We start from the raw sequence: 55,856 nt of genomic DNA, 5'->3' as shown, positions 1-55,856 counted from the left end.
ACTACTCGGGCAAGGATGAGCTGGTGGCCGAGGCCTATCGGTCAATCACCCGGCAGGTCATGGACCTGCTGCGGGATGCGATGGCCAAGGCGCCGCCCAGTCCGCGGGAGCGGCTGTCGGCGTTCTTCCGCGGCTCGTTCTCCCCGGAATTGCTCGACCCGCAACTGCTGGATGCCTGGCTGGTGTTCTGGGGGGCGGTCAAGACGGCCCCGGCGATCAACCAGGCCCACGAACACTCCTATGGCGAGTACCGCACCATCATGCGTTCGGCCTTGGTGGACATGGCCGGGGAGGAGGGCTGGAAGCAGTTCGATGCCGATTTGGCGGCCATCGCCTTGAGCGCCTTGCTCGACGGCTTGTGGCTGGAATCGGGGCTCAATCCCGGCACCTTCACCCCGGAGCAGGGCATCCAGATCTGCGAAGCCTGGGTTGATGGCTTGCAGTCGGGCGGGCGCAAGCGCTTCCAGATCAAACCCTGAACTGACGATTCCGCGCCGCCTGGACGCAATGTCCGGGCCGGCATTTTCCCCTCGAAAAATATTTGCAGTTACCCGATTGCCTCCTTACTGAACACTCGTTTAGTATCGCCCCATGTCGCACCCCTCAAGCCAATTAAAATAATTCGAGGATTCCATGACTACAGATCCGTCCGTGCTCACTCAGGTGCAGGCAGGTGTTGCCTGGATCACCCTCAATCGCGGCCCCCAGCGCAATGCCCTGGACATCCCGACCCTCAAGCACCTGCATGCCTTGCTGGACGGTTTCAACCGCGACCCGGCTGTGCGCGTGGTGGTACTGACCGGCAGCGGTCGCAGCTTCTGCGCCGGTGCCGACCTTGCCGAATGGGCCGATGCCGAAGCCCGTGGCGCCCTCGAAACCTACGGCTGGACCGAAACCGCCCACGCCCTGATGACCCGCCTGCACACCCTCGACAAACCTACCCTCGCCGCCATCAACGGCACGGCGGTCGGTGCCGGCATGGACCTCACCCTGTGCTGCGACCTGCGCGTCGCCGCGCAATCGGCACGCTTCAAGGCCGGCTACACCAGCATGGCCTACTCGCCGGACGCCGGCGCCAGCTGGCATCTGCCGCGCCTGATCGGCAGCGAGCAAGCCAAGCGCCTGCTGTTCCTCGATGAATTGTGGAGCGCCGACCGCGCCCTGGCCGCCGGGCTGGTGGGCGAAGTCGTTGCCGACGAGCAACTGCATACCCACGTCGCCGAGCTGGCCACGCGCCTGGCCAACGGCCCGACCTTTGCGTTTGCCCAGACCAAAACCCTCATCCGCGAAGGCGCCGGGCGCAGCCTGCCCGAGCAGCTTCAGGCGGAGCTCGCCGCCGGTTTGCTGTGTGGACGCAGCGCCGACGGTGCTGAAGCCCTGCGCGCCTCGATGGAAAAGCGCCCACCGAACTTCTCCGGCAACTGATTCCCCTTCAAAACACCCTCGAACGATCGACAGGTAGCGCCATGAATTTCCAGCCCAGCCAAGAACAAGACATGTTGGTGGACGCGGTACGCAGTTTTGTTGCCAAGGAGTTGTTGCCCCACGAGGAGGCAGTGGACCGCGCCGATGAAGTTTCGCCGGAGCTTGCCGCGCAGATTCGTGACAAGGCCATCGCTGCCGGTTTCTATGCCTTCAACATGCCGGAAGACGTCGGCGGTGGCGGCCTGGATTACCTGTCACAGGCGTTGATCGAGCGTGAGTTGTCGAAAGTCTCCTGGGCGCTGCATGTGTTTGTCGCCCGGCCGTCGAAAATCCTCATGGCCTGCACCGGCGCGCAGATTGGCGAGTACCTGTTGCCGTGCGTGCAGGGCAAGAAGATCGACTGCTTTGCCCTGACCGAACCGGGTGCCGGTTCCGACGCCAATGCGATCAAGACCCGCGCCGTGCGCAGCGGTGATGACTTTGTGCTCAATGGCAGCAAGCACTTCATCAGCCACGCCGGCCACGCGGATTTCGCCATCGTGTTTGCCGTTACCGACACCTACGAACACAACGGTCGCCAACGCAATGCCGTGACCTCGTTCCTGGTGGACCGTGGCACGCCGGGCATGACCATTCGCCGGGGCCCCAAGTGCGTCAGCAACCGCGGCTACCACACTTATGAAATGTTCTTCGACGACTGCCGCGTACCAGCCTCCAAAGTCCTCGGCGAAGTCGGCAAAGGTTGGGAAGTCGCCAATGCCTGGCTGACCGCAGGCCGGGTGATGGTGGCTGCCAACTGCGTCGGCCAGGCCCAGCGTGCGCTGGACGTTTCCCTGCAATGGGCGGCCGACCGCAAGCAGTTCGGCCAGCCCATCGGCACCTACCAAGGCATCTCGTTCAAGCTCGCCGACATGGCCACGCAAATCCGTGCGGCCGAACTGCTGACCCTGAACACCGCCTGGAAAATGGACCAGGGCACCATGACCGACGGCGAGGCCGGCATGGCCAAGTTGTTTGCCAGCGAAGTACTGGGCAAGGTTGCCGATGAAGCAGTGCAGATCTATGGCGGCATGGGTTTGATGGACGAAGGCCCGGTGGAGCGCATCTGGCGCAACGCGCGGATCGAGCGGATCTGGGAAGGCACTTCGGAAATCCAGCGCCACATTATTGCCCGCGAACTGTTGCGGCCACTGTTGCGTTGATCGGGTCGGAGAACGCTTATGTCCCAGGCTATTCGCGACAATCTCAAGCGCCTGCTGGCGCCCCGTCACCTGGCATTCGTCGGTGGGCGCAGCATGGCCCGTGCCCTCAAGCGCTGCGCAGAAGGTGGTTTTGCCGGCCAGATGTGGCTGGTCAACCCGCAATATGACAGCCTCGATGGCGTTCCCTGCGTGCGTCGCGTGGCCGATTTGCCGTGCGGTCCGGATGCGGTGTTTATCGCTACCAATCGCGAGCTGACCCTGACCTGTGTCGCCGAACTGGCGGCCATTGGCACCGGTGGCGCCATCTGCTACGCCTCCGGGTTTGCCGAAACCGGCGCCGAGGGCCAAGCCTTGCAGCAACAACTGCTCAAGGCCGCTGGCGAGATGGCACTGCTGGGCCCCAATTGCTATGGCCTGCTGGATTACCTGCACAGCTCGGCGTTGTGGCCGGTGGCCCATGGCGGCAAGCCGGTCGAGAAGGGCGTTGCGGTGCTGACCCAGAGCGGCAACTTTGCCTACAACCTGTCCATGAGCGACCGTTCGCTGCCGGTGGCCTATATGGCATCGGTGGGCAACCAGGCGCAGCTGGGGGTTGCCGAGTTGATGGACGTGCTGCTCGACGAGCCGCGCGTTACAGCGATTGGCTTGCACCTGGAAGGCTTGAAGAATGTGCCGGGGTTCGCCAGTGCGGCCCACAAGGCCCTGGAAAAAGGCATTCCGATCATCGCCCTGAAAACCGGGGTGTCACAGATCGGCGCCGAGTTGGCTTTGAGTCATACCAGTTCGTTGTCGGGTTCCGATGCGCTGTACGACAGTCTGTTCGCGCGCCTGGGTGTGATCCGGGTCAGCGGGCCGGTGAGTTTTGTCGAGACCCTGAAGGCGGCGGCCTGCGGTAATCTGCCGGCGGGCAACAGCCTGATCGCCCTGGCCTGTTCCGGTGGTGATGCCGGGTTGATTGCCGACTACGCCGAGCGCAACGATTTGAGCCTGCCGAAGCTCGACGAAGGCCAGCGTGAAGAGTTGGCGCAGGTGCTGCCCAGCTACGCCAACCTGGTCAACCCGCTGGATTTCACCACGGCCATCTGGGGCAACAGCGACGCGCTTAATACGATGCTCGACACGGCACTGCGCACCGAAGCGGATGCGGCAATGCTGGTGCTCGACTACCCGGCGGAATTTACCGGTGAGCGCAAGGAGTGCGACCTGCTGCTGGAGCTGTTTTGCAGTGCGCTGACTCGCCACGGCAAGACTGGCTTTGTCACCTCTGCATTTCCTGAATTGCTCCCGGCCCACGCTCGCGAGCGTCTGCATGCCCAGGGCGTTGCCGCGTTGCAAGGCGTGGAAGATGCGCTGGCGGCCTGGGGCCGGATTGCCGACTATCAAAACAATCGCCGGGCGTTGTTGGCGCGGGGTGAGTCGATACTGGTGCCGCTGTGCCCGCAAGCGCTTGAACAACACGGACAGTCGCTGGATGAATGGGATTCCAAGCAGGCTTTACGGGCTTTCGGCCTGACCACGCCAGCCGGTGTCTTGAGCACTCCCGAGCGGGCCATCGCCGATGCCAAAGTGCTGGGTTACCCGCTGGTACTCAAGGCCGTCAGTGCCGACTTGCCGCATAAAACCGAAGCCGGCGCCGTGGCGCTCAACCTGCAGGACGGCTTCGCCTTGACCGCCGCCCTGGCCCATATGCGTGAGCGGATTGCGGCCTATGCACCGAATGTACCTTTCGATCATCTGCTGCTGGAGTCCATGGCTACGTCGCCGCTGGCCGAGCTGATTGTCGGCATCAAGCGCGAAAACGACTTCGGCCTGGCGCTGGTGATCGGCGCCGGTGGAATCCTTGTGGAGTTGCTCAAGGACAGCCGCAGCCTGCTGTTGCCGACCACCGACGACGCAATCCGCAACGCCTTGCTCAGCCTGCGCAGCGCCGCATTGCTGCAAGGCTTTCGCGGACGCGAAGTGGCCGACATGGAAGCCCTGGTGGCGGCGATTCGTGCGGTGGCCGACTACGCCTGCGCCAACGCCGGGCAGTTGCTGGAACTCGATGTAAACCCATTGCTGGTCAATGCCCGGGGCGCCACGGCGGTCGATGCATTGATCCGTCTCGCCCAGGCGTGAAGGAGATGACGATGCAAAGCAAAACCTTGACGGGCGGCCAGGCCCTGGTGCGATTGCTGGCCAACTATGGTGTCGACACGGTGTTCGGGATTCCCGGCGTGCACACGCTGGAGCTGTATCGAGGCTTGCCGGGCAGCGGTATTCGGCATGTGCTGACCCGCCACGAGCAGGGCGCCGGCTTTATGGCCGACGGTTATGCGCGGGTCAGCGGTAAGCCGGGGGTGTGTTTCATCATCACCGGGCCGGGGGTGACCAACGCCGCGACGGCGATCGGCCAGGCGTATGCCGACTCGATTCCGCTGCTGGTGATTTCCAGCGTCAACCACACCGCCAGCCTCGGCAAAGGCTGGGGCTGCCTGCATGAAACCCAGGACCAGCGGGCGATGACCGCGCCCATCACTGCGTTTTCAGCGGTGGCGTTGAGTGCCGAGGATTTGCCGGAGTTGATCGCGCGGGCCTACGCGGTGTTCGACAGTGAGCGACCGCGCCCGGTGCATATTTCGGTGCCGCTGGATGTACTGTCGGCGCCGATCAAACGGGACTGGAGCAATGAGGTGGTGCGCCGTCCCGGACGCGGTTTGCCATCGGCTGAAAGCCTTGATCAGGCAGTGGCAAAACTGGCCGCGGCCAAGCGCCCGATGATCATTGCCGGTGGCGGTGCGCTGTTGGCGGCCGATGCCTTGCAGCGCTTGAGTACGCAGTTGGCGGCGCCGTTTTTCAGCAGTGTCGCCGGCAAGGGATTGTTGCCGGTGGAGCATCCGCTGAATGCCGGTTCGACCCTGTGTGTCGAGCCCGGCTGGCAGCTCATCGCCGAGGCGGATGTGGTGTTGGCCATCGGCACCGAAATGGCCGATACCGACTTCTGGCGTGAACGCCTGCCGATTAATGGCGAGCTGCTGCGGGTGGATATCGACCCGCGCAAGTTCAACGATTTCTATCCTTGCGCCGTCGCGTTGCACGGTGATGCCCAGCAAACGACGCTGGCTTTGCTGGAACGCTTGCCAGCCACGCCGCGCAACGCGGATGCCGCCACCGCTGCGGTCGCGACGTTACGCCAGGCAGTCAGCAGCGGCCATGGTCCGTTGCAACGCATTCACCAGGCGATTCTCGACCGCGTGGCCGCCGAGCTGCCGGCCAATGCCTTCATCAGCAGCGACATGACCCAACTGGCTTACACCGGCAACTACGCCTTTCCCAGCAACGCCACCCGTAGTTGGCTGCATCCCACCGGCTACGGCACCCTGGGCTATGGCCTGCCGGCCGGTATCGGCGCCAAGTTCGGCGCACCGCAACGGCCCGGCCTGGTGCTGGTGGGCGACGGCGGCTTTCTCTACACCGCCCAGGAACTGGCCACGGCCGTGGAAGAACTGGACAGCCCGCTGGTGGTGTTGCTCTGGAACAACGACGCCCTGGGGCAGATTCGCGACGACATGCTGAACCTGGACATCGAACCCATCGGCGTACTGCCGCGCAACCCGGACTTCGCCGCCCTGGCGCGGGCGTTCGGCTGCACGGTCAGCGAGCCACAGAACCTGGATGAGCTGCAGACGGATTTGCGTAACGGTTTCAAGCGCAACGGCGTGACCTTGATCGAGTTGAAGCATGCCTGTGTGAACCTTTAGAGGAGCAACACCATGAGCGAAAACAACAACAAAATGACTCAAGCGATGCACCGGCGGGACTTCCTCAAGCACAGCGCCGTAGCCGGTGCCGTGGCCGCCGCGTTTTCCATGGGCCTGCCGCTGCAGGCCTTTGCCGAGGAGGCCACGCCCAAGCCGGGCGGCGTGCTGCGCATGGGCCTGGCCGGCGGCAGCACCACCGACTCCCGCGACCCGGGATCCTGGGTCGACACCTTCACCTTCGTCGGCTTTTCGGCGGTGTACAACACCCTCACGGAAATCGCGGTGGACGGCAGCGCTATCCCCGAATTGGCCGAAAGCTTCGAGTCGACGCCCGACGCGCGCACCTGGACCTTCAAGCTGCGCCAGGGCGTGACCTTCCATAACGGCAAAAGCCTGACCGCTGACGACGTGGTGGCCTCGATCAACCATCACCTGGCAGCCAACTCCACCTCGGCGGCCAAGACGGTGATCGGCGATGTGGCCAGTGTCAGCGCCAAGGGCAGCGATGCAGTGGTGTTCGAATTGCACTCGGGCAATGCCGATTTCGCCTATGTGGTCGCCGATTACCACCTGGTGATCATGCCCGCCAAGGACGGCGCCGCCGACTGGCAGGCCGGGATCGGCACCAGCGGTTATCGCCTGAAAAGCTTCGAGCCGGGCGTACGCATGGACCTGGAGCGCAACCCTGATTACTGGAAGCCGGGCAGGGCACACTTCGCCAGCGCCGAGCTGTTGGCGATTGCCGACGGCGCAGCGCGGGTCAATGCGCTGGTCACCGGGCAAGTCGACGTGATCAACAAGGTCGACCTGAAAACCGTGGCCTTGCTCAAGCGCAATCCCACGCTGGTCATCGAAGAAACCAAGGGCGCCCAGCACTACACCTTCCCGATGTTGTGCGACAGCAACGAGTTCAAGAACAACGACATCCGCATGGCGATGAAGCATGCGATCAACCGCGAAACCCTGCTGGCCTCGGTGCTGCATGGCTATGGCCTGGTGGGCAACGACCATCCGATCCAGCCCGGCAGCCGCTTCATCAACGCCGCCCTGGAGCAGCGCACCTACGACCCGGACAAGTCGCGATTCTACCTGCGCAAGGCCGGTGTGGAGTCGCTGAAGGTGCGCCTGCAAGCTTCCGATGCCGCCTACACCGGCGCGGTGGATGCTTCGGTGCTGTTCAAGGAGCAGGCACGCCAGGCCGGGATTGATATCGACGTGGTGCGCGAGCCGGCGGATGGCTATTTCTCCAATATCTGGATGAAGCAGCCGTTCACCACCTCGTTCTGGTACAGCAGCCTGACTGCCGACCGCATGTTCAGCATCGGCTACGCCAAGGGCGCCGCGTGGAACGAAACTCATTGGGATAACGACCGCTTCAACCAGTTGCTCAACACAGCGCGGGGCGAGATGAACGCGCCGCTGCGCCAGGAGATGTACAACGAAATGCAGAGCCTGTGCCGGGACGACGGCGGTGCGATTGTGCCGTTGTTCGCCAGCTCCGTGGCGGCCCGCTCGAACCGCGTCAGCCATGGACCGCTGACGGCGCCGTATGGGGAACTGGATGGGTTGCGGTTGATCGAGCGGTGGTGGCAGGCGTGAAGATTTCAGATACGCCACAAATCAAATGTGGGAGCGGGCTTGCTCGCGAATGCGGTGGGTCAGTCTCTATCTGTATTGGCTGACACACCGCTTTCGCGAGCAAGCCCGCTCCCACATTGAACATTTGTCGCCTTCGAGAACATGCCCCACTCATGAGAACCGAACATGAATAGCCTATTCAAACTGGTACTCCAACGCCTCGCCCTTGGCCTGCTGTCGTTGTTCGCCGTCTCGGTGATCATCTTCCTGGCGGTCGGCATGCTCCCCGGTGATATCGCCCAGGCCATGCTCGGCCAGTCCGCCACGCCGGAAACCGTCGCCGCCTTTCGCGCCCAACTGGGCCTGGACCTGCCGCCCCTGAGCCGGTTCGTGCAATGGTTGCTGCGCCTCCTGCACGGCGACCTCGGTGCGTCCCTGGCCAACCAGCGTCCCATCGCCGAACTGATCGGCGCACGCCTGGGCAACACCTTGCGCCTGGCGGCACTGGCGGCGTTGGTCTCGGTGCCCCTGGCGCTGGTGCTGGGGATGCTCGCCGCGCTGTACCGCAACAGCTGGTTCGACCGCCTGCTCAACACCTCGGCCCTGAGTGCGGTGTCGTTCCCGGAGTTCTTCGTCGCCTACCTGCTGATCCTGGTGTTTTCGGTCAAGCTGGGCTGGTTTCCCAGCCTGTCCAACCTGGCGCCGGATGCCTCATTCGCCACCATTCTCGAACGTTCGGTGTTGCCGGTGGCCACCCTGAGCCTGGTGGTGATCGCGCAGATGATGCGCATGACCCGCGCCTCGCTGATCAACCTGCTGGCCAGCCCGTATATCGAAATGGCCCGGCTCAAGGGCATCAGCCAGTCGCGGATTATCTGGCGCCACGCGTTGCCCAATGCCCTGGCGCCGATCGTCAACGTGATCGCGCTCAACCTCGCGTACCTGGTGGTGGGCGTAGTGGTGGTGGAAGTAGTGTTTGTCTACCCGGGCCTCGGCCAGTTGCTGGTGGACTCGGTGTCCAAGCGCGATATCCCGGTGGTGCAGGCGTGCAGCCTGATCTTTGCCGCCACCTACATCCTGCTCAATACCGGCGCCGATGTGCTGTCCATCGCCACCAACCCACGCCTGATGCATCCCAAGGGGTAGACCATGAGCCTTCTCAAACAACTGGCCCGGGCGCCATTGAGCGCGAAGTTCGGCCTGCTGGTCATCGTGCTGTACGTGCTGGTGGCGTTGTTTGCACCGCTGCTCGCGCCCTATGGCGAAACCCAGGTGGTAGGCGACGGGTTTGCGCCCTGGAGCGGCCAATTCCTGCTGGGCACCGATAACCTCGGGCGGGACATGTTCAGCCGCCTGGTGTATGGCGCGCGCAACACCCTGGGCATCGCTTTTTTGACCACAATGCTGGCGTTTTTGCTGGGCGGTTTGAGCGGCTTGATAGCCGCGATCAAGGGCGGGTGGGTCGACCAAGGATTGTCGCGGGTGGTGGATATCCTGATGGCGATCCCGCAACTGATCTTCGCCTTGCTGATCCTCAGCGTGGTGGGCACCAATGCCACCTCGCTGGTGCTGGTGATTGCACTGCTGGATTCGACCCGGGTGTTTCGGCTGTCCCGGGCCGTGGCGATGACCGTGGTGGTGCAGGACTTCGTCGAAGCCGCGCGCTTGCGTGGGGAAGGGCTCTGGTGGCTGGTCACCCGGGAAGTGCTGCCCAACGCCGCCGCGCCGCTGATTGCCGAGTTCGGCCTGCGCTTTTGCTTCGTGTTTTTGTTTATCAGCGCGCTGTCGTTCCTTGGCCTGGGCATTCAACCGCCCACCGCCGATTGGGGCAGCATGGTCCGCGACAATGCGGTGCTGATTACCTTCGGCGACATCAGCCCGTTGCTGCCGGCCCTGGCGGTGGCGTTGATCACCGTCAGCGTGAATTTTGTCGTCGACTGGATGCTGCATAAATCCAGCGGCCTGAAGGAGTGTTGAGGATGGACAAGCCACTGCTGGAAATCCGCAACCTGCAGATCGAAGGGCATTACGAGGATGCCTGGCATCCGCTGATCAAGGGCATCGACCTGACGTTGCAACGGGGCGAGGTGCTGGGGCTGATTGGCGAGTCCGGCGCGGGTAAATCAACGTTGGGCCTGGCGGCCATGGGTTTTGCCCGCGATGGTTGTTGCATCACCGGTGGCTCGGTGTGCTTTGACGGCATTCAACTGTTGCAGGCCAAACCCGAAGCCTTGCGCAAGCTTCGAGGACTGCGGATTGCCTACGTGGCGCAAAGCGCTGCCGCGTCGTTCAACCCGGCCCACCGGCTGATTGACCAGCATGTGGAAACCGCCGTGATCAACGGTGGCATCAGCCGCGCCCAGGCTGAACGCGAGGCGGTGGAGTTGTACCGCGTGCTGCGCCTGCCCAATCCGGAAACCATCGGCCAGCGTTATCCGCACCAGGTCTCCGGCGGGCAACTGCAACGGGTAATGACCGCCATGGCGATGGCCTGTCACCCGGACCTGATCATCTTCGACGAACCCACCACCGCCCTCGACGTCACCACCCAGATCGAAGTGCTGGCGGCGATTCGCGATGCGGTGAAAACCTTCGGCAGTGCCGCGCTGTATATCAGCCATGACCTGGCGGTGGTCGCGCAGATGGCCGACCGCATCATGGTGCTGCGCCACGGCAAGCTGGTGGAGGAGGCCGAGACCCGCGCCATGCTCAGCGCCCCGCAGCAGGACTACACCAAATCCCTGTGGGCGGTGCGCAGCTTTCGCACCGAACCCAAGGCCTGTCCCCAGCAGCAGATGCCGTTGCTGGAAGTGCGTCAGGTGTGCGCCAGCTACGGGCATCAGCCGGTGCTGCATGACGTGTCGATGAGCTTGCATCGCGGCCAGACGTTGGCGGTGATCGGTGAGTCCGGCAGCGGCAAAAGCTCCACCGCACGCCTGATTACCGGGTTGCTGCCGGCTACGGCGGGGCAGGTGCTGTATGACGGTGAAGCGTTGCCGGCGGACTTTCGTCGGCGCAGCAAGGAGCAGTTGCGACGGATCCAGATGATCTACCAGATCCCGGATACCGCGCTGAACCCGCGCCAGCGCATCGTCGACATCATCGGCCGGCCGCTGAGCTTCTACCTCGGCCTCAAGGGCAAGGCCATGCGTGCCCGGGTCGCCGAGTTGCTGGAGATGATCGAGCTGGATCCGGCCACCTTCATGGAGCGTCAGCCCCGTGAGCTGTCCGGCGGCCAGAAGCAACGTATCTGCATCGCTCGCGCCCTGGCGGCCGACCCACAATTGATCATCTGCGACGAAGTGACCTCGGCCCTGGATCAGTTAGTGGCCGAGGGCGTGCTGAAACTGCTTAACCGAATCCAGCAGCAGTTGGGCGTGGCCTACCTGTTTATCACCCACGACGTCGCCACGGTGCGCGCCATTGCCGACGAAGTGGTGGTGATGCAGCGGGGCAGGGTGGTGGACCAGGGCAGCCGCAGCGCGATCTTCACCCCGCCGTATCAGGACTACACCGGCCTGCTGTTTTCATCGGAGCCGGAAATGGACCCCGACTGGCTCGACCATTTGCTGGCCGAACGGGCCGCGCTTACTTCTTGAGGAGTTTTTATGAAGGTGTTGATTGTCCACGCCCATCCCGAGCCGCAGTCGTTTACCGCGGCCTTGCGTGACCAGGCCACGGCTACCCTGCAAGCGCAGGGGCATGAGGTACAGGTCAGTGATTTGTACGCGATGCACTGGAATCCCGTAGCCAGCGCCTCGGACTTCACCTCTCGGGAGAACCCCGACTACCTGGTGTATGCCCTGGAGCAGCGCCTGGGGGTGAAAAGCCAATCCATCGCGGCGGATATCCGGCAGGAGTTGGACAAGCTGCTGTGGGCCGATCTGCTGATCCTCAACTTCCCGATCTTCTGGTTCTCGGCGCCCGCGATGCTCAAGGGCTGGATTGACCGGGTGCTGGTGTCGGGCGTGTGCTACGGCGGCAAGCGGTTTTATGATCAGGGCGGGCTCGCCGGCAAGAAAGCGCTGGTCACGGTGACCCTCGGCGGGCGCGAGCATATGTTTGGCGAGGGGGCGATTCACGGGCCGTTGGAGGACATGCTGCGGCCGATCCTGCGTGGCACGCTGGCGTATGTCGGGTTTGAGGTGCTGGAGCCGTTTGTGGCGTGGCATGTGCCGTATATCAGCGCCGAGGCCCGGCAGACTTTCCTGCACAGTTACCAGCAGCGATTGGAAGGGCTGGCGGATGACCAGCCGTTGGTGTTTCCGAAGTTGGCGCAGTTTGATGAGGCTCTTTATCCACTTTAGTCAAGTGAATGAAGATCCAGTGTGGGAGCGGGCTTGCTCGCGAAAGCGGTGCGCCAGTTGATGCATGTGCTGGCTGAACCACCGCATTCGCGAGCAAGCCCGCTCCCACATTTGATCTTCATTGTCAGGCGCGATTGTGTACCCGCAACCGCTCGGCAGCGCTGCGCAGCAGCTGTTCCGTGCCGTCCCAGCCCAGGCAGCCATCGGTGATCGACACGCCGTATTTCATCGACGGGCTCAATGGCTGGCAGCCTTCGAACAGGTGGCTCTCGATCATCATGCCGATCAGCGAGGTGTCGCCCTGCAGGCGCTGCTCCAGCACGTCGTTGAACACCGCCGGTTGGCGCAGCGGGTCTTTGCCGCTGTTGGCGTGGCTGCAGTCGACCATGATCCGCGGCGCTACTTTGCTCTTGGCAAGGTCGGCGTGAACCTGGGCCACGCTCTGGCGATCGTAGTTCGGCCCACGATGGCCGCCGCGCAACACGAGGTGAGTGTCGGGGTTGCCCGGGGTCTGGATGATCGCCGGATGGCCCTGGCTGTCGACACCGAAGTGACGGTGCGGGTGAGCGGCGGAGCGCATGGCGTCACAGGCGATGGCCACGCCGCCGTCGGTGCCGTTCTTGAAGCCGACGGGCATGCCGAGGCCGCTGGCCATTTCGCGGTGGATCTGCGATTCGGTGGTGCGCGCGCCAATGGCGACCCAGCTCAGCAGGTCATCGAAGTAGCCGGCAGCCATCGGTTGCAGCAGCTCGGTGGCCACCGGCAGGCCCAGGCGCAGCATTTCACGCATCAGTTCCCGGGACAGGGTCAGGCCGGCGGCCATGTCATCACTGCCATCCAGGCGCGGGTCGTACGCCAGGCCTTTCCAGCCGATGGTGGTGCGGGGTTTTTCGACGTAGGCGCGGATCACCAGCAGCATCTGGTCACTGACTTCATGGGCCAGTTTTTTCAGGTTGCGTGCGTATTCCATGGCCGATTCCGGGTCGTGGATCGAGCACGGGCCGACAATCACCAGCAGGCGTGAGTCTTCACCCTTGAGAATGGCGCGCACGGCTTGGCGATGGGCGTGGATCTGTTCATTGAGGAATGGGCTCAGGGGCAGTTGGTGCTTGAGCTCAAGGGCACTGGGCAAACGCTGGGTCAGCGCTTCATTGGCGCAGGACAGGGTGGAAACAGGCAGAGCGGCGATCGAGGCGTTCATATTCGGGCTTCCTGGGCAAGCGGCGGGCTGTTCCCGCACGCTCTGCCCTACTGGGGTGTTCGACAATTGGCCGTATTGGCTACGTGTGTTGGCTTGCCACCAATAGGTGACCGATCGGAGGCGGCAGGCTGTCCCGAACGGAGCTTGCTAAATCGCCAGGCGGTGGAGGTGTCGTAGCGGTAATAGGTGGCGTAGTTCATGGCGTGAGTCCTTTAAGTGTTCGGTGTGTGGCAAAAATAATAAGGGCTGAAAAAACAAAACCCCCGGTCGGGGAGCCGACCGGGGGTTAGATTTCTCTGGTAGGCGACCCCTTGAGTAGTGGGCGCCGATTTCAGGTATCAGGCGCGCCAGTGGCTAAACCAATACCCAAAATAAAAGCTGACCAGTGCGCTCAAACCGCTCACACGGGCAGCCACAACCGAGCGCTGGACGCTGGCAGCAGGGCAAACCTGAATGTGGGTGAGTTGCAACATGGTGTGTCTCCAAATGATGGGGGGAGCTTAACTGAGGCGAGCGGGTGGATTCAATCAGTAATTTCTATTGAGTGTGGGTACTTACGGCTATGACCCAAGTGTCGATATGCTGCACGGACTTCACGATGATTGCCTGGATGCGACCATGACGGCCTTGACGATTGCTGCTGCCCAATCCATTTCCGTTGCAGGCGATGTGCCCGGCAATATCGCTCGTCACTTGGCTTTCATGCGCGTGGCGGCGGAGCACGGCGTGCAGTTGCTGGTGTTTCCGGAACTGTCCCTGACCGGCTATGAACCGTCACTGGCTGCCGGGCTGGCGATCGCGCCCGGGGATGATGTAGTGGCGCCGCTGCGGGAGATGGCCCGTGAATTGCGCATTACCGCGGTGGTGGGCATGCCGATTCGCTTGGGAGCCGCCGGTGAGGTGTTGATCGGCGCGCTGGTGCTGGGGCCGGATGGTTCGGTGTCGGTCTATACCAAGCAGCATCTGCATCCCGGTGAAGACGTGGCGTTTGCTGCGGGGCAGGGCGGGGCGGCCCTTGAATGGGGGGACGACCGGATCGCCCTGGCGGTATGCGCGGATTTTTCCCACGCCAGCCACCCTCGACAGGCTGCCGAGGACGGGGCGAACATCTACGCTGCGGGTGTGCTGATCAGCGAAGGCGGCTACGCGCCGGACACCGCCTTGCTACAGGGCTATGCCGCCGAGCACCGGATGCTGGTGCTGATGGCCAACCACGGCGGTCCATCCGGTGGCTGGGCCTGCGCCGGGCGCAGCGCAATCTGGGGCGCCGACGGTGGTTTGATCGCGGCTAGCCCGGGTGTAGGCGATACGCTGGTGATTGCACGACGCGACACCGGCGGCCAGTGGCAGGGAGAACAGGTGGCAATCTAGGGAGTTCAGGCACATGGCGTTTCAACTGCAGGCCGCGACCAACCAACACCTGGCCTTCGCCCGGACCCTGACCCACCAGGCCATGGGTAATTATTATCGCCAATACGACTTGTCGTGGTCCGATGCCGGTTTCGATACCGCCTGGGCCGGACGAGAAAACTGGCTGATCTGTCGCGATAACGAGGTGCTGGGTTTCATCAGCATCAGTCGTGACCCCAAGGCACTGTATATCCGCGAGCTGCACATCCTTGAGGCGTTTCGTCATCAAGGAGCTGGCGGCTGGGTTATCGAGCAGATGGTGTACAAGGCGCGCGCGCAAGGGCTGGGTCTTTTACGGTTGACCGTTTTCAAGACCAACCCGGCGCGAAGGCTCTATCAGCGCAAGGGCCTGGAAATCGTTGGAGCGGAGGATTGCTTCTGGCGCATGGAGCGCAATTGCCGGCCGTGATCGGGTGCGAGTACTGCCAGTTCGAGGAAAACAGGCACTTGGTTTTAATAAGCGCATACTCACTTCAAGAAATGACTTCCTGCTCTTGTCTCACGGTTTCGCCCTCAACCGGGATGATTCCGTCCTTCATGCCCAACAGGACCGCCACCTTGTGGGCTTCTCCACGCCGTCCCTTTTTGCGCCCAGCGAGCACTTGATAAGTGGTTGCCGGGTCCACGCCATGTTCCCGGGCGAACGCTTGAACAGACTTACCTTGATGTTCCAGCCAGGCCTTGGCTTGTGCAGCAGTGCGAATACCGGGCATAGTTCAAAACCGTTCAAGTTTGTGTAAAACGAGATGAGTGTGTCACCTCTAGGGGTGTGCCAAATAGGATCATACATCCAAATGAGTGGAATCGGTTTCCGGTTAAGGCAAGAAAGAGAGCGGCTTGGTCTGTCGCAGAAAACTTTTGGTGAAATAGGAGGTGTAGAGGCGAACGCACAGGGTAAATATGAAAATGGCGGACGCGCGCCAAAGGCTGATTACTTGTCCCGCGTGGCAGAAAGAGGTGTCGATATCCTGTACGTGTTGACCGGCAATCCAACGCCGACCCAACTTGAAAACCTGAGCCAGGTCGAGGAGAAAGTGCTGGGGAACTACCGTGCGATGTTCAAGGAAGACCAGGATGCAATCCATCGCCTGACTTCTACCCTGGCCGAGCATTCACTCACCACCAATGGAAAAAACCGGTCATCGGCCCCGGATTCCTGACCTTTTACCCAGGAAATTGAGCCGTCCGCCATTCGGCGGCGGCCCGTTGTGCATTGAAACTCTATATATATGACGCTTGCAGCTAGGTCTGCGCCGTGGTTTTTTGCTAAGGTGTTCAGCAACCTATAAGACCATATCGCGAGGTGTCTGCTTGATTAGGGTGCTAGTAGTCGATGACCATGATCTCGTTCGTACAGGCATTACACGAATGCTGGCTGACATCGATGGCCTGCAAGTAGTCGGCCAGGCCGAGTCAGGGGAGGAATCCCTGATCAAGGCCCGGGAGTTGAAGCCCGATGTGGTTTTGATGGACGTCAAGATGCCCGGGATCGGCGGTCTTGGCGCCACTACGAAGTTGTTGCGCAGCCATCCGGATATCAAAGTCGTGGTAGTGACCGTGTGCGAGGAAGATCCTTTTCCTACACGGCTTCTACAGGCGGGCGCTGCCGGCTATCTGACAAAGGGCGCGGGATTGGCCGAGATGGTCCAGGCTATCCGCCTGGTATTCGCCGGCCAACGCTACATCAGCCCGCAGATTGCCCAGCAGCTGGCGATCAAGTCGTTCCAGCCCACCAGCGACTCGCCGTTCGATGCGCTGTCGGAGCGGGAAATCCAGATCGCCCTGATGATTGTCGGCTGTCAAAAAGTCCAGTCGATCTCCGACAAGCTGTGCCTGTCGCCGAAAACCGTAAACACCTACCGTTATCGGATTTTCGAAAAGCTTTCCATCAGCAGTGATGTTGAATTGACCCTGCTGGCGGTACGCCACGGCATGGTAGACGCCAGCGCCTGAAATGACAGCCTCTGAAATTAAAGTGCTGTTCGATCCGAGTGCGTTCCTTGCAACCTGCAGTGGCCGTCCTGGCGTGTATCGCATGTTCGACAGCGAAGCGCGCCTGCTCTACGTCGGTAAAGCCAAGAACCTGAAAAGCCGCCTGGCGAGTTACTTCCGCAAGACGGGCCTGGCGCCGAAGACCGCGGCGCTGGTGGCGCGTATCGCCCAGGTGGAAACCACCATCACTGCCAATGAAACCGAGGCACTGCTGCTTGAGCAGACGCTGATCAAGGAATGGCGGCCGCCCTACAACATCCTGCTGCGTGACGATAAGTCCTACCCGTACGTGTTTCTCTCGGACGGCGACTTTCCGCGTCTGAGCATCCATCGCGGCGCCAAGAAGCAGAAGGGCAAGTACTTCGGGCCTTACCCCAGCGCCGGCGCCATCCGCGAAAGCCTGAGCCTGCTGCAAAAGGCGTTTTTCGTGCGCCAGTGCGAAGACAGTTTCTACAAGAACCGCAACCGCCCGTGCCTGCAGTACCAGATCAAGCGCTGCAAGGCGCCGTGCGTGGGCCTGGTTGAGCCTGCGGAATATGCCGAGGACGTGCGTCACTCGGTGATGTTCCTCGAAGGCCGCAGCAATGCCCTGGCCGATGAGCTGTCCGGCGCCATGGAGCAAGCGGCCAGCACCCTGGATTTCGAGCGCGCCGCAGAGCTACGCGACCAGATCTCCCTGCTGCGTCGCGTGCAGGACCAGCAGAGCATGGAGGGCGGCACCGGTGACGTCGACGTCATCGCCGCCTTCGTCAACCCGGGCGGCGCCTGTGTGCACCTGATCAGCGTGCGCGGCGGCCGGGTGCTGGGCAGCAAGAACTTCTTCCCCCAGACCGGTATAGAAGAGGAGGTCGCCGAAGTCATGGCGGCGTTCCTCGGCCAATACTACGTCAGCAGCCCCGAGCGCGACCTGCCGAGCGAACTGATCGTCAACGTGGTGCACGAGGACTTCCCGGCGCTGATCGAAGCGATTCACGAACTGCGTGGCCGCGAGCTGGACATCAGCCACCGCGTGCGCGGCACCCGTGCGCGCTGGCAGCAGTTGGCCGTAACCAACGCCGAACAGGCCCTGGGCGCACGTCTGGCCAATCGCCAGCACGTCGCCGCGCGGTTTGACGCCCTGGCCGAAGTGCTCAAGCTCGACGAGCCGCCTCAGCGTCTGGAGTGCTACGACATCAGCCACTCCAGCGGCGAGGCCACCGTGGCTTCCTGCGTGGTGTTCGGGCCGGAAGGGCCGATCAAGTCCGATTACCGGCGCTACAACATCGAAGGCGTCACCCCGGGCGATGACTATGCCGCCATGCACCAGGCCCTGACCCGTCGCTTCAGCAAACTGAAGGACGGCGAGGGCAAGCTGCCGGACATCCTGCTGGTGGATGGTGGCAAGGGCCAGCTGTCCATGGCCCGCGACGTACTCAACGAACTGGCGGTACCCGACCTGATCCTGCTCGGCGTGGCCAAGGGTGCCACCCGCAAGGCCGGTTTTGAAACCTTGTACTTGAATGATGCAGCCCATGAGTTCACCTTGAAGGGCGACTCCCCGGCGCTGCACCTTATCCAGCAGATCCGCGACGAAGCCCACCGTTTCGCCATCACCGGCCACCGTGCCCGACGTGGCAAAACCCGGCGTACCTCAACCCTGGAAGGGGTGGCAGGGGTCGGGCCGACACGGCGGCGGGACTTGTTAAAACATTTTGGTGGCTTGCAGGAGCTGTCCCGTGCCAGCATCGAAGAAATAGCCAAAGCTCCCGGTATCAGTAAAAAGCTCGCAGAGTTGATTTATGCAAATCTGCACAGCGAGTAGAATGCCTTCTCACCTCGTAGCCAGTTGTGCCGATGAATATCCCTAATCTGATCACCGTACTACGCGTCCTGCTCATACCGATTTTCATATTGCTGTTTTACCTGCCGTACGAATGGAGCTACATGGCATCCAGTTCGGTGTTTGCCTTCGCAGCCGCCACCGACTGGCTGGACGGTTACCTGGCCCGTCGCCTGGAACAGAGCACGCCGTTTGGCGCGTTCCTGGACCCGGTGGCCGACAAACTGATGGTAGCGGTCGCCCTGGTGCTGCTGGTGCAGGAACACGGCAACCTCTGGCTGACGTTGCCGGCGGCCGTGATCATCGGTCGCGAGATCGTGGTCTCCGCCCTGCGGGAGTGGATGGCCGAAATCGGCGCCCGAGCCCACGTGGCCGTGTCCAACATGGGCAAATGGAAAACCGCGGCGCAGATGCTTGCCCTGGTGATCCTGCTGGCCAACCCATCGGATTTCTCCTTCTGGGTATTGCTGGGCTACGCCTTGCTGCTGATCGCCGCGGGCCTGACCTTATGGTCCATGCTGCAATATTTGCGCGCCGCCTGGCCGCATCTGCGCACCGAGGTTGAAAAGAAATAAAACTTTTTTGAATCAAGGGGTTGACGGGTGATGAGGATTCTATAGAATGCGCATCACCAAGACGCGGGAATAGCTCAGTTGGTAGAGCACGACCTTGCCAAGGTCGGGGTCGCGAGTTCGAGTCTCGTTTCCCGCTCCAAACACAAAGAAAAAGCCACTCAATAGAGTGGCTTTTTTTTGCCTGGGATTTAAGGAATAGACGCTTCGGCGTCTTTTTTCGTTTCTACGCAAAACTACTGAAATCCGTCTCCAGCCACTTTTTTTAGTACATTTTTGAGTACATGGAATACGGGCAGTGGGCACAGCGGTTTTTGGGCGGAGCACCCCGGTCCGGCATCGTATACATCTCCTCGACCCGAAGCACTTGCCGCATTCCCGCCACCCGAAACAACAACGCCGGCAAGTGCCGGCGCTGTGTGCGGTTCAGGCATTACCCTCAGCGAAATGCCGGCACCACGTGCTTGATAAACAGCTCAAGGGATTTTTTCTTCTCCGCGTGGGGCAAGCTGTTATCACACCAGAAGCTGAACTCGTCCACACCCAGCTCCTGGTAGTACTGGATGCGCGGGATGATTTCTTCAGGCGTGCCAATCATTGCGGTCTTGTGCAGGCTTTCCAGTTCAAACTCCGGACGCCCGGCGAATTTTTCTTCCGGGCTCGGGTCAAGGAAGCCGTTGACCGGCACGGTCTTGTTGCCGAACCAGGCATCAAAGGTGCGATAGAATCGGGCGATTGCCTTGGCCCCGACTTTCCAGCCGTCAGGGTCGTCTACCGCGTGCACGTGGGTGTGACGCAACACCATCAGTTGTGGGCGTGGCACATCCGGGTTGTTGTCCAGGGCAGCCTGGAATTTATTTTTCAGGTCGAGGACTTCTTCGTCGCCCTTCATCAACGGCGTGACCATCACGTTGCAGCCATTAGCTACCGCAAAGTTATGCGAGTCCGGGTCGCGTGCGGCAATCCACATCGGCGGGTTGGGCTGCTGGATCGGCTTGGGCACGCTGGTGGAGGTGGGGAACTTCCAGATGTCGCCGTCATGGGCATAGTCGCCTTTCCACAACGCACGTACCACCGGCACCATCTCGCGCAGCGCCTGGCCGCCGGATGAGGCGGGCATGCCGCCGGCCATGCGGTCGAACTCCACCTGGTAGGCACCACGGGCCAGGCCGACTTCCATGCGTCCGTTACTGATCACGTCGAGCAGCGCGCATTCGCCTGCCACCCGCAGTGGGTGCCAGAACGGCGCGATGATGGTACCGGCGCCCAGGTGAATGGTGGTGGTTTTGGCCGCGAGGTAAGCCAGCAGCGGCATCGGGCTGGGCGAGATGGTGTATTCCATGGCGTGGTGTTCGCCAATCCAGACGGTGCTGAAACCACCGGCTTCCGCCATCAGGGTCAGTTCGGTCAAGTCTTCGAACAACTGGCGATGGCTGACACTTTCATCCCAGCGTTCCATGTGCACGAACAGGGAAAATTTCATGACGCTTACCTCGGATCTATTGTGATCGGCCTGTCGACTGCGGGCCCTTAGGTGCTCTCGCCAATGTGAAGCTTGCCAGTGATGAAGGCTATTCGGCGGATTGATTTTTGGTATACCATAATACGGAATATCTGCAAAACTTTTCTCTCCAGCGGTCGCACATTCACTTCACAAGGAAGGCGAGCTAGATGAACATAAAACAAAAATTGATCCTGGCCTTTGCGGTGATCGCCAGCCTGCCAGTCATTCTGGTGGCAGTGATGATCATCCTCAACGTGCGCCATGAGGCACGGGACGGCTTTATCGACGGTAGCGAACGCGAGATTCGCCAGGTCGACAATGCCATGCAATTGTTTTTTGAAGGTATCAGTCAGAACGTCGCCTACCTGGCGGCGCATCCGCAGTTGCAAAGTATCAACGGCGATGTGAAACGCTATCTGGCCAGCGACGCCGCCCAAGTCGCACTCGGCGAGCGCGATCAGCAGTTGTTCAAGCTGTTCGAGGGCCTGGCCAAGAGTCATTCGGCCTACACCTACCTGTCACTGGGTACTGAAGATGGCGGCTATGTATTCTGGCCGGGTGACCCGAAGCTGGCGAGCTACGACCCGCGCACCCGGCCCTGGTACAAGACGGCCATGGCGCAACCGGGCAAGACCCTGCGCACCGAGGCGTATTACTGGGCCGCCGATGACGTGGTGCTGGTCAGTACTGTGCGAAGCTTCAATGACCGCCAGGGCAACGCGAGCGGGGTGGTGAACATCGATGTTTCCCTCAAGCAACTGACCGACCTGGTCAAACAGATCAAGCTGGGTGACAGCGGCTACCTGATGTTGATGGAAGCCAATAACACCGTGTTGGTGGACCCGAATGACCCGTCTCACAACTTCAAGAAACTTAGTGAGTTGGGCGAGGGTTACCGGCAGTTGAGCGAGGCTGGGCAGGGCCTGGTGCAGGTCGAGTTGGCAGGCGAGCGCTACATGGCGTTTGTCTGGCCGTCCAGGGCATTGGGCTGGCGGTTTGTCGGGGTGGTGCGGGAAAGTGAAGTGATGGCCGGCGCGGCGCGCCTGACCTGGCTGATCGCGGCGATCGCCCTGGTGTGTGCCGTGTTGTTTGCAGTGGTGGGCGCCTGGTTTGCCGGGCTGATCGTCAAGCCGATTCGTGGTGTGGCCAGCGGCCTGGAAGGCATCGCCCAGGGCGAAGGAGACCTGACGGCGCGCCTGCCGGTAAAAGGGCGAGACGAGACGGCACAACTGGCCGGCTGGTTCAACCAGTTCCTCGAAGCGATCCGCACGCTGATCCAGCGCATCGGCCAGGCGGCCGGGCAGATCCACAGCAGTTCGGGGAGTGCCATGGAGGTCTCGGTGGAAATGGCTGAGGTCGCCTCACGCCAACGGGAGGCCGTGGACATGGTGTCCACCGCGTTTCATGAGATGGTCGCCACCTCCAATGAAGTCGCGCGCTCCTGCAGCCAGGCCGCCGACTCTGCCGACAACGGACAGCGCCAGGCGCACACCGGCCAGCAGCAGATCGACGCAGCAGTGAGCAGCGTAGGGCGCCTGAGTGAGGAAATCGGCCACTCCGCCCAGTCCATGGAGCAACTGGAAAAAGACAGCAACGACATCCAGTCGATACTCGGCACCATCCGCTCCATCGCCGAACAGACCAACCTGCTGGCGCTGAACGCTGCCATCGAAGCCGCCCGAGCCGGTGAACAGGGGCGTGGTTTTGCCGTGGTGGCAGACGAAGTGCGGGCCCTGGCCAAGCGTACGTCGGACTCCACCGGCGAGATCGACGGGCTGCTGGGCAACCTCGCCCGGCGTACCCATCAGATGGGTAAACAAATGCATGCCAGCCTGGAGGTGTCCCAGGAAACGGTGGTGTCGATCAACGACGCACGGGCCAGTTTTGGGTTGATTCGCGAGTCGGTGGACGTGATCCGCGACATGAATACGCAAATCGCAACGGCTGCCGAAGAGCAGCACCAGGTGGCTGAAGACATCAATCGGCACATCAGCCAGATTCACGGGGATGCACAGTTGGTGGCGAGCCTGGCTGATTCCACGCGCCAGGATGCGCAGCAATTGACGACGTTGTCTCAGACGTTGAATCAGTTGGTCAGCCGCTTCCGCACCTGACCGGTGGGCGCCCGGGCTGCCGGGCGCCTGCAACGGTAACGATCAGGCAATGGCGGGCAGGGCGCCCATCTTGCCGTGGCAATACACCAGTGGCCCGGCGTTCTGCCGGGGCACGATCAGGTTCTTCACCGCACCGACCATGATTGCATGGTCACCGCCTTCATACTCACGCCACAACTCGCACTCGATCACCGCCGTGGCATTGGCGAGGATCGGGTTGCCCAGTTCACTCAACGTCCATTCGATGCCCTGCGCCTTGTCTTTGCCCTTGCGCGCAAAAGCATAGGCTTCGCTTTGCTGCCCACCGGACAGCACATGAATGGCAAAGCGCTGGTTCTTGATCAGCACCGGATAGGAGTCGGAACTGTAGTTGGGGCAGAACAGCACCAGGGCCGGCTCCATGGACAACGAGCTAAACGCACTGGCGGTAAGTCCGACTATCTGCCCGTCATCATCGAGCGTGGTGATCACGGTGACTCCGGACGGAAACGAACCCATCACTTGTTTGTAGATGGCGGCATCGATCATGGGACGGTCCTCGTAGGGTGAAGCGGATTTTATAGATTTGTAGGTCTGATGGTATACCGTAATACAATCTAATCAAGGTCTTTTTCAGGCGGCCGATGAACGTTGACCTTTGGTCTTATAGCCAATGAATACGGGGGTTAGCCCGCTGAATGAAGAGGGGCCGTGTGGCACAATAGCGGATCAGATGCGTGCCAGGACTACGGATCAGTCTTGTGAAAATGTTGGAATACCATAATATGGTGTTCGTATGGGGGTGGCCAGAGAGCTCCCCCGGTTTGGCGTCAAACAACTATAAGATCAGACAAACGCGAGTTCATTTCCATGCCCCAGATGTCCCGGCAAGATCCCCTGATCGAGAATCACACGGTCGATTACGTCCCCCTCGCGGAGCGCCATGGAAAGGCCCGCGACCTGTTCACCCTATGGTTCAGCACTAACATTGCACCGCTGCCCATCGTCACCGGCGCTATGGTGACTCAGGTGTTCCATCTCAACCTGGTGTGGGGGCTGCTGGCGATTGCCCTCGGGCACATGCTCGGCGGTATTGTCATTGCCCTCGCGTCGGCCCAGGGCCCGCGCATGGGCATCCCGCAGATGGTGCAGAGCCGGGGTCAGTTCGGGCGCTACGGAGCGCTGCTGATCGTTTTCTTCGCGGCCCTGATCTACATTGGCTTTTTCATCTCCAACATTGTGCTGGCGGGCAAGTCCATCGTCGGCATCGTGCCGTCGGTACCGGTGCCGGCCAGCATCCTGATCGGCGCGCTCAGCGCCACGGCCATTGGCGTGATCGGCTATCGCTTTATCCATACCCTGAACCGCATCGGCACCTGGGTGATGGGCAGCGCATTGCTGGCGGGTTTCCTCTACATTTTTTCCCACGACCTGCCGGCAGACTTCCTCACCCGTGGCGGCTTCAATCCGGCCGGCTGGCTGGCGACGGTGTCGTTGGGAGTGATCTGGCAGATCAGCTTCTCCCCCTATACCAGCGATTATTCGCGCTACCTGCCGGCTGATATCGGCATCACCCGACCCTTTGTCGCCACCTACCTGGGGGCCACTCTCGGCACCATTTTGTCGTTCTCCTTTGGCTTGGTCGCCGCCCTGGCGACACCCGAAGGCACTGAGGCGATGGTCGCGGTCAAGCAAGCCACCGGCTGGCTGGGGTCGATCCTGATGGTGCTGTTTCTGCTCAATATCATCAGCCACAACGCCCTGAATCTGTATGGTGCGGTGCTGTCGATCATCACCTCGATCCAGACCTTCGCCAGCCAGTGGACACCCGGCATCAAAGTGCGTGTGGTGCTGTCCAGCGTGGTGCTGGCCGGATGCTGCGTGGTGGCATTGGGCGCGTCGGCGGACTTCATCTCGCAATTTATCGGCCTGATCCTTGCGCTGCTATTGGTGCTGGTGCCGTGGGCGTCGATCAACCTGATCGATTTCTACATCATCAAGCGTGGCGCCTATGACATTGCGTCGATCTTTCAGGCGGACGGCGGGGTTTACGGACGCTTTAACCTGCATGCGATCGTGGCGTATTTCATCGGCATCATCGTGCAACTGCCGTTTGCCAATACGTCGCTGTACGTGGGGCCATGGGCCAATCTGGTAGAGGGCGCAGACCTGTCGTGGCTGGTGGGGTTGGTGGTGACGTGTCCGCTGTATTACTGCCTGGCGACGCGCGAGCATAGCCGGAAGATGAGGACGGTAAAGTTGGGCTATACCGACTGATCATCGAATGAACTGAAATGCCCGGCCAATGCCGGGCATTTTTTTATCTGCAGTTAAGGCCTGCCGATGCAGCCGTATCCTTGTAGCAAGCTGGCTTGATGATCAATGACATCCGGCCAGGTCCAATGTTAGCAGGCAAAAAAAGGCCGCCACAACCCGACGTTGTGGCGGCCCAAGGGTGACTCAACGGGCGCCGGCGGCCTTGTTCAGATCGCTTTCAGCCCATGCGGTATAGACGCAAGCATCCGCCGTGGCCCAGCGCACGCGCACCGGGTCGCCGGCCTTGAGTGGCATGCCCGCAGCAGACAACGCCTTGACTGTCATCGAGGTGCCGCCAAGGGTTTTCACGGTGCAGGTCTGGCTTTCGCCGAGGAACAGCACCTCGCCTACAATCGCTGACACCTCATTCCAACCCGCCGCCAATGCCTGCTCGGTAGCTTGCTCGACACTCAGCGCCAAGGCTTTTTCCGGGCGTACCATCAACAGCACCTCCTGCTCGGTTTGCAAGCCGCTGGTCAGGCGGATCGACAGCGATTGGCCTTCAAACGATGCCACCGCATTCCCCTGCGCCTTGAGCTTGAGGAAGTTGGAGTTACCGAGGAACGAGGCTACAAACGCATTTGGCGGGTTCTGGTACAGGTCGTAGCCACTGCCCAGGCCGACAATCTTGCCGTGGCTGAAAATCGCGATGCGCTGGGACAGGCGCATGGCTTCTTCTTGGTCGTGGGTTACGTAGACGATGGTGATGCCCAGGCGCCGATGTAATTGGCGCAGTTCGTCCTGCAGGTCTTCACGCAGTTTTTTGTCGAGGGCGCCGAGGGGTTCGTCCATCAGCAGGATGCGCGGCTCGTACACCAGCGCCCGCGCGATGGCGACGCGTTGCTGCTGGCCGCCGGAGAGTTGCGAAGGGCGGCGATGGGCAAATTGCTCAAGCTGCACCAGCTTGAGCATGGCGTCGACGCGCTTCTCGCGCTCGGCGCTGGCCAGTTTGCGAATCGCCAGGGGGAAGGCGATGTTGTCGCGCACCGACAAATGCGGGAACAGCGAGTAACGTTGGAACACCATGCCGATGTCGCGTTTGTGCGGCGGCACATTGACCAGGGATTGGCCGCTCACCAGGATCTCGCCGCTGCTTGGCGTTTCAAAGCCTGCGAGCATCGACAGGGTGGTGCTTTTGCCAGAGCCGCTGGAGCCGAGGAAGGTCAGGAATTCGCCGTCCTTGATGTCCAGCGAGATGTTATCCACGGCGGCAAATTCACCGTAGTACTTGTTCAGGTTGCGCAAGCTGACCAGGGGTTGGCCATGGTTTTGCGCGGTATCTTGGATCACTGCACTCATGTCTTGCTCCTGGGCGCTCAAGCGCGGGTTTCTGTGCGCCGGCGAAGGGCGGCGGCGATGACCATGACGAGCACCGAGAGGCCGATCAGCAACGTCGAGGCGACGGCAATCACAGGCGTCAGGTCCTGGCGCAGGGTGGTCCACATTTTTACGGGAAGGGTTTGCAGGGTCGGGCTGGCCATCATCACGCTGAGCACCACTTCGTCCCATGAGACGAGAAAGGCGAACAACGCGCCGGCCACCATTCCCGGGCGAATCGCCGGGAATGTCACCTTGAATACGGCCTGCAGGCGCGATGCGCCGCAGATCACCGCCGCATCTTCAATCGATTGGTCGAACAGCTTCAGCGAGTTGATGATCGAGATAATGGTGAACGGCAGCGCGACAATCACATGGCTCACTACAAAGGCGAACATCGTGCCGGTATAGCCGAGCTTGAGGAACAGTGCGTACACCGCCACCGCGATGATCACCAACGGCACGATCATCGGCAGGGTGAACAGGCCGTAGAGCAACTCGCGGCCAGGAAATCGCCCACGCACCAGGGCAAATGCGGTGGGCAGGCCCAGCGCCACGGCGAACACGGTGGTCAGTACCGCAACCTTGAGGCTCGCTACCGCCGCGTTCATCCAGTCGGCATTGGAGAAGAACTGGCCGTACCATTTCAGCGTCCAGCCCGGTGGCGGGAACACCAGCCATTGGGACGAGCCGAACGACAGCAACACGATGAACACGATCGGCAACAGCAAGAACAGGCCAATCATGCCGGTGGTGGTGTAGAGGCCCAGGCGCATCCTGCGGCTCATGGCATTGGAAGTCAGGAGCATGACGGCTTACCTCGCGTTGCTGGCGCCAACCGGGGATTCCGGCTGAAGCTTCAGGTAGAAGTAGAACAGCACCAGCGTGATAAAGATCAGCAATGCGGCGCCGGCACTCGCCAGGCCCCAGTTGAGGAACGACTGCACCTGCTGGATGATGAACTCAGGCAGCATCATGTTCTGCGCGCCGCCGAGCAGCGCCGGGGTGACGTAGTAACCGAGGGACATCACAAACACCATCAAGCCGCCGGAAAACAACCCCGGTCGGCACAGCGGCAGGAACACCCGGAAGAAGTTGGTCCAAGGGCTGGCACCGCAGATGGAGCCGGCCTGCAGGATCATCGGGTCGATGGCCTGCATGGTTGCCTGCAATGGCAGCACAATGAACGGGATCATGATGTAGCTCATACCGATCACCACGCCGGTCAGGTTGTGCACCATCTCCAGCGGCTGGTCGATGATGCCCATCGCCATTAGTGCCTTGTTGATCACCCCGGAGGCTTGCAGCAATACCAGCCATGAATAGGTGCGGGCGAGCAGGCTGGTCCACATCGACAGCAGCACGATGTTCAGGATCCAGCGCCCCCAGCCGCGTGGTACCAGGGTAATCACCCAGGCCAGCGGGAAGCCCAGCAACAGGCTGAACAGGGTCACCAGGCCGGCCACCGAAAAGGTATTGAGCAGTACCCGGGCGTATGCCGAGTTAGCGAACAGTTGCTCATAGTTGCCAAGGCCCGGTACGGGCTCCAGCACGCCGCGCAGCAACAGGCCGATCAGCGGCGCGAGGAAGAACAGGCCGAGGAACAGCAGCGCCGGGATCAGGTTGCTCGACCCCCGCCAGCGCTGCGCCAGGGATGGCGCACCTGGTTTGCAGGAAACTGCGCCAGCAACGCCGAGGGCGCTCCCGGTCGGCGTGGTTGCCGTCATTTTCATTTGACTAGCCATTCATTCCACCGTGTCGCAATGGCCGGACCGTTCTTGGCCCAGTAGGCGAAATCGAGGGTGATCTGGTCCTTGGCATACGCCGTCGGCAGGTTGGGCGCCAGCACTGAGTCCAGGCGCTGCACACTGTCGATGTTCACCGGTGCATAAGCGGTCAGGTTAGAGAAGTCGGCCTGGCCCTTGGCGCTGCTGGCACTGGCCAGGAACTTCATCGCCGCGCCTTTGTTTTTGCTGCCTTTAGGCACGACCAGGATGTCCGCCATCACCAGATTCTGTTTCCAGCTTACGCCTACGGGTGCGCCATCTTCCTGCAGGGCATGAATGCGGCCGTTCCAGAACTGACCCATGCTGACTTCGCCCGAGGCCAGCAGTTGCTGGGACTGTGCGCCGCCGCCCCACCAGACGATGTCTTTCTTGATGGTGTCGAGTTTCTTGAAGGCGCGGTCCAGGTCCAGGGGGTAGAGCTTGTCGGCGGGAACGCCGTCAGCCAGCAGCGCCAGTTCGAGTACGCCAGGGCTTGGCCATTTGTAGAGGGCACGTTTGCCGGGGTAGGTTTTGGTGTCGAACAGCGCGGCCCAGTCCTGTGGCTTGCCAGCGCCGAGCTTGCCCTCGTTGTAGCCGAGTACGAAGGAGAAGAAAAACGAGCCGACGCCATGGTCGGAGACAAACCGCGGGTCGATCTTGTCGCGCTGGATCACCGAAAAATCCAGGGGTTCGAGCAGCCCTTCAGCGGCGGCGCGCAAGGCGAAGTCAGCCTCCACGTCTACCACGTCCCACTGCACGTTGCCGCTCTCGACCATGGCCTTGAGCTTGCCATAGTCGGTGGGACCGTCCTGCACCACAGTGATCCCGCTGGCCTTGCTGAAAGGATCGGCCCACGCCTGCTTTTGCGCATCCTGGGTGCTACCGCCCCAGCTCACGAAATTGACGCTTTCGGCCGCCAGGGCCGCGTGAGTGGCCGTGGCCAGCAAACCCGCGAACAGCATCGCGGTTGCACGTTTGTTCAACACCATTTTCACGCCCTCATTTGTTTTGTTATTGAGCGGGCCTGGTAATGCCCGCCTATCGGGAGCAGTAGGTCTCTCGAAGCCTCTATTGCGAAGCCTCAAAAGTCGACCGTACCAAGGCTTGTTACTGGCGCTATCCCTGGCATGCGCACTTGGCAAAAGTACTCGGTCGATGGAATATCATATTATGGTATTCCAAGCTTTGTGCAAGCACTTTGCCTTACCGGTTATCCGTCATTCGGTGAACGGAATGCTTTCCACCACCTCCAGGTCGTAGCCTGTCAGCCCGGCGTATTTCAGCGGAGGGCCAAGGTGGCGCAGCTTGCAGACGCCAAGGTCCTGCAATATCTGCGCGCCGGTGCCGACTTCCGAATAGATCCGCGACTGCGAACGGCTGAACTGGCGCGGCGTCTGGGTCAACTGCGGGACGCGTTCGAGCAGGGCCTGGGAGGATTCATGATTGGCCAGCACCACCACCACGCCGCTGCCTTCTGCGGCGACGCGTTGCAGGGCGGCCCATAAGGTCCAGTTGGAGGGGCCGCTATACTCGGCGCCCACCAGGTCGCGCAGCGGGTCGATCACGTGCACGCGCACCAGGGCGGGCGTGTCGCGGTGTAACTGCCCCATGACCATCGCCATGTGCACGCCGCCATCAATGCGGTCCTCAAAGGTGATCAGGCGGAACGTGCCGTGCACTGTGGGCAGGTCGCGCTCGCCGATGCGCACTACGGTGCGCTCGGTACTGAGGCGGTAGTGGATCAGATCGGCGATGGTGCCGATCTTGATCCCATGCTTGTGCGCGAACACCTCAAGGTCAGGGCGACGTGCCATGGTGCCGTCATCGTTCATCACTTCGACGATCACCGAGGCTGGTGTGTGCCCGGCCAGGCGCGCCAGGTCGCAACCGGCTTCGGTGTGCCCGGCGCGCGTCAACACGCCGCCATCCTTGGCGCGCAACGGGAAAATATGCCCCGGTTGCACGATGTCGGCCGGCCCCGCATCGGCATTCACGGCCGCGGCCACCGTGCGCGCCCGGTCGGCGGCGGAGATGCCGGTAGTCACGCCGGTGGCGGCTTCGATGGACACGGTAAACGCGGTGCTGAACACGCTGCCATTGCTCGGCACCATCTGCTGCAGGCCGAGGCGCTGGCAGTGTTCGTCGGTGAGGGTCAGGCAAATCAGGCCACGCGCTTCCCGGGCCATGAAGCTGATAGTCTCGGCGGTGCAGCACACCGCGGGCAGCAACAGGTCGCCTTCGTTCTCCCGATCCTCGTCGTCCACCAGGAGCACCATTTTGCCTTGGCGGTAGTCTTCGATGATGTCTGCGATGTTGTTGAAAGACATGGTGGCTGCTCGATTTATTGGTTGTATGTATTATGGTATACCACAAAACCAAGCAAGAGGATGTCACGATGAAGGCTTACTGGATTGCCCATGTAAATGTGTCCGATGCAGAGCAGTACACGCAGTACACCCAGCGCGCGCCTGCGGCCTTCGCGAAGTTTGGCGGGCGCTTCCTGGCCAGGGGCGGGCGCAGCGCCGCGATGGAAGGCGGGCCTGCCAGGCAACGTAATGTGGTGATCGAGTTCGACAGCTACGAGCAGGCGCTGGCCTGTTATGAGTCTGCGGAGTATCAGGAGGCAAAGGCGCGTCGTGAAGGGGCGGGCGAGGCGCAGATCATCATCGTGGAAGGGCTGGTGCCTTAGGGGTATCAGGCATACATCACATTTTTGATCCGTGTCGGGTCTGACGATCAGCGGATGAAGTGAATCTTGCCGCTGTCGTCGTTACCGATGTAGATGCCATACACCCCAGCCTGGCGTTCCTCGATATAACGCTCGAGGATCTGCCGGATCGCCGGGTAGTAGATGCTGTCCCAGGGAATGTCCTCGGGCGCGAAGAACTTGTAGTCGAGGGTCTCCGGCCCGAACTGGCCGGTGATCTGCAGCGCGATGGCGCGGAAGATGATGTACACCTCGCTGATCTTTGGCACGCTGAAAATCGAGTAGGGCGAGAGGATCTCCGCGCGTACGCCGCTTTCTTCCCAGACTTCGCGTAGTGCGGCCTGTTCAGTGGTTTCGCCACCTTCCATGAAGCCGGCCGGCAGCGTCCAGGTGCCAGGACGCGGCGGGATGGCCCGCTGGCAAAGCAGATATTTGCCGTCCTGCTCGATGATGCAGCCGGCGATAATCTTCGGGTTGATGTAGTGGATGTAGCCGCAGCCCCGGCACATCAGGCGCTCATGGGTATCACCCGGTGGCAGCTGGTGACCGAGGTCACTGCTGCCACATGTCGGGCAAAAACTGGGGCTGGGCATGGTCAGTGACCTATGCGCGGTTCTTTGAGGGCGATGGGCAGTGTGATCTCGGGGATCTTGCCGGTCTCTTCCTGCTTGCGCTTGAGGTAATCCAGGGCCACGGCGGCGGCGGCGCGCACGTGGTCGACACAGGCCTGGTGGGCGGCGAGCGGGTCGCCGCTCTTGATCGCCTGGACCATACGCTCCATTTCCTGGTTGCTGGTACCGCGACGGTTTTCCTGGGATACCGAGGTCGCGCGCAAGTAGCTGATACGTGCCTGCAACTGACGCAGTTGGGTGGCCGCCACGTGGTTGCCGGAGCCTTCGAGCAACACGTCGTAGAATCCTTGTACCGAATCAATGACCTGTTGCAGCTCACCGTCCTTGAGGGCCTTGCGGTTTTCCTCGAGGGCTTTTTCCAGTGCCTTGATGTCCTTGGCCTTGGCGCGCAGGGTGAACAACTGCACGATCAAGCCTTCGAGCACGCAACGCAGTTCATAGATGTCGACGGCATCGGCCAGGGTGATGATCGCCACTTGCGGGCCCTTGGCATCGGCGAACTCCACCAGGCCTTCGGACTCCAGGTGACGCAAGGCTTCGCGCACCGAGGTGCGGCTGACGCCGAGGCGGTCGCAAAGGTCGCGTTCCACCAGGCGGTCACCCGGCAGCAGTTGGAAGTTCATGATGGCGCTGCGCAGTTTTGCCAGCACGATTTCGCGCAGGGTGACCGGGTTGTGATTGACCTTGAAGCTGTCGTCGAGTGGCAGGCGTTTCATGGGGGCTGCTCTGAATGTTGCGGTTAACTGGAGGCCTCGGCGTCGGTTTCGGCGAAGGCTTCACGGGCCAGTCGGAAACTGTCCACGGCGGCGGGAACCCCGCAATAAATGCCGACCTGAAGCAGAATTTCGCGTATTTGTTCACGACTCAGCCCGTTACGCAAGGCGCCGCGCACGTGCAGCTTGAGTTCATGGGGCCGATTGAGGGCCGAAATCATCGCCAAGTTTATCATGCTGCGTTCTTTAAGCGACAAACCCTCACGGCCCCACACATGGCCCCAGCAGTATTCGGTGACCATCTCCTGCAGGGGGCGAGTGAAGTCGTCGGCGTTCTCGATCGAACGTTGCACATAGGCTTCGCCCAGCACTTGCGTACGGATTTTCAGGCCCCGTTGGTACTTGTCGTCGCTCATCAATCAGCTCCTCAGGCCAGGGTGGGCAGCGGGCCCAGCTTGCCCTTGTGGTAGATCATCGGTGTGACCGGTTGCTCGGGCAGGATCAGGTTTTTCACCGCTCCGACGATGATCGCGTGATCGCCACCGTCGTATTCGCGCCACAACTCGCACTCGATGATCGCCGTTGCCTTGGCCAGCAGCGGATTGCCCAGTTCGCTCAAGTGCCACTCGATGCCCTTGGCCTTTTCCTTCCCCTTGCTGGCAAAGGCATAGGCTTCGGCGGTCTGGTCGGCGGACAGCAAATGAATCGCAAAGCGCTTGCTGTCGCGCAGGATCGGATAGGTGTCCGATGCATAGTTGGGGCAGAACAGGACCAGTGCCGGGTCGATCGACAGCGCACTGAATGCGCTGGCGGTGATGCCGACGATGCCGCCATCCGGGTCGAGGGTAGTGACGACCGTCACCCCGGACGGGAATGAACTCATGACGTCTTTGTAAATGCCGGGTTCGATCATGGTCGGGGTCTCTTAACGCATCACAAAAGGATCAGGCATGGGCGCCTGGGAAAGGTTGATCCACACCGTCTTCAGCTCGGTGTAAGCCAGTACCGAATCGATGCCACTTTCACGTCCATAGCCGCTGTTCTTGAAGCCGCCAATGGGCGCCATGGCCGAGACGGCGCGGTAGGTGTTGACCCAGATAATCCCCGAACGCACGTCGCGGGCCAGGCGGTGGGCACGACCGAGGTCGCGGGTCCAGATGCCGGCGGCGAGGCCGAACTGAGAGTCGTTGGCGATGGCCAGGGCTTCGGCTTCGTCCTTGAAACGGATGACCGAGGCCACCGGGCCGAACACTTCTTCCTGCATGATCTTCATCGAGTTGCGGTCGCACTCGAACAGGGTCGGCTCATAGAACCAGCCTTCGCCCAGGTTCTGCGGACGCTTGCCACCGGTACGCAGGCGCGCACCTTCAGCGATGGCATCCGCCACCAGGCCTTCGACCACGGCCAGTTGCTGTGCGGTGGCCATGGGGCCCATTTCACTGGCGTCGTCCTGCGGGTTGCCGATGCGAATGCGTTTGGCGCGCTCTACCAGGCGCTCGACGAATTCGTCGTAGATTTCATCCTGCACCAGCAGGCGCGAGCCAGACACACAGCTTTGCCCCGACGCCGCGTATATCCCGGCAATCGCACCATTGATGGCGCTGTCGAGGTCGGCATCGGCAAAGATGATGTTCGGTGACTTGCCGCCCAGTTCCAGCGACAGCTTGGCGAAGTTCTCGGCGCTGCTGCGTACTACGTTCCGCGCCGTGGCTGCGCCGCCGGTAAAGGCGATCTTGCGCACCAAAGGGTGGCGGGTGAGGGCGGCGCCGGTGCTTGGGCCGTAGCCAGTCACCACATTGACCACGCCCGGCGGAATGCCAGCCTCCAGGGCCAGGCGCGCCAGTTCGAGGATGGTCGCCGAGGCGTGCTCCGACGGTTTGATCACGATGGTATTACCCGCTGCCAGGGCCGGCGCGAGTTTGATCGCGGTCAAGTACAGCGGGCTGTTCCATGGAATGATCGCGGCCACCACGCCCATGGCTTCGTGCACGGTGTAGGCGAAGAGGTCCGGCTTGTCCAGCGGCAGGGTGCCGCCCTCAAGCTTGTCGGCCAGGCCTGCCGTGTAATGGAAGAACTCCGGCAGGTAACTGACCTGACCGCGTGTCTCGCGGATCAGCTTGCCATTGTCGCGGCTTTCGAGCTGTGCCAGTTGTTCCTTGTTTTCGGCAATCAAATCTCCCAGGCGGCGCAGCAGTTTGCCCCGCGCGGTAGCGGTGAGGCCACGCCAGGCCGGGCTGTCGAAGGCGCTTTGCGCGGCCTGCACGGCGCGCTCCACATCCGTCTCGTCGGCGTCGGGCAGTTGCGCCCAGGGTTCGGCCAGGGCCGGGTTGAGGCTGTCGAAAGTCTTGCCGGACAGGGCATCGACCCATTCACCGCCGATGCACATCTGGAAGCGTGCGAGTGTCATGCAACGATCCCCTTTATTGGATTTTTTTGGGTGTACACCGTGTCAAGAAAGCCCAGCAGCAGTTGGTTGACCAGCCGCGGCGATTCCACTGGCATCATATGCCGTTGCTCGGCCAGCACTGCAACCGTCGCACCGGGAATGCGATCGGCCAGTTGCCGGGCCATCTCCGGGGTCGAGCCCGGGTCGAGTTCACCGGTGGCGACCAGGGTCGGCGTGCGCAAACCCTTAAGGTCGTCGGCGCGGTACATGTCCTGGGTCGCGAACAGCTCGTACGTGGTGAGGTAGCCCTGGGGGTCGTTGCCCGCCAGGGTTTCACGCAGCGCAGCGATCTGCGCCGGGTTGGCTGCCTGGTACTCGCGGCTGAACCAGCGTGACAGCGCGGCTTCGGCATTCGCATCCGGGCCATGCTCGGCGGCCTGGGCAGTGCGTGCGATCACCCCGGCACGCTGTTCGGCGCTGCGGTTGAACACACTGTTGAGCACCACCAGGCCTTGCAGGCGTTCGGGGTAATGCAAGGCAAACGCCCGCGCAACCAGGCCGCCCATGGAAAACCCGATCACCGTTGCCTGAGGCAGTTGCAGGTGGTCGAGCAGTTCCAGCAACTGGTCGGCATACCCCAGCAGCGGGGTGCCGGCAGCCGGGCGCGGGCTGGCGCCATGGCCCAGCATGTCATAGGTGATCACGCGATAATTCGTGGCCAGGCCAACGACTTGCCCGCCCCACATTTCTTTATTCAGGCCCACGCCGTGGATCAAAACCACAGGCTGGCCTTGGCCGGTCGCCAGATAACTGGTGCCAGCCGGGGTGCGATCAGCGGTGAGCTGAATCATGGAGCGCTCCTGCATGTTTTTTGTTTGGGTGACCGGTCTTGCTTACTGGGCTTTCTCGGCTGCCAGCTCTTCCAGGTCGATGTAACGGTTGCCGATGCGTGGGTGCAGGCGGCCGCCGTCGGCGCACCCAAGGACCACCACGATCTCGTCGGCACGCGGGGAATCTTCTATCTGCATTTCCAAGGTGATGTAGTGCGAGCGCAGCCCTTCGTCATCCTTGTGCATCATCGGGATTTGAATCGATGTGCCCGGGCCACCGCGCTTGTTGGTAAAACTCAGGTAGCTCTTGGCCTTGACCGCTTCGCGGTAGTGGTTGCCAAAGCGCAGGGTATGGATGATTGCCGAGGCGTGTTCGATTTCACCGTCGGCACCGACCACGGCGGCCTTGCCATAGGCTTCGATGTTGTCTGCACCACCGATAATGCCAATCAGGCGCTCCACCATCAGTGCGCCGAGATCCGAGCAGTTGGCACGGATTTCCGGTTTCAGGTCTTCGACAAAACCGCGACCCAGCCACGGGTTTTTCAGGACGACAGCCAGGCCCACCATAGTCACTGGCGTGTCGGAGGCCTTGCCGCCTTCAATAAAGGTTTCTTCTACATAGCTGACGATCTTGCGGATTTCAAAACTCATGGCTGCTCCACCTGGGTGCTGATTGGTTTGTGTATGATGGTATACCATAATACCGCAAGCGCAAGAGCTGCAAGCAAACTGAAGATGGGTTCGCGCGATAAAAGGTCGAGCGGATGGCTTTTTCTGGTCTTGAGATCCCAGTGGCTCTTATGCAGGGCGGGGCCCCAGGACGGCTTTCAATCCCAAGAACAGGTCTATCAGGGGATAACGTTGCAGCTATTAGAGTTTTCTGCGAACGAGGCTAATCTTTGAAAACGTCACTAAAAGGTGTGCCAAGCATGTCAACTGAATCGAAATGCCCTTTCAACCACGCTGCGGGTGGCGGCACCACGAACCGAGACTGGTGGCCCCAGCAACTGAACCTGAAGATCCTGCATCAGCATTCCTCCCTCAGCGACCCCATGGGTGAGGGCTTCGATTACGCCAAGGCGTTCAAGAGCCTTGACTTCGAAGCGGTCAAGCAGGATTTGCGCGATGTCATGACGCAATCCCAGGACTGGTGGCCGGCGGACTTTGGCCATTACGGCCCGCTGTTCATTCGCATGGCCTGGCACAGCGCCGGGACCTACCGTACCGCCGACGGTCGCGGCGGTGCCGGTTCCGGTCAGCAGCGCTTTGCACCGCTCAACAGCTGGCCTGACAACGTCAGCCTGGATAAGGCCCGTCGCCTGATCTGGCCGGTCAAGCAAAAGTACGGCCGGCGGATTTCCTGGGCCGATTTGATCGTACTCACCGGTAACGTCGCGCTGGAGTCTATGGGGTTCAAGACCTTCGGGTTCTCCGGCGGTCGCCCGGATGTCTGGGAGCCGGACGAGGACGTTTACTGGGGCGCCGAGACCACGTGGCTGGGGGGAGAAGAGCGTTACGGCGTGCAAAAGAAAATGCAGCAGCCGGGTGATGGTCCGTTGGTGGCTGAACCGCAGAACCATGGCAACGAAGAAAGCCGCACCGGAGGCGGTGAGCGCAACCTGGAAAATCCCCTCGCCGCTGTGCAGATGGGCTTGATCTACGTGAACCCGGAAGGGCCTGAAGGTGTTCCGGATCCGGTTGCCTCGGCGAAGGATATCCGTGAAACCTTCGGTCGCATGGCGATGAATGACGAAGAGACCGTAGCCCTGATCGCCGGCGGTCACGCCTTCGGCAAGACCCACGGCGCAGGTCCGGCGGATAACGTCGGCCCGGAACCGGAAGCGGCTGGCCTGGAAGAGCAGGGGCTGGGCTGGAAAAACAGCTTCGGCAGCGGCAAGGGCGGTGACACCATCACCAGCGGGCTGGAGGTGACCTGGACTTCGACGCCGACAAGATGGAGCAATGAGTACCTCGAAAACCTCTTCGGCTTTGAATGGGAACTGACCAGGAGCCCGGCGGGCGCCCATCAGTGGACACCGAAGAACGGTGCCGGCGCCGGCAAGGTTCCGGATGCCCATGACGCCGGCAGGCGGCATGCGCCGAGCATGCTGACCTCGGACCTGGCGCTGCGCTTCGATCCGGCGTACGAGCAGATCTCCCGACGTTTCCTGGCCAACCCGGACCAACTGGCAGACGCCTTTGCCCGTGCCTGGTTCAAACTTACCCACCGCGACATGGGCCCGCTTGCGCGTTATCTCGGCCCGGAAACCCCCGCGGAAGAGTTGCTGTGGCAGGACCCGATTCCTGCGGTCGATCATCCGCTGGTGGATGAACAGGATGTGGCGGCGCTCAAGCAAAAGATTCTCGCCGCGGGGCTGACGGTCTCGCAGCTGGTTTCGACGGCATGGGCAGCGGCGTCCACCTTCCGCGGCTCCGATAAACGCGGGGGAGCCAATGGCGGGCGCCTGCGCCTGGCTCCGCAGAAGGACTGGGCGGTCAACCAGCCTGAGCAACTGTCGGGCGTACTGAAGCGTCTCGAAGCTATTCAGGGCGACTTCAATACCGCACAGACGGGAGGCAAAAGGATTTCCCTGGCCGATCTGATCGTGCTGGCGGGCAGTGTGGGGGTTGAGCGGGCGGCCAAAAATGCCGGCCGCCAGACCACGGTGCCTTTCACGGCAGGGCGCACGGATGCTTCCCAGGAGCAGACGGATGTCGAGTCGTTCGGTTTCCTTGAACCGGTCGCCGATGGCTTTCGCAACTACCAGAAGGGGCACTACAAGGTGTCGTCCGAAGCGTTGCTGATCGACAAGGCGCAACTGCTGACATTGACCGCACCCGAAATGACGGTGCTGTTGGGCGGACTGCGGGTCTTGGGTATCAATGTCGGGGAAAGCAAGCACGGGGTGTTCACCGAGCGCCCGGGAACCCTGACCAATGACTTCTTCAGGAACCTGCTGGACATGGGCGTTGAATGGAAGCCAGTCACCGGCACCCACGATACCTTTGAGGCGCATGACCGCAAGACCGGTGCCGTCAAGTGGACTGGCACCCGGGTCGACCTGGTGTTCGGTTCGCATGCCCAGTTGAGGGCGCTGTCCGAGGTCTATGGCAGTGCCGACGCCGAGGAAAAGTTCGTCGAGGACTTCGTGGCGGCCTGGACCAAGGTGATGAATCTGGATCGCTTTGAACTGGCCTGACACTGGCGCCTGACGTTTACAGGCCCACGCTGTGGGCCTGTTCGCTAGCGGCCTTGGCTTATCCAGGTTTCCAGGTCCGTTGCGGTCATGGGCTTTGCTATCAGGTAGCCCTGCGCTTCGGAACATCCCCACTGTATCAAGAGGTCGAGGATTTCCTGGTTTTCTACGCCTTCGGCAACGACTCGGTAGCCGAGCCCTTTCGCCAGGCCTATCAGGGTTTTAACCAACTGCTTGTCATTTTGATTGCTGCCCAGCCCGCTGATCAATGATTGATCCAGCTTGACGGTAGTGGCCGGCAGTTCCTTCAGGTACGCCCAGTTACTGTAGCCCGTGCCGAAATCATCAACCGCGACCTCTATGCCAATCTGCCGAACGCGCTGCAGTTGCCGGATGACTTCCTCAGGGTTGGTCATCAACATACTTTCGGTAAACTCAAGTTCAAAGTCGGCAGGGTCAAGGTCGTGCCGGTGAAGCTCATGAATCATCGCGTCCACGAACTCGGAGCTTTCCAGATCGCTGACGGTAATGTTCATCGCTATTCGCAGGCGCACGCCTTGTGCTTTCCAGGCTGCGGCTTGCCGGATGATTGCCTTGAGCACCCATAATCCAACGGACGGTATCAACGCGGTTTTTTCGGCCAGGGGGATGAACTCGGCAGGGCCGATGGGGCCAAGCAACGGATGGTTCCAGCGTAGCAATGCCTCTACTGAATCACAGCTTCCCGAGGGCAGTTTGACTTTGGGCTGATACACCAGGCTGAACTGTTTGTCGCAGCTGACCGCTTCCGGCAACGAACTCAACAGCATGAACGCGCGTTGTTGAGCTGCATCAAACTGGGGTTCATAAAGAGACCAGCCCAGCTTGCGGTCACGCGCCTCATCTGCCGCACTCACCAGCAGGCGCAGCCAGTCTTGCTGGCCGGAGTGGTGAATGGGCAGCACGCCAATCCCGACTTGCATGAGGATGGGGATGCCGTGGCATTCAACAGGCTTTTTGAAGTCCTTGAGAATACTTTCGCAGATGTGCTCGGTGGTTTGATTCTCCTCAAGGATGAAGCCAAACCGCGTCGGGCTGATTTTGTAAAGCAGGCACTGCGCGGGTAACAGGTTTTGCAGGCGAGATTTGATCGCCAGAACCAGGTCTCCGGCAAAGCTGTAGCCCAGGGCCTTTACAATATCGTTGAGAAACTTTGGCGAGATAATGTCAACTGCGTACACATGGCACGCGTTTTCAAGCTTAAGCGCTTGACGTATATCTTCCTCAAGCCTGAGTCGATTGAATAGCCCCGTCGGTTGGTCTACGAAGTTGCGGGACCGCATGCCCTGTATGCGCATCATGACCAGCTCGGCAAAGTCGTTGAGCATTGCACTGTCACGCTCGCTCATGGGAGGGCGGGGGACAGTATCAATGATGCAGAGACTTCCCAGGGTAAAGCCATCCTCCGTGATCAATGGCGCGCCCGCGTAATAACGAATATGCGGCGGCCCCGTGACCAGGGGATTGTCTTTGAAGCGGGCATCCAGCGTTGCGTCCGACACCTCCAGCAGGGCGTTGTCCAGGGTAGAGTAGGCGCAAAAAGACACTTCTCGCGGTGTCTGCGTTTCTGTAATTCCCACGCGTGCCCTGAACCATTGCCGGTGTTTATCGACAATTGAAATCAGTGCGATGGGGGCGTTGTAATAGGCAGACGCCATCTCGACGATCTTTTCAAATACATCATCACTATCGCTGTCGGTTGGACAAAATTTCGCGACCTCTTTTAGCCGTTCAATTTCATTCGGCGGAATAGGAGCGCCTTCGCCCATGACAATCCTCAAAGTGGTTATGTTCGTACAACAAGGTATCAGACAGTGCCATCATTATGATGTTGTTTTTCTATTCATCAGATAGCTCAAGGGTATGGCGTCCGGTGATCTCTTCCTGCGTATCTCCCTAATTCTTGCGCCCTGCGGATGAATGTACGCGCGGGGCAGCGAAGTGGATGCACGGCATTAAAAATTTTTCCGGCATTTTCGCGCTTCTAGTTCACCCGGGGCGCCGCCTTGATGGCCATGTACGCATCCTTGATGGGCTCAAAACCATATTTCTCTTCCAGCCGTTTCACGATGAAGTGCCCCCGCGCCATGTCCTGGTAGAAGTGGGTGAACAGCGTATTGATCGTCGCCCCGGTAAAGGCGCCCATCACCGGAACGGCCTGGGCTGCGAACTTGCTGGAAATGGTAAAGCCAAAACGTGTCGCGACTTTATCGATCAGGATCGCCAGCCATTTCCCGGCTTGGCCCGGGGACAAGCTGCTGATGGCCTTGGAGCCCTGCTTGGCGGCGATCCCCGCCAGTTCCTTGGACAGTTGTTGCATGGCCTGGGTGGTGAAGCTGCGGGTCATGTAGTAACCGGTCTCCGTTGCATCGTCGGCCTGGCTGGTGCCACCCATGGCAAACACCTCGATGCAGGCTTGTTTGGTCGAAAAGTCGCCCAGGTCGAAACCCTCGCTGCGCGCCACGTCGGCGACCGCGCGCATCATGATGGTGGTGGAGATCGGCAGCTCGATAAACAGCGCCGCGAAACCGAAGGCCCCGCCGATGGCGCCCGAGGTGGCCGCAAAAGCCTTGTGCAGCCGGGTCGAGGCCGGTTTTCTCGGACTGTTGTCCAGGCTTTTCAGCGCCGCGCCGGCGGATGAATGCAGCGCTGCCGCCACCGCGCCATTGATCCGTTTGGAAACCACCCCCGGCAATGCCTTTACCGCGCTTTCAATCGGGGAGCCGATCATGCCGGACAGCCTGGCCGTCAGGGAGGGTGACTCCAGCAAACCGACGGCCCGCTTGAGATCCTGATAGTCCTCGGGATTGTCGCTGATGCTCACAGGCGTCTCCTTGAAATTTTTCCGGCTTTGATAAAACAAAGACCCGCGAAGAGGGCCATCGTGCCGTCACGCTTTACCCATTCTTTACCTGCGCGGGTGCTGCGTTCGCCGGCGGGTCGGTTAGGCTGCCAGTTACCTTGAACTGAACGGCGGTGTGAATCGAATGAACCTTCAACCTCGGTACTGGCTGGCGGTGAGCGCCCTGGTGGGCAGCCTGGGATTGATTGCGGGGTGTGCGGGCGATCCGCCAAACCCGCGGGCCGAATTCAGCGAGCGGGTCAACAAGGAACTGAGCACCGCGTATCAACCGTCCCATTATGAAACGTCCGGCTGGGGCGCGACCTGGCAGCTCGACAAGCAATCGGTGAACGTTGCGTGGCTGGCACCGGTGACCCATGAGCGCCTGCCGCTGATTATCTACTTGCCGGGTTTGGGTGAGCCGGCCTCGGGCGGGGTGGCGTGGCGCAAGGCTTGGGCGCAGGCCGGTTATGCGGTGCTGTCGGTTCAGGAGCCCGCCCATGATCAGTCGATCTTTGCCTCGCAGCAGGCGGTATATGGTGACTTTCGTGGGATGGCGAGCAGTCATTACTCCGCCGCCGCCCTGCGTGACAGGCTGTCGACCTTGCAGAAAGTCCTGAGCGAAGTTCGGGCACGGGCCGCCAAAGGCGACGCGCAACTGGCGGCCATCGACTGGAACCAGGTGGTGGTGGCCGGCTTTGATTTTGGCGCGCAGACCGCTGAGGCACTCGCCGGGGCGCTGGAGCCCGGGGCCACCCCGGGCGTCGGGATTCAACCCAAGGCGGTGTTGCTGCTCAGCCCTTATGTGGACGCCGATGCCCGGCCGGACGTGTTTGCCCGGATAACGGCGCCCGTGCTGTCGATGACCGGCCAGCAGGATGAAGACCCGTTCAACTGGGTCAGCTCTTACCGTCAGCGAGAGGTGTTGGGCGAGTCGGTGACAGCGGCGGGCAGTGTTCAGCTGGAGTTGAACAGTGCGACGCATAAGACCTTGTCCGGGAGCGAGCTGTTCAGCCGGCCGGCGAAAAGGGCCGACAAGGGCAGTGCTTCGTCTGGCGACGCGCCCAAGGGTCGGGGGCACAAGCACGGCGCCAAACCTGGCGGCGGCGGCCCGATGGCGGGCGAACCGGCGCCGGACCCCAAGCAGGTGGCCGCGATTCAGGCCATGGGTGTGGCGTTCCTGGATAGCCGGGTCAAACACAATCCCGCCGCCACCGAATGGTTGCGACAGGGCGCGTCAACCTGGCTGGGTGAGGCGGGACGGTTGAAGTAATGGCGGCGGGCTTCCCCCCGCCAAGCGTGATGTATAAGTTTCTCAAACGTCATCAACCATCTTTTTCCGGCGTGATACGCTAGCCTTACTTTTGAATTGGCACTGGTCGTTCCCGCGTATACGGCGACAGTGAGGAGTGAACATGTCGAAAATTTCCCACCAGGATCTACGGCGCTCGTTTCGCGAGCTGCTGGCCTCCCAACACTGCTTTCACACCGCCTCGGTGTTCGACCCGATGTCCGCCAGGATCGCTGCAGACCTGGGCTTCGAAGTCGGCATCCTGGGAGGCTCGGTGGCGTCATTACAGGTCCTGGCTGCACCGGACTTCGCGCTGATTACCCTGAGTGAGTTCGTCGAGCAGGCCACCCGCATCGGCCGGGTGGCGCAGCTTCCGGTGATCGCCGACGCCGACCACGGCTACGGAAATGCACTGAACGTGATGCGCACCGTCCAGGAACTGGAGCGTGCTGGCGTCTCGGCGCTGACCATTGAAGATACCCTGTTGCCCGCGCAGTTCGGGCGCAAATCCACCGACCTCATCAGCACGGAAGAGGGCGTGGGCAAGGTCAAGGCGGCCCTGGAGGCACGGGTCGATCCGCAGCTTTCGATCATCGCCCGGACCAACGCCGCCGTATTGCCGGTGGAAGACGTTATCCATCGCACCAAGGCGTATCAAGAGGCTGGCGCAGACGGCATCTGCATGGTGGGTGTCCGTGACTTCGACCACCTTGAACAGATCGCCGAAGGCCTGACGGTGCCGTTGATGCTGGTGACCTACGCCAACCCGCATCTCAATGACAACGAACGCCTGGCCAAACTGGGTGTGCGGATTGTGGTCGCCGGGCACGGCGCGTACTTCGCCTCGATCAAGGCCACCTACGACAGCCTTCGCGAACAGCGCAACCTGACGCGCAGCACGTCAAACCTGACCGCCAGCGAACTGACCCACACCTACACGTTCCCCGACACCTACGTGAGCTGGGCCAAAGAGTTCATGGATGTTCAAGAGTGACATGACCCTGCAGGAGCGAGCTTGATCGCTCCTGCAGAAGCTCTAAGCTAATTCCATAAAATTATTTATTTTATTTTTTATAGATCAATATCATCTAACTGAGTTGACCCTTGGAGAGCCGGAGTCCGCGCTGTTCAAGTCTTATCCGCTCAGGAATCTATAAAAATGAACACGCTGAAACTGGCCCGCAACCTCCTCTCGGCCGTGGGCCTCGCTGTCCTCTCCCTAAGCGCTCAATCCGCTGACCTCACCATCGGCTACATCAACGGCATCGACCCGATCAAACGCGCCATCGCCGATGGCGAATATGAAAAAGGTATCGGCCAGAAGATCGATTGGCGCAGATTCGACGCGGGCCCGGCCGTCCTGGCCGCCATGGCTTCCGGTGATGTGCAGATCGGCAACCTGGGTTCCAGCCCGTTGGCCGCGGCGGCTTCGCGAAACATGCCGCTGGTGGCGTTCATTGTCAGCGCGCAGATTCGCAGTTCCGAGGCCCTGGTGGTTCGCGACGGCAGCGGGATCAAGACCCCTGATGACCTGATCGGCAAAACCATCGCCGTGCCCTTTGTGTCGACCTCCCATTACAGCCTGCTGGGCGCGCTGAAGCACTGGAACCTGGACCCGCGCAAAGTCAACATCGTCAACCTGACACCGGCACAAATCACCGCCGCCTGGGCCCGCGGCGATATCGACGGGGCGTTTACCTGGTCGCCTGCCCTGGGTGAAATCCGTAAGACCGGCAAGATCCTCACGGATGCTGCCGAAGTTTCCAACTGGGGCGCCCCGACCTTTGAGGTGTGGGTAGCGCGCAAGGATTTCGCTGAAAAGAATCCGAAGGTCGTTGCCGATTTTGCCAGGGTCAGCCTGGCGGCGATTGCCGATTACGCCGCGCATAAAAAAGACTGGACCGCTGATTCTGCCCCCGTGAAGAGCATCGCCCGGCTCACAGGCGCCAACGCTGCGGACATTCCCGAGCTGCTCGATGGCTCGTCGTTCCCGACGGCCGCCGAACAAAAAAGCGCGCAATACCTCGCCGGTGGCACCGCCAGGGAAATCGGCAAGACCGCCGAATTTCTGAAAGAGCAGGGAAAAATCGAAAAGGTCCTGCCTGACTATTCCGCCTTCGTCAGCGACAAGTTCATCGGAGAATAATCATGGGCCTGACGCTTCATCCCCTTGGCCCTACCATCGGCGCCGAGGTTGAGGGGCTGGATATGGCCCTGCCTCTGACGGATCAACAACACGACTGGGTGGAGCAAGCACTGCTGCAGCACCAGGTGTTGTTCTTCCGTAACCAGGCCATTACCCCCGGGCAGCACGTGGCATTTGCCGCGCGGTTTGGTGATTTGCACCGGCATCCGATTTACCCGCACGTTGACCGGCACCCGGAACTGCTGCTGATCGACACCGCCGTGACCGATGTCCGCGACAACGCCATCTGGCACACCGATGTGACCTTCCTCGCCGCACCGGCGATGGGCTCTGTGTTGGCGGCCAGGCAAGTGCCTGCGTTCGGCGGGGATACGTTGTGGGCCAATGGCGTGGCTGCGTTTGAAGGGTTATCGGCCCCCGTCAGGCAACTGCTCGACGGCCTGACCGCCACCCACGAATTGACCAAATCATTTCCCACCGAGCGCTTCGGCAGCACGCCCGAAGCATTGGCGCGCTACGAAAAAGCCCGGAAGGATCACCCGCCGCTGTCACACCCGGTGGTCAGGACGCATCCTGCCACCGGGCGCAAGGCGTTGTTTGTGAATGAGGGCTTTACCACGCGGATCAATGAGCTTGAGGCGGCGGAAAGTGATGCGTTGTTGCGGTTATTGTTCAGCCACGTGAGCCGTCCGGAATTCACCGTGCGTTGGCGATGGAAGGCGAATGATGTAGCGTTCTGGGATAACCGCATTACCCAGCATTACGCGATTGATGATTACCGACCGCAAAGGCGGGTGATGCACCGCGCGACGATGTTGGGTGACGTGCCTTTTTGATGGAGGATCGGTCGATGGACTTGCCCTTGGTGATCAACCCTGACGACTATCTGGAAACCGAGTTCGGCAGGGAATTCACGCCTGAACGAAATCGACAGGCATGGCAGCTCGCGTATGCGCGGTTGAGGCACGAGCTGTCACAGGCGGCAAAGGGCACTCATGTGTACGTGGTCATGGGCGTGCAGGGGGCGGGCAAGTCTCGCTGGGTGGCGGAAAACCTTGAGCGATTGGGGCACGGCGCAATCGTCTTCGATGCTGCTTTGCCGGCGCGGCGTCATCGGCAGGAGCTGCTGTCCATCGCGAGGGACTATGCAGTCCCGGTGATCGGCATCCTGGTGAGCGCACCACTGGAGCTGGCGTTATCGCGAAATGCCCAACGCAATGCCGACAAAAAGGTGCCGGAGGACGCGCTGAAAAGCGTGTTCAGCATGCTCGAGCCACCCAGTGAAGACGAAGGATTCGTGTGGGTGCAAACCATTGAACAGCAGGCGCCGCTGCCCACAACCCTGCAAACTGACCGGATGACCCTGGTTGCGCCCGACGTGGCGCTCGCTGAAAAACTCGCCGATGCCTTGAACGCCAGTTACGCACTGCACCGCCGGTTTCTCGTATGGAGCAAGCCGCACTGGACGCGGGAGGACACGCAGGAAAGCCTGCAGCGCGCGGCAAAAGACTTCGATGCGCCTGTCGGGGAGAAACGGTATTTCCTGTTATCTCGCGACGATCCCCAGGCATTGGTGGGCTGTATCGGTCTGCTGCCGCTGGCCGATGAGATTCACAGCTACGAAGTTGGCTATTGGGGCAATCAGGCACACGCCGGTCATGGGCTGATGAGGGAGGCATTGAACGCTCTGGTTTCGCAGTTGAGCGGGCACACACTGCACCTGACCACTTCTTCGGCGAACATATCCAGTCAACGACTGGCTGAGGCAACGGGGTTTGAATGGGTGGAAACCCTTCAAGGCGCGCGGCGCTGCGAGTACTTCGGCGTACGCGATACGCTGGTTTACCGCCGGACCGCGCGCTGACACTAAAGGTACTCACACTCCCCACGCAGCAGCGAAAGCTGAACCAGGTCTTGATGAGCTGCGTTCCAGTAACCCGCCTGCCTCAACGTTCCTTCACGCACGAACCCGGCTTTCTCAAGCAGGTTCAGTGACCGAGCGTTGTCAGGATGAACCAGCGCCTCGATCCTGTTGAGTTCCATGTGCTGGAACGCCCATCGAAGGGCGGCGTAAACCGCCTCCTTCATGAGCCCCTGTCCCTGTGCCGATTGCGCCATCTCAAACCCGATGGCACAACTGCGCCACATACGATTCCATTTGAAGAAACCACAGGTACCGATCAGCGCTGCCGTGGCTATGTCTTCAATCCCCCAGCGAATCCCCGGATTGGGTGAGGTGCGCCAACTGGCAAACAGCTCGATCAGTTGCTCCGCTTGATGAGGCTCGGTAATTGGGTCGGCACCGAACCACTTCATTGCTTCAGCGTCGCTATGAATCGCAAACAACTCCACCGCATCCTCCTGTGTAAGTTCTCTGAGGGTCAGGCGTTCGGTTTTGAGCGTCGGAAAATCGGACACTGCGGGCGTCACCTTTTAGAAAAACGATTCGCTAAGGTGTGTCGTGCGGAATAAAAAATCAATCTGTTCAGTGGTGACGCAGGGCGTCACGGGATACGAACACACGCTCCTGATCAACTGAGATCAACTGTGGGAGCTGTCGAGCCCCAGCGAGGCTGCGATGCAGGCGCCGCGGTCTGGCAGGTACGGCGCGGTGATCCCATCGCAGCCTCGCTGGGGCTCGACAGCTCCCACATTGGTCTGAGCGGTCACTCCTCGCGTTTGACCACCAACGTCAAGATGTCATAACTGGCCACCAGCTCACCCAGCTGGTTGGTCACCTCCACATCCCACGCCACCACGCCTTGCGGAATGCCCTGGGGGCTCTTCTTGCCCTGGTCGATCTTGCGCTTGCAGGTCAGCCGCGCCTGGATGGTGTCGCCAATGCCCACCGGGTTGATAAACCGCAGGGTGTCCAGCCCGTAGTTCGCCAGCACCGGCCCCGGTGCCGGGGACACAAACAGCCCGGCCGCCGCCGACAGCACAAAGTAACCATGGGCAATGCGTTTGCCGAATTGCGATTCCTTGGCGGCGATGTCATCGAAGTGCATGTAGAAGTGATCGCCCGACAGGCAGCCGAAGTTCACCAGGTCGGCCTCGGTGACGGTGCGGCGGTGGGTCAGCAGCGATTCGCCAATCTGCAGGTCCTGGAAGAAGCGGCGGAACGGGTGCACTTCGGTCTCGATGACCTTGGCGCCGCGTACGTACTCGCCGGTGACCGCCGCCAGCATGGTCGGTGAGCCCTGTACGGCTGCGCGTTGCAGGTAGTGTTTCACGGCGCGCAAGCCGCCTAGTTCTTCGCCGCCACCGGCGCGGCCCGGGCCGCCGTGCTTGAGTTGCGGCAGGGGCGAGCCGTGGCCGGTGGATTCGGCGGCGGATTCGCGGTCGAGCACCAGCAGGCGGCCGTGCCACGCGGCAGCCACCGGGATGGCTTTGGCAGCGATCTGCGGGTCTTTGGTGATCAGGCTCGCGACGAGGCTGCCTTTGCCGCGTGCGGCCAGGGCCAGGGCTTCGTCGAGGTCGTCGTAGGCCATCAGTGTGCTGACCGGGCCGAAGGCCTCGATGTCGTGGGCGCCGCCTTCCGCATGCGGGTCGCGGGCTTGCAGCAGGGTCGGGGCGAAGAACGCGCCCTGGCTGACGTTTTCACCGCGGGGTTCAAAGCCGTCGCGGGCGCCGAACAGCATGTCGCTGCTCTGCAACAGGCTTTCCAGGCGTTCGGCCACGTCTTTCTGCTGGTCGTGGGAGGCCAGTGCGCCCATGCGCACGCCTTCCACCGACGGGTCGCCCACCACAACTTTTTTCAGGCGGTCCCGCAGGCGGGTGGCGACGGCGTCGATATGTTTGGCCGGCACGATGGCGCGGCGAATGGCGGTGCATTTCTGCCCGGCCTTGGTGGTCATTTCCCGGGCGACTTCCTTGATGAACAGCTCGAACTCTTCGTCGTCCGGGCTTACGTCCGGGGCGAGGATCGCGCAGTTCAGCGAGTCGGCCTCGGCGTTGAACGGCACCGAGTTGCGGATCAGGTTCGGGTTGACCCGCAGCTTGGCGGCGGTGTCGGCTGAGCCGGTGAAGGTCACCACGTCCTGGCCTTGCAGGCGGTCGAGCAGGTCGCCGGTGCTGCCGATCACCAGTTGCAGGCTGCCGGGTGGCAGCAGGCCGGATTCGTCCATCAGGCGCACCACGGCTTCGGTCAGGTAGCTGGTGGCGCTGGCCGGCTTGACGATGCATGGCATGCCCGCCAGGAAACTCGGGGCGAATTTTTCCAGCATGCCCCAGATCGGGAAGTTGAACGCGTTGATGTGCACCACCAGGCCGCCACGAGGCACCAGGATATGGGTGCCGGCAAAGCTGCCGAGCTTGCTCAGCTGCATCGCCGGGCCTTCGTGGACGATATTGCCCGACGGCAATTCCCGCGAGCCCAGGCTGGCGTAGGTGAACAGCGTGCTGTTGCCGCCTTCGATATCGATCCAGCTGTCCGCACGGGTCGCGCCGCTGTGGTGGGAGAGGGCGTAGAGCTGTTCCTTGCGCTCGCTCAGGTACAGCGCGATGGCCTTGAGGCGCTGGGCCCGCTGCTGGAAATCCAGGGCCATCAGCCCGCTGACACCCTGGAGGCGCCCGTGTTCGATGGCTTCGGCGAAGTCCGGGCGCTCCTCGTGAGTGCGTGCCAGCTCGTGGCCGTCAATGGCGCTGCGCAGCACCTGGGCGCCGTGTTGGCCGATCCAGCGGCCAGCGATAAAACTTTGCAGGGTAGGGGCGTGAGACATCACGATTCCTCCGGGTTGGAAAATGAGAGTTAGTGTTTGCTGGCGCCTGCGGCACCAATGCCGGTCATGGAGCGAATGAACTGCGCCAGGTAACGCCCGCGTTCAACGGCAGCGCGGGGCGAGCGGTCGGTGACGGAAAAGACCCAGGCGCTGAAAAACGCCAGGCTCATGGAAAACAGGGCCGGGTTGGAGTATGGGAACAGCGCCTTGTCGTAATGCAGTACGTTGACCCACACCGCCGGGCTCAGCACCAGCAGCACGATGGCCGAGACCAGTCCCGCCAGGCTGCCGGTCACCGCGCCACGGGTGGTCAGGCCCTTCCAGTACATCGAGAGGAACAGCACCGGGAAATTCACCGAGGCGGCGATCGCCAGTACCAGGCCGGACAGGAACGCGATGTTTTGCGACTCAAACAGCAGGCCGAGGATGATCGCCAGCACGCCGATGCACAGCGTAGCGATGCGCGACACGCGGATTTCCTGCTGCTCGCTGGCCTGGCCCTTGCGGATCACGCAGGCATACAGGTCGTGGGACACCGCCGACGCGCCGGACAACGCCAGCCCGGCGACCACGGCCAGGATGGTCGCGAAGGCCACCGCCGAAATGAACCCGAGGAACAGGTTGCCGCCCACGGCCTGTGCCAGGTGCACGGCGATCATGTTGCCGCCGCCGATGATCGCGCCGTTGGCATCCCGGAAGCTTGGGTCAGTACCCACCATGACGATGGCGCCGAAGCCGACGATGATCAGCAGCAGGTAGAAGTAGCCAATGAAACCGGTGGCGTAGAACACGCTCTTGCGCGCTTCCTTGGCGTCGCTGACGGTAAAGAAGCGCATCAGGATATGCGGCAACCCGGCGGTGCCGAACATCATGCCCAGCCCCAGGGAAATCGCATCGATCGGGTTCGACAGCAAGCCCCCCGGCGCCATGATCGCGCTGCCCTTGGCGTGCACGGCGGTGGCCCCGGCGAACATCGCCTCGGTGCTGAAACCAAAGTGCTTGAGCACCATGAACGCCATGAAGGTGGTGCCGAACAGCAACATCACCGCCTTGATGATCTGCACCCAGGTGGTGGCGAGCATGCCGCCGAAGGTCACGTAAAACACCATCAGCACGCCCACCAGCATCACCGCGTACAGGTAGTCGATGCCGAACAGCAGCTCGATCAGCTTGCCGGCGCCCACCATCTGCGCCACCAGGTACATCAGCGCCACGGTCAGGGTGCCGAAGGCCGAGGTCAGGCGCACCGGGGTCTGCTCCAGGCGGTAGGACACCACATCGGCAAACGTGTACTTGCCCAGGTTGCGCAGGCGCTCGGCGATCAGGAACAGGATGATCGGCCAGCCGGCCAACACGCCCAGGGCGTAGAGCAGGCCGTCATAACCGTTGAGGAACATCATCGCCGAGATGCCGAGGAATGACGCCGCCGAGATCATGTCGCCGGCAATCGCCAGGCCATTCTGGAAGCCGCTCATGCCGCCGCCGGCGGTGTAGAAGTCGCTGGCGGAACGGGTGCGCAGGGCGGCCCAGCGAGTCACGCCGAGGGTGAACAGCACGAACACCAGGAACATGCCGATGGCGTTCCAGTTCAGTGGCCGGGATGCGCCGTCGGCGGCGACTGCAAGGTCCGTGGCCAATGCCAGCGGCAGGAGAAACCACGCTACCAGCCGGCTCATGCTGTGCACTCCTGCTTGAGTTTGTCGTTCAGCGGGTCGATCACATGGTTGGCGCGGTACACATAAAAGCCGGTCAGCGCGAACGCCAGCAGCACAATCACCACACCCACCAGCATGCCCACGGTGGTCACGCCGCCGCTCAACGACTGCCCGAGGGTAGCCGGGGAGAACGCCACCAACAGCACAAACCCGAAATAGATCACCAGCATGATCAGCGACAGCGACCAGTACAGGTTCTGTTTGCGGCGTACCAACTGGATGAAATCGGGATGTCGACGGATGCGCTCGATATCGTCGGGGGTCATGGTGGTGTGCTCCTTTTTATTGTTGTTGTGGTTAAACCTGCGTCCTGTAGGAGCGAGCTTGCTCGCGAAAAACCTGAGGGCGCCGCGTTGATTCAGGCTACCCGCGTCATCGTTAACGATCTTCGCGAGCAAGCTCGCTCCTACAGGGGAGCGGTGTGTCCTTAAAGCTGATCGAAATCCAGTACCACCTTGTCGCTGACCGGGAATGCCTGGCACGACAGCACATAGCCGGCGGCCACTTCGTAGTCTTCGAGGGCGTGGTTGCTGTCCATCTCCACTTCGCCTTCGATGACTTTGCATTTGCAGGTGGAGCACACGCCGGCCTTGCACGAATACGGCAGCTCGGCGCCCTGGGCATTGCCCGCGTCGAGGATGCTCTGAGTGTTGCGGGGCAGGTCGAAGGCGAGGGCGCGGCCATCGCTGATCACCGTGATCTGGCTGACCGCCGCATCCACTTGCCGCGCCGCTTCGCGGGCCTCGCGCTTGTGCTGGCTGCCGGCGGCGGCGAACAGTTCGAAATGGATGCGCTCGGGCGCCATGCCCTTGGCCTTGAGGCTGTCGCGCACGGTCTCGGTCATCTCCTGCGGGCCGCAGATAAAGGCCGCGTCGAGGGCTTTCACGTCGAGCCAGCGGGAGAACAGTTGCTCGCACTTCTCGGCATTGATGCGGCCGTTGTAAAGGTCAACATCCTGCTGCTCGCGGCTGAACACGAAGATCAGGTTCAGGCGCTGCAGGTAGCGGTTCTTCAGGTCTTCCAGCTGTTCGCGAAACAGTGCACCGGAGCTGGAACGGTTGCCGTACAGCAGCGTCACGCGGCTGTGGGGCTCGGTTTGCAGGGTGGTCTTGATGATCGACAGGATCGGCGTGATACCGCTGCCGGCCGCCACTGCCAGGTAATGGCCGTGGCGAGCCGGATCAAGGTCCACATGAAAATGCCCGGCGGGCGGCATCACTTCCAGGCTGTGCCCGGCCTTGAGCTGCTCATTGGCAAAGGCGGAGAACCGTCCACCGGCCACGCGCTTGATGGCGATGCGCAGTTCACCGTCATTGACCCCGGTGCAGATCGAATAGGAACGGCGCACTTCCTCGCCATCCAGCTGGGTGCGCATCACCAGGTGCTGGCCCTGGGTGAAGTGGAAGCTGTCTTGCAGGTGCTGCGGAATCTCGAAGGCGATGGACACCGCGTCACGGGTCTCGTTGCGCACATCCTTGATGGTCAGGCTGTGAAATTTGCTCATTGTTGTTCTCCAACCAAGCGGGCCGCTGGCCCCTCAGATGCACTTGAAATAGTCGAACGGTTCCAGGCAATCGCGGCAGCGGTGCAGCGCCTTGCAGGCGGTGGAGCCGAATTCGCTGAGCACTTCGGTGTGGGTGCTGCCGCATTGCGGGCAAGCAATCACCGGGCTTTCTCCCAGCAGGCTGCGTTTGCTGCTACTGCCTTGGGGCGGTGCGATGCCGTAGGCCCGCAGGCGTTCGCGGCCGCTGCTGGTGATCCAGTCGGTGGTCCAGGCCGGGGTCAGCTTGCGTTCCAGTTGCGGGGCGCGGAAACCTGCCAGCTCCAATGCATCGCGGATATCGCCCTCGATCACTTCGGTGGCGGGGCAGCCGGAGTAGGTCGGCGTGACCACCACATGCAAGTGGCCGGCCTGCCAGTCCAGGTCGCGCACTATGCCCAGGTCGACCACGCTCACCACCGGCACTTCCGGGTCCATGACCTGCGCCAGGGTGGCCCACGCGGCAGCCAGGTCGGTGGGTTGCGCCGGGCGTGCGCCCTGGTCGCTGGCGATCAGCTCACCAGGTTGCATCGGGGTACGCTCGGGGCAAAAACTGCATTTCCGCCAACAAAATTCCCAGGTGCTCGCTGTGCAAACCGCGGCGTGCATCCAGGTAGAAATAGCTCGCAGCAGGCGGCAGGGGCAGGGTGGCGCTGGTAAAGATTTCGCTGACCTGGGTTTGCCACGCTGCGGCAACCTGAGCGGCGTCCGGCGTAATGCCGGCGGCGTGCAGGCGCTGTTCACTGTCGTCGGCGCCGGTCAGTTCCACGGTGAACCGCCACAGCTCGGGGATCGCCGCGAGCATGCGTTTATGGCTTTCCTCGGTGCCGTCTCCCAGGCGCTCCACCCACTCGCCGGAGCGGCGCAGGTGATAGGTGACTTCCTTCACCGCCTTGGCCGCGATGCCGGCGATGCGTTCGTCGCTGGATTGGGCCAGGCCGCTCAACACCGGCAAGTGCCAGGCGTCATACAGGAATTGCTTGAGGATGGTCACCGCGTAGTCGCCGTTGGGTTGTTCCACCAGCAGCAGGTTGCGATAGGCCCGCTCATCCCGGCGGAAGGCCAGGTGATCGGCGTCGCGCCCGTCGTCCAGCAGCTCGGCGGCGTATTCCAGCCAGTTGCGCGCCTGGCCCACCAGGTCGAGGCCGACGTTCATCAGCGCCAGTTCTTCTTCCAGCGCCGGCGCATGGCCGCACCACTGGCACAGGCGCTGGCCCTGGATCAGGGCGCTGTCGCCGAGGCGCAGCAGGTATTCGATCAGATCGGTTTCAGGGTTCATGGTCGACCTCACATATGCCCGACTTCGGCCGGCAACTCGTAGAAGCTGGCGTGGCGGTAGACCTTGTCATCGGCCGGGTCGAACAGCGGGTCTTTCTCGTCCGGCGACGAGGCGGTGATCAGCGCGGAAGGCACTACCCACAGGCTCACGCCTTCACTGCGGCGGGTGTACAGCTCCCGGGCATTCTCGATGGCCATGGTGGTGTCGGCGGCATGCACGCTGCCCACATGCTTGTGATTCAGGCCGTGCTTGCTGCGCACGAAGACTTCAAACAGGGTCCATTCAGACATAACGGTGACTCCACATCAGGTGGCCGATCAGGCGGCGTTCTTGTTCTGTTTTTTACGGGCGTGGGCGACGGCGGCTTCGCGTACCCAGGCACCGTCTTCAATCGCCTTGCGGCGGGTGGCGACGCGTTCCTGGTTGCACGGACCGTTGCCCTTGAGCACTTCGTAGAACTCGCTCCACTGGATCTCGCCGAAATCGTAATGGCCGCGTTCGGCGTTCCACTTCAGGTCCGGGTCGGGGCAGGTGCAGCCCAGCAGCTCCAGCTGCGGGATGGTCTGGTCGATGAAGCGCTGGCGCAGTTCGTCGTTGCTCTGGCGCTTGATTTTCCAGGCCATGGACTGGGCGCTGTTGGGCGAGTGTTCGTCGCTGGGGCCGAACATCATCAGCGATGGCCACCAGAGGCGGTTGATCGCGTCCTGGACCATGTCTTTTTGCGCCTGGGTGCCCTGGCGCATCATGGTCAGCAGCAGTTCGTAGCCCTGGCGCTGGTGAAAGCTTTCTTCCTTGCAGATGCGCACCATGGCCCGGGAGTAGGGGCCGTAGGAGGTGCGCTGCAGTACCACCTGGTTGACGATGGCGGCGCCGTCTACCAGCCAGCCTACTGCGCCCATGTCGGCCCAGTTCAGGGTGGGGTAGTTGAAGATGCTGGAGTACTTGGCCTTGCCGCTGTGGAGCTTGGCGATTTCTTCGTCGCGGTCGGCGCCCAGGGTTTCCATGGCGCTGTAGAGGTACAGGCCGTGGCCGGCTTCGTCCTGGATCTTGGCCATCAGTTGCAGCTTGCGTTTGAGGGTGGGGGCGCGGGTGACCCAGTTGCCCTCGGGCAGCATGCCGACGATTTCCGAGTGGGCGTGTTGGGAGATCTGGCGGATCAGGGTTTGACGGTAGGCGTCGGGCATCCAGTTCTTGGCTTCGATCTTGATTTCGGCGTCGATTTTTTCCTGGAAAGCGCGTTCCTGGTCGGACATCTCGGAGAGGTCCTTGATGCGCTTTACTCCGGTTTCTACAAGCTGTGCGTACATGGGGGGTCTCCCGCCTTGTGTTTTGTCGTAGGCATGGAGGACTTTATAAGCGATACGGAAATTAATATCAAACACAAAATATGGTGTCGTTATTTGATTTTGTATCGCTTTGCGGGAAGGGAGCAGATATCTGTCGCTACGGTAACGGCGGCATAGGGTTCCCGGTCATCGTGGTAAGCAGGGCCAGTAGGCAAAAAACAGGGCCGCTTTATGTGGGAGCGGGCTTGCTCGCGAAGAACCTGAGTGCGCCGCGTTGAATCAGGATG

53 protein-coding genes, 1 tRNA gene and 1 pseudogene (1 of these 55 cut by a window edge) are annotated in these 55,856 nt (G+C 61.5%); 27 read left to right on the top strand and 28 right to left on the bottom strand.

Annotated elements, in window-relative coordinates:
* From HX815_RS21310 to HX815_RS21265, 10 genes are all read left to right on the top strand, one after another.
* Positions 1-479: the 3' portion of a TetR family transcriptional regulator C-terminal domain-containing protein gene (locus HX815_RS21310; protein WP_003208961.1), read on the top strand. It extends 160 nt beyond the left edge of the window; only the last 479 of its 639 coding nucleotides appear in the window; its start codon lies off the left edge, out of view; the stop codon is at positions 477-479.
* Between the two features lie 154 nt (positions 480-633).
* Complete coding sequence (locus tag HX815_RS21305; RefSeq protein WP_023658721.1) at positions 634-1,425, top strand: enoyl-CoA hydratase/isomerase family protein; 792 nt, start codon at positions 634-636, stop codon at positions 1,423-1,425.
* A 41-nt stretch (positions 1,426-1,466) separates the two neighbouring features.
* Complete coding sequence (locus HX815_RS21300; protein ID WP_008436052.1) at positions 1,467-2,627, top strand: acyl-CoA dehydrogenase family protein; 1,161 nt, start codon at positions 1,467-1,469, stop codon at positions 2,625-2,627.
* Between the two features lie 18 nt (positions 2,628-2,645).
* Complete coding sequence (locus HX815_RS21295; protein WP_177028836.1) at positions 2,646-4,745, top strand: acetate--CoA ligase family protein; 2,100 nt, start codon at positions 2,646-2,648, stop codon at positions 4,743-4,745.
* Positions 4,746-4,756: 11 nt separating this feature from the next.
* Positions 4,757-6,367, top strand: coding sequence for a 5-guanidino-2-oxopentanoate decarboxylase (locus tag HX815_RS21290; RefSeq protein WP_008436054.1), 1,611 nt, complete (start codon positions 4,757-4,759; stop codon positions 6,365-6,367).
* Positions 6,368-6,379: 12 nt separating this feature from the next.
* Positions 6,380-7,966 (top strand): ABC transporter substrate-binding protein, encoded by a 1,587-nt coding sequence (locus tag HX815_RS21285; RefSeq protein ID WP_177028835.1) that lies wholly within the window; start codon positions 6,380-6,382, stop codon positions 7,964-7,966.
* A gap of 165 nt (positions 7,967-8,131) precedes the next feature.
* On the top strand, positions 8,132-9,091 hold the full coding sequence (locus HX815_RS21280; RefSeq protein ID WP_003208950.1) for an ABC transporter permease: 960 nt from the start codon (positions 8,132-8,134) through the stop codon (positions 9,089-9,091).
* A gap of 3 nt (positions 9,092-9,094) precedes the next feature.
* Positions 9,095-9,922 (top strand): ABC transporter permease, encoded by an 828-nt coding sequence (locus HX815_RS21275; protein WP_177028834.1) that lies wholly within the window; start codon positions 9,095-9,097, stop codon positions 9,920-9,922.
* Between the two features lie 2 nt (positions 9,923-9,924).
* Positions 9,925-11,544, top strand: coding sequence for an ABC transporter ATP-binding protein (locus HX815_RS21270; RefSeq protein WP_177028833.1), 1,620 nt, complete (start codon positions 9,925-9,927; stop codon positions 11,542-11,544).
* A 9-nt stretch (positions 11,545-11,553) separates the two neighbouring features.
* Complete coding sequence (locus HX815_RS21265; protein WP_003208945.1) at positions 11,554-12,252, top strand: NAD(P)H-dependent oxidoreductase; 699 nt, start codon at positions 11,554-11,556, stop codon at positions 12,250-12,252.
* A 124-nt stretch (positions 12,253-12,376) separates the two neighbouring features.
* Here HX815_RS21265 and HX815_RS21260 read toward each other — a convergent pair whose 3' ends face one another.
* A complete protein-coding gene (locus HX815_RS21260) occupies positions 12,377-13,453 on the bottom strand; it encodes a 3-deoxy-7-phosphoheptulonate synthase (RefSeq protein WP_003208943.1) in 1,077 nt (358 codons plus the stop codon).
* A 338-nt stretch (positions 13,454-13,791) separates the two neighbouring features.
* Positions 13,792-13,926: a hypothetical protein gene (locus tag HX815_RS31715; RefSeq protein ID WP_256344006.1), complete on the bottom strand. Its 135-nt coding sequence runs from the start codon at positions 13,924-13,926 to the stop codon at positions 13,792-13,794.
* Positions 13,927-14,071: 145 nt separating this feature from the next.
* Here HX815_RS31715 and HX815_RS21255 point away from each other — a divergent pair, with 145 nt between their 5' ends.
* Both HX815_RS21255 and HX815_RS21250 read left to right on the top strand, forming a co-directional pair.
* Positions 14,072-14,824 carry a carbon-nitrogen hydrolase family protein gene (locus tag HX815_RS21255; protein WP_177022062.1) on the top strand — a complete coding sequence of 251 codons (753 nt, stop codon included), beginning with the start codon at positions 14,072-14,074 and terminating at the stop codon, positions 14,822-14,824.
* Between the two features lie 13 nt (positions 14,825-14,837).
* Positions 14,838-15,272: a GNAT family N-acetyltransferase gene (locus HX815_RS21250; RefSeq protein WP_134326247.1), complete on the top strand. Its 435-nt coding sequence runs from the start codon at positions 14,838-14,840 to the stop codon at positions 15,270-15,272.
* Between the two features lie 64 nt (positions 15,273-15,336).
* Here the strand turns inward: HX815_RS21250 and HX815_RS21245 are convergent, their stop codons facing one another.
* Positions 15,337-15,576, bottom strand: coding sequence for a DNA-binding protein (locus HX815_RS21245; protein WP_008436063.1), 240 nt, complete (start codon positions 15,574-15,576; stop codon positions 15,337-15,339).
* Positions 15,577-15,657: 81 nt separating this feature from the next.
* Here HX815_RS21245 and HX815_RS21240 point away from each other — a divergent pair, with 81 nt between their 5' ends.
* The 5 genes from HX815_RS21240 to HX815_RS21220 all read left to right on the top strand — a co-directional run bounded on the left by HX815_RS21240 (position 15,658) and on the right by HX815_RS21220 (position 19,388).
* Complete coding sequence (locus HX815_RS21240) at positions 15,658-16,023, top strand: helix-turn-helix domain-containing protein (protein ID WP_032899473.1); 366 nt, start codon at positions 15,658-15,660, stop codon at positions 16,021-16,023.
* Positions 16,024-16,174: 151 nt separating this feature from the next.
* A complete protein-coding gene (gene uvrY, locus HX815_RS21235) occupies positions 16,175-16,816 on the top strand; it encodes a UvrY/SirA/GacA family response regulator transcription factor (RefSeq protein WP_008436066.1) in 642 nt (213 codons plus the stop codon).
* Between the two features lies 1 nt (position 16,817).
* Entirely contained in the window at positions 16,818-18,656 is a 1,839-nt protein-coding gene (uvrC, locus tag HX815_RS21230; protein ID WP_023658726.1) for an excinuclease ABC subunit UvrC, read from the top strand.
* Between the two features lie 32 nt (positions 18,657-18,688).
* Positions 18,689-19,249 carry a CDP-diacylglycerol--glycerol-3-phosphate 3-phosphatidyltransferase gene (pgsA, locus tag HX815_RS21225; protein WP_003208929.1) on the top strand — a complete coding sequence of 187 codons (561 nt, stop codon included), beginning with the start codon at positions 18,689-18,691 and terminating at the stop codon, positions 19,247-19,249.
* 63 nt (positions 19,250-19,312) lie between these two features.
* Positions 19,313-19,388: transfer RNA gene (locus tag HX815_RS21220), tRNA-Gly, on the top strand.
* 297 nt (positions 19,389-19,685) lie between these two features.
* Here HX815_RS21220 and HX815_RS21215 read toward each other — a convergent pair.
* Entirely contained in the window at positions 19,686-20,729 is a 1,044-nt protein-coding gene (locus HX815_RS21215; protein WP_102368697.1) for an LLM class flavin-dependent oxidoreductase, read from the bottom strand.
* Between the two features lie 188 nt (positions 20,730-20,917).
* Here HX815_RS21215 and HX815_RS31990 point away from each other — a divergent pair.
* Both HX815_RS31990 and HX815_RS31985 read left to right on the top strand, forming a co-directional pair.
* A pseudogene (locus tag HX815_RS31990) lies at positions 20,918-22,006 on the top strand (cache domain-containing protein); the annotation flags it as partial.
* Positions 22,007-22,078: 72 nt separating this feature from the next.
* On the top strand, positions 22,079-22,864 hold the full coding sequence (locus HX815_RS31985; RefSeq protein WP_371132958.1) for a methyl-accepting chemotaxis protein: 786 nt from the start codon (positions 22,079-22,081) through the stop codon (positions 22,862-22,864).
* 42 nt (positions 22,865-22,906) lie between these two features.
* Here the strand turns inward: HX815_RS31985 and HX815_RS21205 are convergent, their stop codons facing one another.
* The gene (locus HX815_RS21205; RefSeq protein WP_087694309.1) at positions 22,907-23,392 is read right to left on the bottom strand and encodes a flavin reductase family protein; all 486 of its coding nucleotides are present in this window, start codon (positions 23,390-23,392) and stop codon (positions 22,907-22,909) included.
* A 321-nt stretch (positions 23,393-23,713) separates the two neighbouring features.
* Between HX815_RS21205 and HX815_RS21200 the strand changes: the two genes are divergently transcribed.
* The gene (locus tag HX815_RS21200; protein WP_087694308.1) at positions 23,714-25,120 is read left to right on the top strand and encodes a cytosine permease; all 1,407 of its coding nucleotides are present in this window, start codon (positions 23,714-23,716) and stop codon (positions 25,118-25,120) included.
* 183 nt (positions 25,121-25,303) lie between these two features.
* Here the strand turns inward: HX815_RS21200 and HX815_RS21195 are convergent, their stop codons facing one another.
* The 5 genes from HX815_RS21195 to ribBA all read right to left on the bottom strand — a co-directional run bounded on the left by HX815_RS21195 (position 25,304) and on the right by ribBA (position 30,569).
* Entirely contained in the window at positions 25,304-26,458 is a 1,155-nt protein-coding gene (locus HX815_RS21195; protein ID WP_177028832.1) for an ABC transporter ATP-binding protein, read from the bottom strand.
* A gap of 17 nt (positions 26,459-26,475) precedes the next feature.
* Entirely contained in the window at positions 26,476-27,285 is an 810-nt protein-coding gene (locus tag HX815_RS21190; protein ID WP_087694306.1) for an ABC transporter permease, read from the bottom strand.
* A 6-nt stretch (positions 27,286-27,291) separates the two neighbouring features.
* Positions 27,292-28,209 (bottom strand): ABC transporter permease, encoded by a 918-nt coding sequence (locus HX815_RS21185; protein ID WP_168197505.1) that lies wholly within the window; start codon positions 28,207-28,209, stop codon positions 27,292-27,294.
* Positions 28,206-29,231 carry an ABC transporter substrate-binding protein gene (locus HX815_RS21180; RefSeq protein ID WP_087694314.1) on the bottom strand — a complete coding sequence of 342 codons (1,026 nt, stop codon included), beginning with the start codon at positions 29,229-29,231 and terminating at the stop codon, positions 28,206-28,208. Before HX815_RS21180 ends, HX815_RS21185 begins: the two co-directional genes overlap by 4 nt.
* Positions 29,232-29,459: 228 nt before the next feature.
* Positions 29,460-30,569, bottom strand: a complete 1,110-nt coding sequence (gene ribBA / locus HX815_RS21175; protein WP_087694304.1) for a bifunctional 3,4-dihydroxy-2-butanone-4-phosphate synthase/GTP cyclohydrolase II — start codon at positions 30,567-30,569, stop codon at positions 29,460-29,462.
* A 68-nt stretch (positions 30,570-30,637) separates the two neighbouring features.
* On the opposite strand from ribBA, the gene HX815_RS21170 reads away from it, so the two are divergent.
* Entirely contained in the window at positions 30,638-30,931 is a 294-nt protein-coding gene (locus HX815_RS21170) for a DUF1330 domain-containing protein (RefSeq protein WP_087694313.1), read from the top strand.
* A 47-nt stretch (positions 30,932-30,978) separates the two neighbouring features.
* Here the strand turns inward: HX815_RS21170 and HX815_RS21165 are convergent, their stop codons facing one another.
* The 7 genes from HX815_RS21165 to HX815_RS21135 are packed head-to-tail and all read right to left on the bottom strand — an operon-like array spanning position 30,979 to position 36,164.
* Positions 30,979-31,542: an NUDIX hydrolase gene (locus tag HX815_RS21165; protein ID WP_087694303.1), complete on the bottom strand. Its 564-nt coding sequence runs from the start codon at positions 31,540-31,542 to the stop codon at positions 30,979-30,981.
* 2 nt (positions 31,543-31,544) lie between these two features.
* Complete coding sequence (locus HX815_RS21160) at positions 31,545-32,297, bottom strand: GntR family transcriptional regulator (RefSeq protein ID WP_087694302.1); 753 nt, start codon at positions 32,295-32,297, stop codon at positions 31,545-31,547.
* A 23-nt stretch (positions 32,298-32,320) separates the two neighbouring features.
* Positions 32,321-32,710 (bottom strand): carboxymuconolactone decarboxylase family protein, encoded by a 390-nt coding sequence (locus HX815_RS21155; protein ID WP_087694301.1) that lies wholly within the window; start codon positions 32,708-32,710, stop codon positions 32,321-32,323.
* A gap of 11 nt (positions 32,711-32,721) precedes the next feature.
* A complete protein-coding gene (locus HX815_RS21150) occupies positions 32,722-33,207 on the bottom strand; it encodes a flavin reductase family protein (RefSeq protein ID WP_010567340.1) in 486 nt (161 codons plus the stop codon).
* 12 nt (positions 33,208-33,219) lie between these two features.
* Complete coding sequence (locus HX815_RS21145; protein ID WP_177028831.1) at positions 33,220-34,701, bottom strand: aldehyde dehydrogenase; 1,482 nt, start codon at positions 34,699-34,701, stop codon at positions 33,220-33,222.
* Positions 34,698-35,531, bottom strand: a complete 834-nt coding sequence (locus HX815_RS21140; protein ID WP_087694299.1) for an alpha/beta fold hydrolase — start codon at positions 35,529-35,531, stop codon at positions 34,698-34,700. Before HX815_RS21140 ends, HX815_RS21145 begins: the two co-directional genes overlap by 4 nt.
* Before the next feature lie 42 nt (positions 35,532-35,573).
* Positions 35,574-36,164, bottom strand: a complete 591-nt coding sequence (locus HX815_RS21135) for an amino acid synthesis family protein (protein ID WP_087694298.1) — start codon at positions 36,162-36,164, stop codon at positions 35,574-35,576.
* Positions 36,165-36,442: 278 nt separating this feature from the next.
* Here HX815_RS21135 and katG point away from each other — a divergent pair, with 278 nt between their 5' ends.
* Positions 36,443-38,713, top strand: coding sequence for a catalase/peroxidase HPI (gene katG / locus HX815_RS21130; RefSeq protein ID WP_177028830.1), 2,271 nt, complete (start codon positions 36,443-36,445; stop codon positions 38,711-38,713).
* A gap of 44 nt (positions 38,714-38,757) precedes the next feature.
* On the opposite strand, the gene HX815_RS21125 is transcribed toward katG, so the two are convergent.
* Entirely contained in the window at positions 38,758-40,518 is a 1,761-nt protein-coding gene (locus HX815_RS21125) for an EAL domain-containing protein (protein ID WP_177028829.1), read from the bottom strand.
* 215 nt (positions 40,519-40,733) lie between these two features.
* Positions 40,734-41,573, bottom strand: coding sequence for an EcsC family protein (locus HX815_RS21120; protein WP_177028828.1), 840 nt, complete (start codon positions 41,571-41,573; stop codon positions 40,734-40,736).
* 163 nt (positions 41,574-41,736) lie between these two features.
* Here HX815_RS21120 and HX815_RS21115 point away from each other — a divergent pair, with 163 nt between their 5' ends.
* The 5 genes from HX815_RS21115 to HX815_RS21095 all read left to right on the top strand — a co-directional run bounded on the left by HX815_RS21115 (position 41,737) and on the right by HX815_RS21095 (position 46,892).
* The gene (locus HX815_RS21115; protein ID WP_177028827.1) at positions 41,737-42,864 is read left to right on the top strand and encodes an alpha/beta hydrolase; all 1,128 of its coding nucleotides are present in this window, start codon (positions 41,737-41,739) and stop codon (positions 42,862-42,864) included.
* Between the two features lie 142 nt (positions 42,865-43,006).
* Entirely contained in the window at positions 43,007-43,876 is an 870-nt protein-coding gene (locus HX815_RS21110; RefSeq protein WP_003208921.1) for an oxaloacetate decarboxylase, read from the top strand.
* A gap of 165 nt (positions 43,877-44,041) precedes the next feature.
* The gene (tauA, locus tag HX815_RS21105; protein ID WP_177028826.1) at positions 44,042-45,028 is read left to right on the top strand and encodes a taurine ABC transporter substrate-binding protein; all 987 of its coding nucleotides are present in this window, start codon (positions 44,042-44,044) and stop codon (positions 45,026-45,028) included.
* 2 nt (positions 45,029-45,030) lie between these two features.
* Entirely contained in the window at positions 45,031-45,864 is an 834-nt protein-coding gene (gene tauD, locus HX815_RS21100) for a taurine dioxygenase (RefSeq protein WP_003208917.1), read from the top strand.
* A 14-nt stretch (positions 45,865-45,878) separates the two neighbouring features.
* Positions 45,879-46,892, top strand: a complete 1,014-nt coding sequence (locus HX815_RS21095) for a GNAT family N-acetyltransferase (RefSeq protein ID WP_177028825.1) — start codon at positions 45,879-45,881, stop codon at positions 46,890-46,892.
* Positions 46,893-46,894: 2 nt separating this feature from the next.
* On the opposite strand, the gene HX815_RS21090 is transcribed toward HX815_RS21095, so the two are convergent.
* The 9 genes from HX815_RS21090 to paaA form a co-directional block, all read right to left on the bottom strand.
* Entirely contained in the window at positions 46,895-47,446 is a 552-nt protein-coding gene (locus HX815_RS21090; RefSeq protein ID WP_177028824.1) for a GNAT family N-acetyltransferase, read from the bottom strand.
* A 248-nt stretch (positions 47,447-47,694) separates the two neighbouring features.
* Complete coding sequence (gene paaZ / locus HX815_RS21085; RefSeq protein WP_008436089.1) at positions 47,695-49,749, bottom strand: phenylacetic acid degradation bifunctional protein PaaZ; 2,055 nt, start codon at positions 49,747-49,749, stop codon at positions 47,695-47,697.
* A gap of 29 nt (positions 49,750-49,778) precedes the next feature.
* Positions 49,779-51,425 carry a cation acetate symporter gene (locus HX815_RS21080; protein WP_003208909.1) on the bottom strand — a complete coding sequence of 549 codons (1,647 nt, stop codon included), beginning with the start codon at positions 51,423-51,425 and terminating at the stop codon, positions 49,779-49,781.
* Positions 51,422-51,730 carry a DUF485 domain-containing protein gene (locus HX815_RS21075; RefSeq protein ID WP_003208907.1) on the bottom strand — a complete coding sequence of 103 codons (309 nt, stop codon included), beginning with the start codon at positions 51,728-51,730 and terminating at the stop codon, positions 51,422-51,424. Before HX815_RS21075 ends, HX815_RS21080 begins: the two co-directional genes overlap by 4 nt.
* 161 nt (positions 51,731-51,891) lie before the next feature.
* Positions 51,892-52,968, bottom strand: a complete 1,077-nt coding sequence (gene paaE / locus HX815_RS21070) for a 1,2-phenylacetyl-CoA epoxidase subunit PaaE (protein ID WP_003208905.1) — start codon at positions 52,966-52,968, stop codon at positions 51,892-51,894.
* 33 nt (positions 52,969-53,001) lie between these two features.
* Positions 53,002-53,535 (bottom strand): 1,2-phenylacetyl-CoA epoxidase subunit PaaD, encoded by a 534-nt coding sequence (gene paaD / locus HX815_RS21065; RefSeq protein WP_003208903.1) that lies wholly within the window; start codon positions 53,533-53,535, stop codon positions 53,002-53,004.
* Positions 53,522-54,283, bottom strand: a complete 762-nt coding sequence (gene paaC / locus HX815_RS21060; protein ID WP_003208901.1) for a 1,2-phenylacetyl-CoA epoxidase subunit PaaC — start codon at positions 54,281-54,283, stop codon at positions 53,522-53,524. Before paaC ends, paaD begins: the two co-directional genes overlap by 14 nt.
* An 8-nt stretch (positions 54,284-54,291) precedes the next feature.
* Positions 54,292-54,573 carry a 1,2-phenylacetyl-CoA epoxidase subunit PaaB gene (gene paaB / locus HX815_RS21055; protein ID WP_003208899.1) on the bottom strand — a complete coding sequence of 94 codons (282 nt, stop codon included), beginning with the start codon at positions 54,571-54,573 and terminating at the stop codon, positions 54,292-54,294.
* 27 nt (positions 54,574-54,600) lie between these two features.
* Complete coding sequence (paaA, locus tag HX815_RS21050; RefSeq protein WP_003208897.1) at positions 54,601-55,590, bottom strand: 1,2-phenylacetyl-CoA epoxidase subunit PaaA; 990 nt, start codon at positions 55,588-55,590, stop codon at positions 54,601-54,603.
* Positions 55,591-55,856 lie beyond the last annotated feature (266 nt).

Origin of the sequence: Pseudomonas sp. E6002, assembly GCF_013385565.1 — a bacterium.
GTDB lineage: Bacteria > Pseudomonadota > Gammaproteobacteria > Pseudomonadales > Pseudomonadaceae > Aquipseudomonas.
The sequence above is the reverse complement of the archived record's forward strand: the minus strand, read 5'-3'. Positions and strand labels throughout refer to the sequence as shown.

Excerpts from the sequence above, each read along its gene's own strand:
- HX815_RS21305 (WP_023658721.1), top strand. The coding sequence starts at position 634 with ATGACTACAGATCCGTCCGTGCTCACTCAGGTGCAGGCAGGTGTTGCC.
- HX815_RS21300 (WP_008436052.1), top strand. The coding sequence starts at position 1,467 with ATGAATTTCCAGCCCAGCCAAGAACAAGACATGTTGGTGGACGCGGTA.
- HX815_RS21295 (WP_177028836.1), top strand. The coding sequence starts at position 2,646 with ATGTCCCAGGCTATTCGCGACAATCTCAAGCGCCTGCTGGCGCCCCGT.
- HX815_RS21290 (WP_008436054.1), top strand. The coding sequence starts at position 4,757 with ATGCAAAGCAAAACCTTGACGGGCGGCCAGGCCCTGGTGCGATTGCTG.
- HX815_RS21285 (WP_177028835.1), top strand. The coding sequence starts at position 6,380 with ATGAGCGAAAACAACAACAAAATGACTCAAGCGATGCACCGGCGGGAC.
- HX815_RS21280 (WP_003208950.1), top strand. The coding sequence starts at position 8,132 with ATGAATAGCCTATTCAAACTGGTACTCCAACGCCTCGCCCTTGGCCTG.
- HX815_RS21275 (WP_177028834.1), top strand. The coding sequence starts at position 9,095 with ATGAGCCTTCTCAAACAACTGGCCCGGGCGCCATTGAGCGCGAAGTTC.
- HX815_RS21270 (WP_177028833.1), top strand. The coding sequence starts at position 9,925 with ATGGACAAGCCACTGCTGGAAATCCGCAACCTGCAGATCGAAGGGCAT.
- HX815_RS21265 (WP_003208945.1), top strand. The coding sequence starts at position 11,554 with ATGAAGGTGTTGATTGTCCACGCCCATCCCGAGCCGCAGTCGTTTACC.
- HX815_RS21260 (WP_003208943.1), bottom strand. The coding sequence starts at position 13,453 with ATGAACGCCTCGATCGCCGCTCTGCCTGTTTCCACCCTGTCCTGCGCC.
- HX815_RS31715 (WP_256344006.1), bottom strand. The coding sequence starts at position 13,926 with ATGTTGCAACTCACCCACATTCAGGTTTGCCCTGCTGCCAGCGTCCAG.
- HX815_RS21255 (WP_177022062.1), top strand. The coding sequence starts at position 14,072 with ATGACGGCCTTGACGATTGCTGCTGCCCAATCCATTTCCGTTGCAGGC.
- HX815_RS21250 (WP_134326247.1), top strand. The coding sequence starts at position 14,838 with ATGGCGTTTCAACTGCAGGCCGCGACCAACCAACACCTGGCCTTCGCC.
- HX815_RS21245 (WP_008436063.1), bottom strand. The coding sequence starts at position 15,576 with ATGCCCGGTATTCGCACTGCTGCACAAGCCAAGGCCTGGCTGGAACAT.
- HX815_RS21240 (WP_032899473.1), top strand. The coding sequence starts at position 15,658 with ATGAGTGGAATCGGTTTCCGGTTAAGGCAAGAAAGAGAGCGGCTTGGT.
- uvrC (WP_023658726.1), top strand. The coding sequence starts at position 16,818 with ATGACAGCCTCTGAAATTAAAGTGCTGTTCGATCCGAGTGCGTTCCTT.
- pgsA (WP_003208929.1), top strand. The coding sequence starts at position 18,689 with ATGAATATCCCTAATCTGATCACCGTACTACGCGTCCTGCTCATACCG.
- HX815_RS21215 (WP_102368697.1), bottom strand. The coding sequence starts at position 20,729 with ATGAAATTTTCCCTGTTCGTGCACATGGAACGCTGGGATGAAAGTGTC.
- HX815_RS31985 (WP_371132958.1), top strand. The coding sequence starts at position 22,079 with ATGGAGGTCTCGGTGGAAATGGCTGAGGTCGCCTCACGCCAACGGGAG.
- HX815_RS21205 (WP_087694309.1), bottom strand. The coding sequence starts at position 23,392 with ATGATCGATGCCGCCATCTACAAACAAGTGATGGGTTCGTTTCCGTCC.
- HX815_RS21200 (WP_087694308.1), top strand. The coding sequence starts at position 23,714 with ATGCCCCAGATGTCCCGGCAAGATCCCCTGATCGAGAATCACACGGTC.
- HX815_RS21195 (WP_177028832.1), bottom strand. The coding sequence starts at position 26,458 with ATGAGTGCAGTGATCCAAGATACCGCGCAAAACCATGGCCAACCCCTG.
- HX815_RS21190 (WP_087694306.1), bottom strand. The coding sequence starts at position 27,285 with ATGCTCCTGACTTCCAATGCCATGAGCCGCAGGATGCGCCTGGGCCTC.
- HX815_RS21185 (WP_168197505.1), bottom strand. The coding sequence starts at position 28,209 with ATGAAAATGACGGCAACCACGCCGACCGGGAGCGCCCTCGGCGTTGCT.
- HX815_RS21180 (WP_087694314.1), bottom strand. The coding sequence starts at position 29,231 with ATGGTGTTGAACAAACGTGCAACCGCGATGCTGTTCGCGGGTTTGCTG.
- ribBA (WP_087694304.1), bottom strand. The coding sequence starts at position 30,569 with ATGTCTTTCAACAACATCGCAGACATCATCGAAGACTACCGCCAAGGC.
- HX815_RS21170 (WP_087694313.1), top strand. The coding sequence starts at position 30,638 with ATGAAGGCTTACTGGATTGCCCATGTAAATGTGTCCGATGCAGAGCAG.
- HX815_RS21165 (WP_087694303.1), bottom strand. The coding sequence starts at position 31,542 with ATGCCCAGCCCCAGTTTTTGCCCGACATGTGGCAGCAGTGACCTCGGT.
- HX815_RS21160 (WP_087694302.1), bottom strand. The coding sequence starts at position 32,297 with ATGAAACGCCTGCCACTCGACGACAGCTTCAAGGTCAATCACAACCCG.
- HX815_RS21155 (WP_087694301.1), bottom strand. The coding sequence starts at position 32,710 with ATGAGCGACGACAAGTACCAACGGGGCCTGAAAATCCGTACGCAAGTG.
- HX815_RS21150 (WP_010567340.1), bottom strand. The coding sequence starts at position 33,207 with ATGATCGAACCCGGCATTTACAAAGACGTCATGAGTTCATTCCCGTCC.
- HX815_RS21145 (WP_177028831.1), bottom strand. The coding sequence starts at position 34,701 with ATGACACTCGCACGCTTCCAGATGTGCATCGGCGGTGAATGGGTCGAT.
- HX815_RS21140 (WP_087694299.1), bottom strand. The coding sequence starts at position 35,531 with ATGATTCAGCTCACCGCTGATCGCACCCCGGCTGGCACCAGTTATCTG.
- HX815_RS21135 (WP_087694298.1), bottom strand. The coding sequence starts at position 36,164 with ATGAGTTTTGAAATCCGCAAGATCGTCAGCTATGTAGAAGAAACCTTT.
- katG (WP_177028830.1), top strand. The coding sequence starts at position 36,443 with ATGTCAACTGAATCGAAATGCCCTTTCAACCACGCTGCGGGTGGCGGC.
- HX815_RS21125 (WP_177028829.1), bottom strand. The coding sequence starts at position 40,518 with ATGGGCGAAGGCGCTCCTATTCCGCCGAATGAAATTGAACGGCTAAAA.
- HX815_RS21115 (WP_177028827.1), top strand. The coding sequence starts at position 41,737 with ATGAACCTTCAACCTCGGTACTGGCTGGCGGTGAGCGCCCTGGTGGGC.
- HX815_RS21110 (WP_003208921.1), top strand. The coding sequence starts at position 43,007 with ATGTCGAAAATTTCCCACCAGGATCTACGGCGCTCGTTTCGCGAGCTG.
- tauA (WP_177028826.1), top strand. The coding sequence starts at position 44,042 with ATGAACACGCTGAAACTGGCCCGCAACCTCCTCTCGGCCGTGGGCCTC.
- tauD (WP_003208917.1), top strand. The coding sequence starts at position 45,031 with ATGGGCCTGACGCTTCATCCCCTTGGCCCTACCATCGGCGCCGAGGTT.
- HX815_RS21095 (WP_177028825.1), top strand. The coding sequence starts at position 45,879 with ATGGACTTGCCCTTGGTGATCAACCCTGACGACTATCTGGAAACCGAG.
- paaZ (WP_008436089.1), bottom strand. The coding sequence starts at position 49,749 with ATGTCTCACGCCCCTACCCTGCAAAGTTTTATCGCTGGCCGCTGGATC.
- HX815_RS21080 (WP_003208909.1), bottom strand. The coding sequence starts at position 51,425 with ATGAGCCGGCTGGTAGCGTGGTTTCTCCTGCCGCTGGCATTGGCCACG.
- HX815_RS21075 (WP_003208907.1), bottom strand. The coding sequence starts at position 51,730 with ATGACCCCCGACGATATCGAGCGCATCCGTCGACATCCCGATTTCATC.
- paaE (WP_003208905.1), bottom strand. The coding sequence starts at position 52,968 with ATGAGCAAATTTCACAGCCTGACCATCAAGGATGTGCGCAACGAGACC.
- paaD (WP_003208903.1), bottom strand. The coding sequence starts at position 53,535 with ATGCAACCTGGTGAGCTGATCGCCAGCGACCAGGGCGCACGCCCGGCG.
- paaC (WP_003208901.1), bottom strand. The coding sequence starts at position 54,283 with ATGAACCCTGAAACCGATCTGATCGAATACCTGCTGCGCCTCGGCGAC.
- paaB (WP_003208899.1), bottom strand. The coding sequence starts at position 54,573 with ATGTCTGAATGGACCCTGTTTGAAGTCTTCGTGCGCAGCAAGCACGGC.
- paaA (WP_003208897.1), bottom strand. The coding sequence starts at position 55,590 with ATGTACGCACAGCTTGTAGAAACCGGAGTAAAGCGCATCAAGGACCTC.